Origin of the sequence: Pseudalkalibacillus decolorationis, from assembly GCF_024609785.1 — a bacterium.
Taxonomy (GTDB): Bacteria; Bacillota; Bacilli; order Bacillales; family Fictibacillaceae; genus Pseudalkalibacillus; species Pseudalkalibacillus decolorationis.
The window spans coordinates 1-57,671 of the sequence record NZ_JANHJQ010000022.1 but is presented as its reverse complement, the minus strand read 5'-3'; the positions used below and the strand labels follow the sequence as shown (position 1 = coordinate 57,671).

Here is a 57,671-nt window from a genome sequence, read left to right as displayed (position 1 = left end):
AGGATTTAGTAGAGCTTTTGGTGTTTAGATAGGATTCCAATATTTTCAGCATTTTTTGAAAGGAGTCGATTTCATCAAAGTCATCTAAGGACCAATTCGTAAACACCCATCTTGCTAGTTCCTCAGGTGTATTAAAGTACTCTCCACTGGAATCAGCCTTTCGAAGCATGTACCGACCATTATCTTCATCAATCGTCACTTCACACGGAAAGACACTCGCTTTACACTTTAATGAAAATTCCATCGACGCTCCCCTTCTTCCTATTTTCTTTTTGTAAAATACCAGCTAAACCTTGATTCGTTGCTTTATGAACAAGTTTGAAACATACTTACGACCCTCTGCAGTCTTTATGTGTAGCGTTTCGTTTTTATCTTTTGAGCCTTCGAATGTCACAAAAGCTCCGCTTAAGTTTTCATGCATTTCTTTTATAACAAATCCTTTTACACTCAAGTAATCGATATGTTCACGTTCGCTCATATATTCCTTGTAATCTGACATCGTAACTGACCTCCCAAATATTTCTGTACAATTTCTGCTACCCTCCGCTGCACAATTAAGAATCAACGGTGATGTTCGGTGCACCCGAAACTTCCTTTAAAGCTGCTGGAGAGCCTTCAGCATCCAGGTCCCAGTCTCTTCCTACGGTAATGCCAAGATACTTTTCATCACACGGGTCCTCTATTTCTGCCTGTTTATATTTTTGAAAGTACCAGTATTTAGAAAGGAAGTAATAACAGGCTCCTCCCAAAACGAATCCGACTAAGAACGAATAGCTTGGGAGTAAATAAGATGCAACAGCACCGATAATCCACGATATAAATCCTGCAACATTTACCCCACCTGCATATTTGTATTGACCGTCATTTTTATAGAGATCATACACATTAACACGACGTTTTCGTAGCAAGTAATAATCTGCAAAAAGGATGCCGACAATTGCGGATAGAATTCCTCCGATAAACAGCAAGACTGGAATGATCACATCGAACAGGTTCCATGGCTGGACAATGGTTCCAACAATTCCTGCTGCAAATACACCCATCCAGAACGGAAACTTCGGACCGCCGACATTTGAAAAGATGGTTGCAGCGGGGACAACATTTGCTGCAATGTTCGTTGACCATTGGGCAAGTACAATCATGAGCAAAAGGACACCAAGAACCCAACCAGTCGCGGTTTCCTGCAGGGCCACAACAGGATCATAATTTTGTACGGCAATGTACGCAACAGCCCCGATAATGATCATAAAGGTTTGTGTAACCGGTAAGGCAACTAAACTTCCAATCAAGGCACCTTTATTACGCTTAAACCAATTCCGCTCAAATTTCGGGGCTTTAATATACCTTGAGATCGTTGGAATATCCGCAGCAAGGGTTGCCCAGAACCCCATATTACTGAAAATCACAACAAGAAAGGCTGTAAATGCAGCTGCACCTGTGGCTGGATTTTCTGCCCACGTCCACACATCACGACCTTCCGCAGAAGCTGTGTTGGACAGTTCGGCATACATCCAGATTGAAATGAGAATGATCGTCGGGGCAGCAAGATCGGCAAACCGTTCAACCGCTTTAATTCCAAGAGCCGTATTAATCAATTGGAGAGATGCAAATATGAAGAAACAGACGAGCCAGTTATCGAATCCATATAAAATATTCAGAATTCCGTTCATCGCGGTTGCACCAAAATACGTATTGATCCCAAACCACATCGAAGCGGCAACACCACGTACGAGTGAAGGAATGTGTGTACCAATCGTTCCGAACGGTGCACGCATATAGACCGGAAAGGACAGTCCATGCTCAATGCCGATATCAGCAATCAACGAAATCGTCAATCCAATAGCAATCGAACCGATGATCGTTGCGAGAATAACCATGGGCAGCGGTAACGAGATAACACCGGCCCCACCAATTGCGAATGTTGCGAGAACGACACACATGCCGATCCACATGAATGAAAAGCCAAGTGTGGTAATCTTTCTCCCTGCTTGACCGATTGGAAGCAAGTCAGGAGATTTCAAATAGCTTGTTTTCTTCCTCATAAAATCACTCCTTTATTCTTAAAGGTTGAGTATTCGCAATTGGTGTTTTCGTGTACGTGCAGTACTGGTTAGATCGTTAATGTTTCATTCACTTCCTGCAAAAATTCGTTGTACTTGGCACGCTTTAAATAGTTCCCTTTACCTTTTGTACCAACAAATTGTTTATCACGAATGACAAATTCACCCCGGGAAAGAACAGAAATTGCTTCTCCCGTTACTTTCATTCCTTCAAAGGCATTGTAATCGACAGCCATGTGATGCGTTTTCGCCGAAATCGTTCGTTCAACAGTTGGATCAAAAATGACGAGGTCGGCATCTACCCCAACCGTGATTGTTCCTTTTTTCGGGTATAAACCGAATAGCTTCGCAACGCGGGTTGACATGATGTCTACGAATTGATTCAGTGTAATTCTACCTTTCTTAACGCCTTCAGAGAACAAAATGCTCACACGGTCTTCGATCATCGGTCCACCGTTTGGAATCTTTGAGAAGTCATCCTTTCCAAGATCCTTTTGCCCTTTAAAATCAAACGAACACTGGTCTGATCCGAGCGTTTGCAGTTGGCCGGTTTTCAGTGCATTCCATAAGACATCCTGGTGCCACTTATCACGGAGCGGAGGAGACCAAACGTATTTTGCACCTTCAAAGTTCGGTTTTTCGAGATGTGATTTATCGAGCATTAAGTATTGCGGGCACGTTTCACCCCATACTTCAAATCCCTTGTTACGCGCTTCTACGATTCGATTTACTGCGTCCGCACAGGAAACATGGACGACATATAATTGTGAGTTTGCTAGACCGGTTAATTGGGCTGCCCGACCAGTTGCTTCCCCTTCTACCTCAGGTGGCCGGGTCAAGGCGTGGTAGATTGGATCTGTTTTCCCTTCATCCAATGCCTTCTTAACAAGATAATCGATCACGTCCCCATTCTCCGCATGCACCATTACAAGCCCACCAAGCTCTTTTGCGGTCACTAATGTTCGGAACAGCGTTTCATCGTCAGCCTGGAAGACATTTTTATACGCCATAAACACTTTAAAAGATGTTATTCCCTCATCGTCCATAACCCTAGGGAGCTGGTTAAGAACCGCTTCATTCAGCTCTGAAATCATTAAGTGAAAGCTGTAGTCGATAACCGCTTTATCCTTTGATTTCTTATGCCACACATCAATGGCATTTTGTAACGGCTCCCCTTTATTCGTTAAACAAAAATCAATAACTGTTGTCGTTCCCCCATATGCAGCAGCGATTGTACCTGTTTCAAAATCATCTTTCGAAACGGTGCCTCCAAACGGCATTTCCAGGTGGGTATGCGGGTCGATTCCACCAGGGAAGACGTAGCAGCCCTTTGCATCAATAACCTCAGCTCCTTGAGGATCGAGGTTTTCTCCCATCGCAATAATGCGTTCGCCATCGATGAGGAGATCTGCTGAAAACGTCTCAGCAGCAGTGACAATGATTCCGTTTATGATTAGCTTTTTCATAAATACTGTGCTCCTTTCCTTTAATAAAGTTGCAAGCTATTTTACCGGATCAGGATTATAGGATTGGTTGGAAGTAAAAGCCGCTTGCCGTTCGTTCCAACTCATTGGTGGGTGTTCGCTTTCAATCTCGATCATGTCAATCGCCCCATCTACTGGACAGACAATTGAACAAAGGTTGCAACCAACGCAATCCTCCTCACGAACCTCCAAATACGAGTTGCCAGATCCGTCTTTCAACATGTCAATACATTGATGCGATGTATCTTCACATGCAATATGGCATTTGTTGCAGTTAATACAGACATCATTGTTAATCTTTGCGACAATTTTGTAATTAAGATCGAGGTTGCCCCACTCTGAATATTTTGGAACAGCCGCTCCAATAATTTCACTTAGGGAGGCAATTCCTTTTCCATCGAGATAATTGTTCAATCCCTCGATCATATCTTCGACTATACGGAAGCCATGGTGCATTGCTGCCGTACAAACTTGAACACCAGATGCTCCCATTAGCATGAATTCAACCGCGTTCTTCCAATCAGATATGCCTCCTATCCCGGAGATTGGCACATTGATATTCGGGTGACGGGCACAATCGGCAACCATATTAAGCGCAATCGGTTTAACTGCTGGTCCGCAATACCCACCATGAGCACCTTTCCCACCGACATGCGGGATTGTGTTCCACGAGTCAAGATCGACTCCCGCTAAACTGTTAATGGTGTTGATCATACTGACCGCATCTGCTCCACCACGAACGGCCGCTTCTGCTGTTGATGTAATATCGGTGATGTTCGGGGTCAATTTTACAATAACTGGAGTTTGTGCGGCTTCTTTTACCCAATACGTTTGTTTTTCAACAAGCTCGGGAACCTGACCTGACGCAGAACCCATGCCACGTTCTGCCATCCCGTGTGGACAACCAAAGTTCAGTTCAAGCCCATCTACCCCGACTTCCTCCACTCTTTTGACAATCTCATGCCACTTTTCTTGTTTCGGCTCGACCATTAATGAAGCGACAACTGCATGATTTGGAAACTTCTTTTTCGTTTCATAAATTTCTTTAAGATTAACCTCGAGTGGACGGTCAGTGATCAACTCTATATTATTGAATCCAGCTACTCGTTGACCGTTAAAGCTTACCGCCGCAAAGCGTGAGGTTACATTCAAAATCGGATCACCAAGCGTTTTCCAGACTGCCCCGCCCCAACCTGCTTCAAAGGCTCGTTGAACCTGGTACCCGGAGTTAGTCGGTGGTGCTGATGCTAACCAAAATGGATTTGGTGACTTAATTCCAGCAACGTTCGTACTTAAATCGGCCATGTCGACTTCTCCTTTCAAGACGTGTACTTAATCTGCTTTTAGTTTGTGTTCAAAAAGGAGGACAAAAAGAGCGAGTAACGAAGAATTTCGACAGCTATTTTTACAAGACTTTTTGAACAACCTCTATCAGGCAGTTACTGAGTTCTTCTCATATTGGTGGTGGATAGCATAGGCAACGTTTTTCCCTTGTTGAGCCGCGGTTACGACCATCGCTTCTCCTTTTCCTTTTCCGAATACAACATCGCCACAGGCGTACACGTTCGGATCAGATGTTTGATACGTTTCAGATATTTGAACAACCCCGTTGATCTGTTCAAGGTTAAACTGATCGATAAGGCTTTGGTGTCGAGTCTGGCCGATCGCTTTAATTACCGCATCGACAGGTATCATAAACTCAGTGCCATTTACAGGGGCAGGTCGTCTTCTTCCATCTTCATTAGGTTCACCAAGTTCCATCTTGAGGCATTCGATTGCTTTCACACGCCCATTCTCATCACCAATGATTTTCGTAGGTTGGGTAAGCCAGCGGAATTCAACCCCATCTTGTTTGGCAAATTCATATTCGAAATCATAGGCAGACATTTCAACTTGAGTCCGACGGTATAAGATTTTCACATTTTCAGCACCTAAACGAACGGAACACGTTGCGCCATCGATCGCGGTATTCCCAGCCCCAATTACCACAACATTTTTCCCAACAAATTCGTTAGTCAATTGCTTTGTCTTCGTTTCTTTTACAAATTCGATTGCATCATATACACCATCAAGCTCTTCGCCTTCTATGCCGAGGTTTGGTACATGTGCCATCCCAGCAGCAAGAACGATAAAGTCATAAGAATTCTGCAACTCTTCAGCTGAAATATCCTTGCCGACCGTTGTATTTGTAAGAATCTCGACATCAAGGCTCTTTACCTGTTCGACTTCCCAGAACGAGATTTGTTGCGGCAAACGAAAAGAGACGATTCCATACGTATTCAGCCCTCCAGCTTTGTCCGATGCCTCAAAGATTGTCACCTTGTACCCGAGAAGCGCTAACTCACGCGCTGCTGATAACCCAGCAGGGCCACTTCCAATGATTGCAACCGTTCGTCCATTCGATGCCCCTTTATGAAAGAGAACCTGTTCATTTTGAATCGCCCAATTCGTCGCATGGCGTTGTAAATCTCCAATCATGATCGGTTTCGTCGAATGATTGAGTACACATGCTCCTTCACACAATTCTTCAGTCGGGCATACCCGTGCACAACTTGCTCCTACAGGATTAGCAGACATAATCGTCGTAGCTGAACCCTTCAAGTTTCCAGAAGCAATTTTTTTAATAAATGTGGGGATATCGATCCCTGTCGGACATGCCTGTATACAGGGCGCATCATAGCAATAAAGACAACGATTCGCCTCCTCAACCGCTTCACGGCCTGTAAGTCCTGGTTCAACCTCCTGAAAATTCCTCTTCAAATCCGTTAATGAAATACGTGCCATTTCCGATTTAGCCAAGTCTCTAAGCCTCCTTTATATCAAGTAATAGCAGACCTGCTTTATACGGTAATCGCTCCACCTTTAGCAGTGATGAACCGGTGTTATGCGTTCAAGCTGCGTTATTCAGCGCTCAAACCGCGTTATTTGGCGCTTGGAAAGCATTATTCAGCGCTTGAGTACCAATTTTCAGCGAAGCTTCGAATGAAAACAGGTCTTACATACTATCGCTGTACAAAACCCGTTGTTTTCTAAGGAAGTAATGCAGTCATATCACCATATGTCTCAGGACGACGATCCCGGTAAAACTGCCAGACATCACGGACTTCACGTATCATTTTCTTATTCATTTCACCGATAATAACCTCGTCTTGGTCACGGCTAGCTGTTGCGACAAAACTTCCCCTCGGATCAACCAAGTACGATTGCCCATAAAACTCACCCATGTTCCACGGTGCCTCAGTCCCTACCCGATTGATTGCACCTAAATAGTAACCATTCGCAACCGCATGGGCTGGCTGTTCCAGTTTCCATAAATACTCAGAAAGGCCAGCAACCGTTGCCGAAGGATTAAAGACAACCTCTGCTCCGCTCAAACCTAACAATCTTGCGCCTTCTGGGAAGTGTCGGTCATAACAGATGTAAACTCCGACTTTGGCAAAAGCAGTGTCAAAAACGGGATAGCCCATGTTCCCTGGCTTAAAGTAATATTTCTCCCAGAACCCACAGCCTTGATCACCAACTTTCACATGCGGGATGTGTTGTTTTCGGTATTTTCCTAAATAAGAGCCATCTGCATCAATAACTGCCGCCGTATTATAATAGGTAGCGATCCCCTCTCGTTCATAGATTGGCAGGACGATAACAACCCCGAGTTCTCTTGCTAGGGCCTGGAACTGAGAAGTCGTGGGGCCATTCGGAATCTCTTCCGCTGAGTCATACCATTTTGAATTTTGTTCCGCGCAAAAATAAGGCCCATAGAAGATCTCTTGCAAACAAATAATCTGCGCACCCTTTTGAGCAGCCTCTTTTACAAGTTCTAAATGCTTTTCAATCGCGTTTTCTTTATGGACGTCAACCGGTTCATTACCATCCACATCATGAGTCGCTTGAATAAGTCCGATTTTAACTAGGTCAGACATAGATTTACCTCCTTCAACTAGTATGTAGCTATAGACTACGGAAGCGCTTTCATAGAATGGTTTGCGTATTAACAATGTGAGGTTAATGTAAGGAAGAAGTGATCATTTCTACTGAACATATTGTTCTGGGGTAAAATGCTTCATAAGCAATGTCGGAAAATTTCAGTAAACTTATTCAGCCCTCCTTCCTTTTATTAGTGGAAAACAGTTGTGAATTTTTGCAAGTTTGTCCAAAACATAACACATTGCACATAAAAAGATTGTAGAAACATAACGGAAAGATTTTGTTCTTTTGTCGGTTTTTTAATACTTTTGAAGAATTGATTGCAATCGTTCCGTTTATGATAAAGTAGATTGATACATAGATTGTTAGAAGGAGTCAAATCAATGAATGTGGTAATGGTATTTCTAGTTTTTCTAGGGGGCGTTGCAATAGCTGTCCAGGCTGGGATAAATGGCGGACTTGGCAGGCGGATCGGTGTCGTTGAAGGTGCGTTTCTCTCATTTCTGATTGGTACGGTCGTGCTATTTCTAATGATGCTGTTTTTTGGTAAAGGAAACTTGTTAACTGCATTATCTGTTCCAAAGTGGCAATTGATCGGGGGGATCCTCGGAGCGTTCTATGTATTTGCCATGGTATTAGCCGTCCCGAAGATTGGAGTTGCAGCCTCATTAATCACAGTTATTGCGGGTCAAATTATTATGAGTTCAATTATTGACCATTTTGGCTGGATAGGCATGAAACAAATACCGATCGACGGGAAGCGAATCGTTGCGTTTTGCTTGTTAATGGCCGCACTCTATTTGTTTGCGAAGAAATAGAAAAGCAAATAGTAACCTATGATAGATGTTTGTGAATCCAACCATTTTCTTCATGGTAGTGGATAGCATCACTTATACAAAGTAATGCCACCCATTAATTGAAGTATGAACCTAAACTTAGAAGGTATATTTGTTAAGGATAAAAATAACCTTTTTAGATAGCGCTTACATTCCAAAAGATAACCCGGGTTTTGTTTAATCTCACAACGTGTAAGTGATAAAGGGTTGAACTTTTATTGCGCCTTCTTTTGCACCTTCTGAAGATTGGTACGCTCAATTTTCCGATCATTAGATAATGATCTATAAAGTGATATACTTATCAAAATCAGGATTATTGTAAATGGAAGTGCGGAGACTAATGATGCGGCCTGCAATCCTGTTAGTCCGCTGCTGATAATCAGAACAATTGTAATTCCTGCCAGTAGTACACCCCATATGATTTTAACCATATTTGATGGATTTAAATTTCCATCCGATGTCATCATACCAAGTACAAATACGGCAGAGTCAGCTGATGTGACTAGAAATATAGCGATTAGAACCATTATGATGACCGAGAACAAAGTGTAAAGCGGGAATTCATTCAGAAGAACAAATATTGCTGTCGTGACATCTTTGGAAACCGCGTCGGCAATTGCTGTGTTTTGAAACAAATCCAAATACAATCCTGTACCACCGAAAATCGCCATCCACATAAACGCAATTACTGGAGGCACTATCATTACCCCGATCACAAACTCTCGGATCGTTCTTCCTCTTGATATACGAGCAACAAAAGAACCTACAAACGGTGACCAAGCAATAACCCATGCCCAATAAAAGACTGTCCAATCATGAACCCAGGAGTCACCGCTGTAGGGTGTTAAATAAAGACTCATTTCCGTAAAGTGTTGAAGGTAATCACCGATTCCAACTACAAAGCTTTCTAAAATGAATACCGTAGGCCCTTGAAAAAGGAAATAGATCATTAAAAGGATGACCAGTGTCATATTGGTATTACTCAAAATTTTAATCCCTTTATTCAGACCCGTAGTAGCCGATGTAAGGTAAAGGGCAAGCAGCACAAGCACAATCACCGTTTGCATCCAAGCGTTATTCGGTAATGAATATACATAGTTCAGCCCACCATTGATTTGTAATACTCCCATGCCTAATGATGTGGACACCCCTATGACAGTGGCGATCACAGCAAGAATATTGACTGTCTTTTTTATAGATTTCCTTCCTCTTTTTATATGAATACCCGTAAGAGTTTCACTTACAAGTGATTTGCTCTTTTTTCGGAACTGAAAATAGGCAAGGGCCAACCCTACAATTGTGAAGACAGACCATTGATGAATTCCCCAGTTAAAAAAGGAATAACGCATTGCAAGGCGTGCTGCTTCCACAGATTGAGGTTCAATATCATCGAAAGGAGGATTGGCAAAATGGGTCAACGGCTCGGCAACACCCCAAAATACAATTCCAACGCCGAAGCCTGCACTGAACAACATGCTTATCCATGTAAAAAGAGAAAAGTCCGGTTTCTCATTATCTGGTCCTAGTTTGATTTTTCCATATTTACTAAAAGCGAGGTATAGACAAAATGCAACAAAACATGCAACGGAAAACAAATAAAACCAACCGAAGGAGTAACTTGTAAAATCAAAGACCGCAGAAGCATTTTTGGCGAGGCTCTTTGGAGAAAGGGCTCCCCATATTGTGAAAAGTGCAATGATGACGGCAGAAATTTTAAATACGGAATTGTTGTAAGACGCTTTTTCCTTTGTTTTCTTCAAATAAATCCACCCTTTATTTGAAAAAGGGAATAGAATTCTTTGTGAATTATTCCCTTTCTCAGTTATTATTTTCAAATCAATGAAAGCAATTGATAGAGTCGGAGAATATTTTAACCGTCAGACAATTTATAACAAACCACTTTTGGCTCCGTCATCTCCTGAATGGTAAATTTCACACCTTCACGTCCCAATCCTGATTTTTTCATACCTCCGAATGGCATAGCATCAATCCTATAGTCACTGCTATCATTGATCATAATGCCACCAACATCCATCCTCTCAATCGCTTTATGAGCTTTCCTTACATCATTTGTAAAAATACCTGCCTGTAATCCATACCTTACATCATTCGATTTTTGGATGGCTTCCTCTAGATCAACAACTGGATAAAGGAGAACGACCGGACCAAATATTTCTTCGTTTGCAATGGTACAATCCTCTGGTACGTTCGTTAAGACCGTTGGTGTATAGAATGCGCCATCACGCTTTCCACCTTCCAATAAAACAGCCCCTTTTTCGATGGCTTCTTGAACCAGGTTTTCAACACGGATTGCTTCTTTTTCATTGATTAGCGGTCCCATATCAGTCTGCTCTGATTGCTTGTCACCAACGCAATATTGTTTTGTGCGTTCTACAAAACCTTCTTTGAAAGAATCCATAATATGTTCTTGAATATACACTCGCTGAACACCTAGACAGTTTTGGCCAGCCGCCGAAAACGCTCCAGAAACCGTTGATCCAATCGCCTCATGTAAATCAGCATCCTCTAATACGATCACTGGTGAATTGGAACCAAGCTCCATACTGATTTTTTTCAAACCTGCTTTCCTGGTAATCTCTTCTCCTGCTTCAAGCCCTCCGGTAAAAGAAATCATTCGAATGGCAGGATGTGTGACAAGGGGATCGCCAATCTCACTTCCGTAACCTGTGATAACCGACAGCACTTTCGAAGGTAGTCCGGCTTCCACAAAGGCTTCCGCAAGTAAAAGGGCGCTTAAAGGTGTCACAGTTGCAGGTTTTACGATAATTGCATTTCCAGAGGCAATTGCGGGTCCTACCTTGTGTGCAACTAGGTTTAACGGATCATTGAACGGTGTAATGGCACCGATAATACCGATTGGAACCTGGTAATAATACCCGACTCGGTTCTCAGTTCCAGGCACTTGATCAAAAGCAATCGTCTCTCCATGGATTCTTCTTGCTTCTTCTGCACTAATTCGAAGGGTTTGAATGCATCTTGTTACTTCACTTGTCGCTTCACGAATTGTTTTGCTACCTTCTCGTGAAATCGTACGTGCGTATATTTCTTTATTCGCTTCAATATAATCCGCAGCTTTACTAATCACTGCCATTCGTTCATGCACAGGCATAGAAGCCGCAATTTTTGCTCCTTCTTTTGCTTCACCAATACAATTGAGCATGTCTTCTACCGAAGCAGCAGGTACTGTATCAATTATGTGGTTATCCTGTGGATCACGAACTTCAATGACTCGATCACGATTTATCCATTGACCCGCAAAAAACATCTTTCGACCAGCTAATTGAGTTTTCATCAACATTACCGCCTCTCTATAATTAAATATTAACGACCTTTTTTGTACGATTAATAGTGAGCAAATCTATTAAAAGTGAAAATCCTGTCTCAACCTTCCCAGCACCGGCACCGCTTAACATAACAGTACCTAGAAGATCACAATTGTACGTTATCGCGTTAATTGCACCATTGATTGAAGCAAGCGGATCCGTAACCGCAATTTTTTCCGGAGCAATTGAGGCAATCACTTTGCCTTCTTCATTGCGGAGTTTTGCCAACAGCTTCCATCGCTTCCCCTCTTGTTTTGCTTCTTCAATATCATTTAAAGTAATGTCTGTAATTCCTTTGCATGCTACTTCTTCTACGGTCAGAGGAACGCCCATGATGTAATTCGCCAAAATGACAATCTTATATCTAACATCAAAGCCTTCTACATCACTTGTCGGATCGGCTTCTGCATAACCAAGCTCTTGGGCCTCTTTAAGGGCTTTATCATAAGAAACACCTTCTTCTTCCATCTTCGTTAGAATGAAATTGGTGGTCCCATTTAAAATTCCACGTATTTCTGTTATCTCATTTCCTGCCAGCGTCGTGATCGGCATTCTTAATGCAGGGGTTCCACTCATCACCGTTCCTTCAAATCCCCAGTGGACATTCCGTTCTTCAGCCATTTTAGAAAGTTCGCCGTAAGCCAGTGCAACAGGACCTTTATTCGTCATAACGACATTTTTTCCATTTGCAAATGCAGTCTTACAATGATCAATTGCAGGCTGCCCTGTTTTAACATCTGTGTAAGAAACCTCGATAATCGTATCCGCGTTTGATTCACGAATGGTTTTGAGACTATCCCAACCCGTCACAAGCCCTGGTGTTTGTGGATAATTTTCAAGACTGCCCGTTTCTTTTAACACTTGTAAAACTGTATCAATATCAAGGCCATTTGGATGATAGATCGAACCTTTCATCAAATCAGAAATTCCGACAATCACAGGCTCAAAACCTTCATCTTGTCTTAATGCTTCTTTTTTATCACGAAGAATTTCTGCTAATCCTTGCCCAACTACACCAAATCCGATAAATGCCAGTTTATGCACCATTTGTTTGTACCTCCAAATTACGTGGAATTTGTAAGTTCCCCTTGTCTTTCAAAAACTTTACAGTAAATTGTGTAAGTATCGCAGCTCCTATCGGCAAGCACGTTTCATCAATATCAAAACACGGTGTGTGTAAATCTCTTTGAACTCCGTCTTTTTGTGCACATCCTAGAAAAAACATGGAACCCGGAATGGTTTGTGTTACATAGCCGAAGTCCTCTCCTCCTAGTCCGAATGGGTTTTCTGTAATATTGAATTCAGGATAAATCTCTGCAATAACCTCACTAATCATTTCATTGACAAGCGCGTTATTATTTAAGGCCGGTTCCCCTTGTTCGATATTAAGTGAGTATTTTCCACCAAGAGGTTCAACGATCGAAAACGCCTTCTTAAGTTCCGTGCCCAAGAGATCACGGATTTCAGGTGTATAACTGCGTAATGTTCCGGTGATCGATACCTCCGTCGGGATAATATTACTTGCTGTTCCAGCATGTAATTCTCCTATACTAACAACTGCACCATCTAATGCAGAGACTTTACGTGGGACAATCCCGTGTAGTGCTTGCATAACAGGTCCAAGCATCCAAATCGGATCTGTACCGAGTTCAGGATAAGCCCCATGGCCGCCTGTTCCAAAAATTTTCGCTTTAAATACATCAACGTTTGCCATACTATAACCATTATTCATTTGTATGCTACCAACAGGAAGCCATGGACACATATGAAGTGCCACCGCTACATCTACCTTGTCATAAGCTCCGGCATTCACCATATAAGGAGATCCTGAAAGCCCGTATTCATTCGTACTTTCCTCTGCAGGCTGGAATATGAATTTCACTGTTCCTTTCAGCTCTCCTTCTTTAAGGAGATCTGAAAGCATAGTCGCTACACTTAGTAAAATGGCCGTGTGAGCATCATGACCACACGCATGCATCACACCTTCATTCCTTGAGGTATAACTCGTTTTGTTTGCTTCGTTAATTGGCAATGCGTCTATATCTGCCCTTAATGCGATGGTTGGACCTTCTTCAGAAGTTAATGTTCCAACAACGCTCGTTTCTACTCCAATCCCTCTTTCTACTTTCATTCCGTCAATTGTTCGTAACGTTTCCGCAACAAATTCGGAGGTCCAGAACTCATGAAAGCTGAGTTCTGGATGTTGATGAAACATGCGACGCCATTCAATCAGTTTATCAAACAGGCTGTTTACTCGTTTAACCATTGGATGAAAATTAGACAATCAGGATTCACCTCCAACAAATTGCTCGTCATCTATTAAACTTGTAAAGGACTCCCTACCTGGTCAAAAGCTTGCTCGAAATCTGCGATGATATCTTCAATATCCTCTATACCGCAAGAAATACGAATAAGTCCTTCAGGGATACCCATTGCAGCCCGCTCTTCCGGTGTACATTCAACGTGGCTCGTCGTTCGGGCTGGACCGACCGTTGTTTCAACCGCACCGAGATTAGCAGCGCGGTGAGCGAATTGTAATTTCGGAAGAAGATCCCTTACCGTATCAACGCCCCCTTTAACTGCAAAACTCAGCATGCCACCAAAATCTTTCATTTGCTTTTTTGCTATTTCATGAAGCGGGTGCGTTTCGAGACCTGGGTAATAAACGCCTTCAACGATTTCTTTTGTTTGTAAGAAGTTTGCAAGAGCAAGCGCATTTTTACATTGCTGACGAACACGGAGATGAAGTGTTTTCATACCTCGTAACATCAAGTAAGCTGCCATCGGGTCCATTGTCGCCCCATTGATTTCACGGTAGTGATAGATTTTTTCGATATGCTCTTTTGCACCACATACGACACCACCTAAAGCGTCTGCATGACCCCCTAAGAACTTCGTCGCGCTATGAATGACAAGATCTACCCCTAATGAAATCGGATTCTGGTTGATTGGAGTTGCAAATGTATTGTCAACAATTACTAGTGCCCCTGCACTGTGGCCAGCTTTAGCCATACGCTCAATGTCTGTTATTTTCACCGTTGGATTTGTCGGTGTTTCCAAATATAAAATCTTGCAACCTTTTGCTACTTCTGACTCAATTTGCTCATGGTTTCCCGTTTCGCAAAGTACTACTTCAATCTGTTGCCTCGGAAGGAACTCTGTAAAGATTTTATTCGTTCCGCCATATGTGTCTTTAATCGATACAATGCGATCCCCTGGAACTAAAAACGTAGCTAATGTGTTGCTTATCGCTGCCATGCCTGTTGAAAAACTTGTTGCTGATTCTGCACCTTCGAGAATTTTCACCTTGTCTTCGAAAGCTTGAACGGTCGGATTTGTATTCCGCCCATAAATATGACCTTTTTTCTTACCAATCGCGACATCATACCACTCATCCATATCATCATAACCATAGGCTACACTAAGTACGACGGGTACCTGTGTGGCTCCATGTACCAAATACTCTTTTTCACCAGCCCAAACGGCTTTTGTACCTAACTGAACATCTTTGTTTGTCATAAGATCACTCTCCATTAGTTTTGTATCGCAAAGGTTTTATTTTCAATAGCCAACCCTAAATTCCGTTTCACCAATTCGTTGTACGCATACAGGGCAATCACCGTATCTTGAACCCCTGTTCCAGTTAAATCACAAACAGTAATTTGATTGTCATCTTCACGTCCTTTAATTTGTTTAGACGTTATTTGTCCAAGTTCAAACACGGACGCGTTATTTGTAAGTACCCCGCCGTCCAGTGCGTGATGCAATTCTCCTAATCTAGCGCATTGTGCTTTTGTATCACATACTAGCTTATCAGCCCGTGCCAGTACTTCAGACTCTAATTCCTGCTTATGCTCGGCATCAGATCCCATTGCCGTAATATGAAGGCCAGGGTGTAGCCATTCTGCTTTAATAACTGGCTCTTTTGCCGGTGTTGTCGTAATGACGGCGTCACTATTACGCACAACCGTTTCAGCGTTATCAACCGGCTGGACTTCTATATCAAACTCCGCAGTCATTTCTTCTGCATACTTTTTTGCATGTTCACCTGAACGGGAATACACAAGGACTTTATTAAAATCACGTACTAGTTTTAACGCTCTAATCTGAAATCTTGCTTGTGCTCCTGACCCAATGACACCGACTGTTTCAATGTTTTCCTTTGTGAGGTACTTAGCCGCAATTGCTCCAGCTGCTGCGGTTCGGATGTCTGTCAAATAACCGTTATCTAAAAGAATGGCTTGAGGAATACCTGTTTGTGCACTGATTAACATCATTAAACCATTCCCACTTGGCAGGCCAAGCTTATAGTTATTAAAGAATCCAGAAGAAACTTTAATTGCAAACATTTCTTTACCTTTGACATAGGCAGTCTTGACATCCACTTCTCCATTTTGGTCATGAACGTCTACTCGCATAATTGGGGGCATTGTGACTTCATTGTTTACCAATTTTGTAAACCCTTCTTCGACAATAGAAATTGCCTCCAGGTTCAATTGAACATATTGTTTAAGCTCCTGTTCTGTAAAGAAAAGCATGAATTTCTTCATCTCCTTGTACCGAATATTAGTTTGTCAGTACTCCGTCTTTGATGAATAACTGACGTGGGAGCGATGCAAATGTCTCACATCCCTTTTCTGTAACCCGGAATGACTCACTTGCTTCAAATCCATAATTGTCCAACCAAATACCTGGTATTAAGTGGAATGTCATGTTTGGCTGCAGGATCGTCTTGTCTCCTTTACGAATGCTTGCTGTATGCTCACCCCAATCAGGAGGATAGTTCAGTCCCATTGAATAACCGAGACGTGACTCTTTTATGATGCCGCTTTTCACAATTGTTTTTCTCCAGGTTTCTTCAATTTCTTCACAAGCAATACCTGGTTTAATCATTTCGAGGCATGCATTCAAACCTTCAACTACAACATCCGAAAGCGTCTTAACCTTTACTTGTGGCTGCCCAATATTTAATGTTCTTGCTAGCGGTGAATGGTATCGTTTATAGCACCCAGCCAACTCTAAAATGACGGCATCGCCTTTTTTGTAACACTCATCTGTCCAAGTTAAATGGGGGGTTGAGGTTTTTTCACCAGAAGGTAATAACGGCACAATCGCCGGATAATCACCCCCAAATTCCTCGGTACCAGTAATTTGTGTATGGAATATTTTAGCCGCAACATCACATTCCCGAACACCTTCATCAACCAGTTCAATTCCCGCCATCATCGCCTTTTCTACGATCTTAGCTGCACGTTTCATATATTCAATCTCTGTATCCGATTTCACAATTCGTACCCAGTTGACAAGTAATGTGGCATCTTTAAATGAGGCATTCGGTAAATTCATTTTCAATTGCTCGTAACACTTTGCAGTGAAATAGTAGTTTTCCATTTCCACACCAATTGCACGTCGATCCTGTCCGATTTGTTTTAAAATGTCGGCTACAAAATCCATTGGGTGTTTTGATTCGGATTGGACATAATCATCTGGGTACGGAATAATGTTTTCATGGTAAAGCCATGTCGTTACTTTGGCTCCATTTGCGTCTTGTCCGCGCCCAATCCAAATTGGTTGATCCTCATCCTCAATAATCACTAACATTTGGTGTACATAAAAAGACCACCCGTCATAACCGGATAAATAGCTCATATTGGCCGGGTCAGTAATAAGTAGTACTTCGATTCCTTTGACTGCCATTCTTTCCTTTGTTTTACGGATTCTTTCTCGATATTCTGCTGTTCCAAATGACATAGGGACGTCCCCTCCTATTACAGTGCTATTTTGCCTTTGAAATATTTTGAATTTTTAAACTATGTTCTAATTATAGTGAAAGGAGAGCTAATCTTTCATCTGCAAAAATGTATGAATTTTTAGTTATCTTTTAGTCAAAATGACAACAAATTCTAAAGACAGCAATGGTTGAATGATTGAATCCTTACTTACGTGAAAAAGCCTGAACGGGTAATATCCATTCAGGTGCTTATTNCAAAATGACAACAAATTCTAAAGACAGCAATGGTTGAATGATTGAATCCTTACTTACGTGAAAAAGCCTGAACGGGTAATATCCATTCAGGTGCTTATTGTGAGTAAAGAAAGTATAAAAGTTTGCGGCATGGATGTAATGTCCAGCTTCAGCGCCCAACCACTTGGATCACTTCAGGCCTCCTGCGGCGGCAACAGCCTCCTCGTCGGTCTTCCAGTGACCTTCGTGGCTAGGCAGGGCGCTTGCGCTTTTCTTAGGTGAGGTACATTTTGATTTCATAAATATAAGGCAAAATCTTTATCGTTGTTCTGCTTTTTCTTTTGACAAGCCCATTTTCCAGGTCTTAATACTCAAATCCAGTAAAAATAAATCATCCGGATCTATGAGTGATAGCCCTGTTAACGATTCGATTTTTCGTAAACGGTACAATAGAGACTGTCTGTGTAGGTTCAATGACCGTGATGTTTTACTTACATTTCCATGAAATCGATTATAGGCACTGAATGTACCGATTAAATCCATGTTACGTTGCTCGTCATATTGAACTAATGGATCAATTGTTGACATAATGACCTTTTTCATATCCTTACTCTGAGCAAGGCTTAAAAGTACTCGGTCAACACGAGTATTCTCATATCTCATACGGTCCCCGATTCCCTTTTTGCCCCTGCAAATATTTAAGGCTACTTGTGCATTTTGATAGCTTTCTTTAAACCCCCTAAGACCTTCATGATAGTCTCCACTCCCCCATGAGATAACAACACCTGGTAGAAGGTTACGTAAACGTCGCTCTACAAGGTCCAAGAAGTCACAAGAGTTTTCACTTCGCTTATCCAATGGATTCTCAAGGAAAATAAGCAGTTGTTCTGCCTGATAGGTCATCATCACTTCTCTACCAAGCGATTGTCCGGCATAAACAATTTCTTCCTCAATGTAGCGAAGCATACTTTCAAGCCAATGATCATATGATTGATAGTCTTGTTCACTTTTTTTAAACAGTGTTTTTAAGTTTTCTGGGAACCCAACCATACATATATATGGAAGATTCAGGTTGTATCCAAGTAACTTTGCTCTTGAATTTGTTTGATCGAAAGAATGAAATTCACCTTTTGCAAGTTCTTGTACAAAATCAATTCGAAGGCGCATTTTTGTGTCTTCAATAGCATTCTTGCGAGCGTGCCATACTGCTATTGTTGTAGCCGAATGATCCAACACGTTGGCTCTATAGTTTGTTAAAAAGGTATCTACTGGTTTATGAGGCGGTAAAATAACAGATAAATAACCCTGTGTGTTACCAGAAACCTTAAGAATTGGTAGTTGCAATACAGACTGACCCTCTATTTTAAGTACTTGAAATTTCTGAAATATAGGGTCATGCGTTAATAATGATGTTGCCTTTTCTTCAGGTATACCTTCTGGCAAAAAATCAACTCTCCATTTTTCGGATAAACCTTGGAACCTACTGCTTTTCCCTTGGACGCCTCCTGATTCATCCGTAATTATGATCGGGCAACCAATATGTTTTTGTACCGAGTTCAAAATAGAGTTAAGGTCCGTCTCTTGTAAAATCAATTTTAAAAGCTCTTGTTGGACTTTCTCTGATTTTTCACGTTCGTTATAATCAATTCCATTCAATTTCCCCATGACATCTTCTATTATATTTGCAAAACGAACTTCCCATGGAATTTCGATCACAACGAAATTTCTCTTCTCTGCCAATTCAATTACTTCTTTTGGAATATCAAATATATGCCGGCCTAATGCGACTACTAACGCTGACGCCTCTGATTCAATTATATCGTGTACAAATTTTTTAAATAAATCCAGATCATGACCGCATCCAATTGCTGTGCTCAACACGACTTCATTTTTGCGTACAAAATTCTCCACAGGCATTTCAATTACAGAAATCCATTGAACATAACTTTCGTTAAGTATATTTCTCCCTGTTCTTACCCTTGCACTTTTCATGATATCGAGTTGTAGAAAGTCCCTTGTTGTCAACCCCATTACCTTGTCCTCCTCTGCCTGCTAAAGAATTCAAACTTGACAAACACTACTTTCCTGAGCGAGCATCAAGCCGTTTTCACTAGTGTTTAGTAATGAGTTGCTCCCTTTTATAATTTTGAAGTAATTGTAGCAGTACAGAGAGGTCAACATTGTGACCACTTATAATAACGGCAATGGACCCTTCTTGATGCGCAATTTTATTTCCTAGCAGTGCTGCGATTCCCGTAGCAGCAGCTCCTTCCATAATCATACGATGTTTATCCATCATAAAGGCCATACTATAGGCGATTTCCTCCTCTGGAATAAGTACAACATGATCCATATATTGCTGGACCATTCCGAATGTGTATTGGTTATCGAGTCCAATCCCTCCTAGTAAACTATCGGCAAGGGTATCCCGTTCCTCTAACTTTACAGGTTCTCCAGCTTTTAAACTTTCATACATAACTGCTGAATGCTCCATTGAAACACCTGTCACCCTTATCTCTGGATCGTTTGATTTCAAAGATAGACCAATTCCGGAAAGTAATCCACCACCTGAAAGCGGTACAACCACATCTGTTAAATCAGGAACTTCTTCCAACAGCTCCAGCCCTATAGTTCCTTGCCCAGCAATGACATACGGATCATCAAACGGCTGAATTACAGTCATTCCTTTTTCCTTCTCCATTTCATAACAACGTTCTCCTGCAGCATCTTGACTATCACCGCAAATTTCAATTTGAGCTCCTAATCGTTTTAATGAATCTACTTTCCCACTCGGTACTCGGTTGGAAATACAAATAACAACTTCGATACCAAGCTTTTTTGCCACGTAAGCCACAGCCATCCCATGGTTGCCCGTTGAAAACGTTACAACCCCTCTTTTTTTCTCATCTTCACTTAAGGTTAATAATTTATTAGCCGCTCCTCTTACTTTAAATGCCCCAATATCATGAACATTTTCAAGCTTTAGATAAACAGGTCTGCCCATTCTTTCTGATAGAATAAACGATTCGATTAACGGTGTTTTATTTATTAAAGAAGCAATTCGTTTTTTCGCGTCCCAAACATTTCGGATTGTCAAATCATTTCTTTTTCTATCAATATTCAGGTATTTCAAGTTCAATCCCTCCTTGGATCGTGAACTACTCATGTGAAACGAATTTATGTATGCCTTGATTTGGATTATAGAGTATGAATATTCAGTAATCTAGTATTTTTCCAAAAACAATAATATTCATAATTTACTGAAAATAATTCGTTCAAAAATATGCATGAAAAAACTACAAATATGCCTTCTACTGATATCTAGAATTTTTTCATGGTTCTAAATTCGGATGAATTAGCCTCTGTTCGGATGGATTCTAGATTTTTCGGATAAATTATTTTGAAAAAGAATGTTAAACCTGAATGCTTTTCATCAAATATGTTATTTTTTTACCCATATAGAAAAGGTATTGCTACTTTCACGGTAAATTGGCCTCATACAGGTCTCTAATATGTACAATCATTCAATCTGAAGACTTTTTTCCATTAACAGTTATCCACATCTTAAAACATTAAAAAGCAGTATGATTTCACAACATGAAACCATAATGCTTTTATAGTCCCTTTTGTAGTTAACACAACTTTAAGCATGTTCTGGTGTTATCTAATACCACTAACCGTACTCCCTTTTATTTTACCGGGATCCAGATCTCAGAATAATAATCAGGGGCAGACACATCTCCGTCTGTATATACTTCTAATTCAGGTGTCCCTGCAAACTCATAACCACTAGATGGAAACCATTCCGAAAAAATTTGTTTCCATACTTTCGGCATCGCATCTGGCATCGGGCCGTGAACTTCAAATATAGCCCATTTCGATGCGGGGATATCAAGTTTCAGCAATCCGACAGGTGTGTCACCATCATGTGCTGTGGCTATCCAGTAGTCCATATGTTCGGACTTTGAATCACTTTTATCGACACATACACCTAGTAAGCCTTTAAGCTGATCATTGTTCGACTTAATTAATATGTCACTCGTTCCATCCGTAGTAACTTCACTCCACATTTTTGGAATACCAACAAGATTCTCCTCATTGCATAACGAAAACTCTCGCTTGATTCCTACGATTTGAAAACCATCCTTTTCAACAACTTTGTACTGCATCGGATCTGCCCCTTTCAGACTCACCTGTATGACCAGGCGGTTATAAGATTTAAGCTTTCCGTTGTACTTTCGTGCTCCACTCGGCGATACACCATGTTGCCTACGAAAAGCTTTTGAGAAAGCTTCAGGAGTGTCATAGCCATATTTGAAGGCGAGATCAATAATCTTGCAGTTTGTCCTGGATAGCTCATGTGCGGCTAAGGTTAAACGTCTTCGTCTAATGTAATCACCAACAGATATATCAGTCAATATTGCAAATGTACGTTGAAAGTGGAATACCGATGAATTCGCCTGTTTAGAAATATTCTCGATCGTTAAATCATCTAGTAAATGTTCTTCCATATAGTCAATCGCCTTTTGTAGTGATTCGATCCACGCCATATCGCTCACTCCCTTAATTAGATACTATCAAGGCTTCTTTATTTAATCCTGTCATTCTATGCTTTGTTTTGACAGTATGGATAATCTAGATATGATTTTGACTGTTTCACGCGGAAAATACTTTTATGCCGCGGGAATTTCATTTTTCACGCGATAAATTCAATTTTTACGCGATACGCTCAATTTTCCCGCTAAGTGTTCTGAATTTTTCTCTCAACCCCTGGGAGTGTCCCCCTTCGAACAAGAAAGAACTAAAAAGTGTTAGATACTATAACTTTAAATCATACTCAACATTTACACCTAATTGCTCCAATAATTGAAAATAAGATGGGCATGTTTTAGATACGCACCCGGGATCAGTGATGATAATACCTGGTACTTTAGCACCGATTAATGCTAATGACATGGCTACTCTATGGTCATCGTACGAATCCAAAATTGCAGCTTTTGGATTTCCAGGATAAACGGTTAACCCATCTTCATATTCTTCTACATCTATCCCCAGCTTTTTGAGTTCTGTACAAATAGCATGAATACGATCCGATTCATGATGACGTATATGCTCAACACCCCTCATCGTTATAGCCCCTGATGAAAATGGTGCGATTGACGCTAGCGTTAGAGTCTGATCAGACATTTCTTTCATACTAATTTCGAATCCCCCTTGTAAGGCAGGGGTTCCTGTTAATTCAATGTAACCTTTACCTCTTACCACCTTACAGCCCATTCTTTCATAAACATCAACCATCTTTATGTCGGGTTGGTTTGTTTCTACTGAAAGATTGTTTATTCTAATTCGACCATTTGTAATAGCTGCTAAAGCTAAAAAATAACTCGCTGTTGAGGCATCTGCCTCTAATTCGAGATTACGACCAACATACTCTGATTTAGGAACAACTATTTCCGTAAGATTATCTGAAGAGCGTGCTTTAACACCGAACTGCTCCATTAAACTCAAAGTAATTTTCACATAATCGTGTTGGACAATATGGTCTGGAATTGTAATGGTCACTTCTTCGTTTGCATAGGGACTCGCCATAAGTAACCCACTTATAAATTGACTGGATGTTTTCCCTGATATACTCACTAAGCCACCGTCAAGTCCTCCTCCTTTTATACGTATAGGCAAAAATCCTTCATTATTCAGATATTCAATATTAGCCCCCAGATCGGAAAGAGCTTTTATTAAAGGCTTGATAGGACGTTCACTCATTCTATTACTTGCCTCTAATACCCAATTTCCTTCTTTACCTGCAGCTAATGCACCTGGAAGAAAACGAGCAATGGTACCCGCAGCACCTATGTATAAATCTGCTTGTTCTGACCATTTTGAATTGCGGCCGTGAACCGTAACGACATCTCCTTCTAACTCGGTGTTAATGCCAAGTTTTTTTAAGGCGTCAATACACCAATAGGAATCATCACTTTTTAAAATTCCAGATAAAGTAGAGGTCCCTTTTGCCAGGGCAGCCAAAATTAACGCTCTATTTGTAAAACTCTTACTACCAGGAATCCTTATGTCACTATTAATCTGCTGGTTTTGTATTGGTGAAATTCTTACAGTTTGAACATCATTTAATTTTGACCAAGGTGATCGAGCCTTTAAGTCTGGATTATTCATATGAGACACCCTTTCCGTTATAAATCTATTAAATGAATTTTAACATTAAAGTCCAGTTAAAAAAGAAAATTAAGTAAATATTCTATTTTTAATTACAGCTTAATTTTTTTATGTTAAATTGTAATGAACAATGTCGATTATTAGTCATGATCGGTCTTAACTATGCTAAAATATTCTAAAACGGATGGCTTTGAACATCCAGGAGGTGGCAGGCAACGTGATTTTATTTGATGTTGACGGGGTATTGTTGAGCGAGGAACGCTATTTCGACGCTTCGGCACTAACCGTTTGGGAACTGCTTCACAGTAATAATTACATAGGGCTAGACCCTGATAACTTTACACCGGGTCCTGATGAAGATGTAATCCGCCGGGTACGCGGTGATGTATTCGATCAAGACCAGGTTCTGAAGTTGATTAAAGCACGCGGTATCAATGCGAACTGGGATATGGTCTATCTCGCATTTTCCTATCAAATTATATGCATTTTGGATCAACTTAAAAGTGAACATCCCGAAAAAGTGAAAACCATCATTCAAGCTGAGATTAACCGCGATACACTTCATGAGATAAAGACCCTTGCTTCTAAAAATAGTGTGCGTTTGGATTATGCGGGGTTTGTCGCTGATTTTGAAAAAGGCGATGCAAGGAAACAACAACTGTTTCTTTATTTAAATACGATTGCGGAAGAAAAAATCGGTGTGGCTACAAAGAGCTTTACGCGTAATAGTCAATTATGGGACGTATGCCGGGAAGTTTTCCAAGAGTGGTATGTTGGAGATGATAAAGCGGAATTGTCGAATGGCAAACCTCCTTTCCAAACTGGTAAGAAAGGATTCCTGGCTAATGAAATTCCTATCGTGCCGCCTGAAGAGATTAAAACGTTGTTCAAAAAATTAAGCGATAAAGGCATTACGATCGGAATCGGTACAGGAAGACCTGAAATCGAAACACTTGAGCCGCTCCGAGCTATGGACGTACTTGAACATGTTGATCATAATCGCATAGTATCAGCAAGTGATGTCTTAAAAGCAGAGCAAAAATATCCGGACAAAGCTCCGCTTGCTAAACCCCAACCATTCACGTATGTGTACGGTTGGCTCGGCAAACAGGCAGATCCAGAGGAAGCTATTAACCACCGCCTCCCATTGGCAGATGCAGATGACATTCTCGTCGTCGGAGACTCAATAGCTGACTTTATGGCGGCGAGAAGTATTGGTTGCCGTTTTGCAGCTGTTCTGACTGGACTATCTGGACAGGATGCTCGAGGAGAGTTTGAAAAATTAGAAGCTGATTACATTTTAAATGACGTACGAGAAGTAATTGATATTTTTTAGAATTCGGATGAGAAAATTGTATATTTAATTGTAAAGCCATCCTGACAACATACCGGGATGGCTTTTTTACACGGTAAGAAAGTATAAAAATACTTTCTATAGTATAAAGCAAGTGCCTTTAGGTCATCCCTTTAGGGACTAAAGCTCAGCCGGCGCCAAAGGCTTGGCTTTGCCAAGTTTTCTTTACACGTTAAGAAAGTATAAAAATACTTTCTATAGTATAAGCGCAACTAAAGCTCAGCCAGCGCCAAAGGCTTGGCTTTGCCAAGTTTTCTTTAAATTTATTAGCTTTCCCTCTAGGAAGCACTTCCATTGTGGTCTCGTTTTCGTTCAGCGGCTCACAATTTCAATCTCTTTGACACTAATAATATCCTGGATCTGTTCCAGTTTTTCAACTACGCTTTCTTCTGCTTTCTTGTCAATCGAGAGCATCATGATTGCACGACCGCCGATGTTTTGGCGGGCAACTTGCATTGAGCCAATGTTGATAGCAGTTTCACCAAGAACCGAGCCAACATGCCCGATCAATCCGGGACGGTCTATATGATGAATAAGCAAGAGGTGATCTTCTGGTGAAATATCAATGGTATAATCGTCAATTTTAATAATCCGCGGACCGTACCCGTTTAACAATGTGCCAGAGACGCTTCGTTCTTGATTTTCAGTTTTTATCGATACATTGATTAAGCTAGTAAAGCCGCGATCATGAGCTGAATTTTTCACAGTATAAGACAGGCCATGTGCCTTCGCTAGGTGTGTCGCGTTGACAAGGTTAACTTGGGAACCAAGATGATAGGATAACATTCCTTTTAAAATCATGCGGGTCAAATGAGCGGTATCAAGTTCAGTCAGCTCTCCGGAATAAGTAATCTGAATATCTTCCGGTGTGCCCTCAGTAATTTGTATGATCATCTCGCCAAGTTTCGTGCCGAGCAATGAGTATGGCTCCAATTTAGCCATCGTTTCAGAAGACATCGCCGGTAGATTAACGGCATTTTTAAATGCTTTATTGTTCAAAATGTGAAGTACCTCTTCACTCACATCACGAGCAACAAGTTCCTGTGCTTCTTCCGTTGATGCGCCAAGGTGTGGCGTGACAATGACTTGAGGTAAGGTGACAAGCGGATTGTTAATCGGTGGCTCTGTTTCAAAGACATCGAGCGCCGCACCAGCAACCTTGCCTTCATGAATCGCTTTATAAAGTGCCTGTTCATCAATGATACCGCCGCGTGCACAGTTAATAAGGCGTACACCGGGTCTCATAAGATTAAATTCATCCGTACTAAGAAGATGGTGTGTTTCTTTGGTCAGAGGTGTGTGCACAGTAATAAAGTCAGCAACTTTAACAACATCCTCAACCGACCCTTTTTCAACCCCGAGTTTTTTCGCGCGTTCTTCTGATAAAAACGGGTCAAAAGCGATAACGTGCATTTGAAATCCTTTTGCCCGATACGAAACCTCAGTCCCGATCCTACCCATGCCAATAATGCCTAATGTTTTTTTGTTTAATTCAACACCCCGGAAAGCAGTCCGGTTCCATTCGCCAGCCACCATAGACTGATAAGCACGGGGAATATTTCGGGCAAGTGACATCATCATTGCCATGGCGTGCTCCGCTGCGGAAATCGTGTTGCCATCAGGTGCATTCACAACAAGTATACCCTTTTCAGTAGCGGCAGCGATATCAATATTATCAACACCGACGCCTGCACGACCGATCACTTTCAAATTAGTCGCTGCTCTCAACACATCACTGTTAACCTTTGTCTGACTTCTGACCAACAGCGCGTCATAATTAGGAATAACCTTTATCAATTCAGCTTCGTCCATATCGGTTTTTTGGTCAACATGAACATCATCCGCATTAAGCAATGCCTGTATTCCTGAATTGCTTAACGGATCACTAACTAATATGTTAAACATATTTACTGAGCACCTCCTGTTCAAATATCTTGTGATAAGCGTATCATGTCAGTCACCTGTATACCATTTTCGAAAATTTCTTCAGTATAATGCCTGAGGAAGAAGTCTTTATCAACCCCAATTATTCTAAAACCGCATTTTTGATAGAGTGCCAGTTGACCTACTCCAGAATTGCCAGTCCCTATCTCGATTGTCTTATAGCCTTGTAACCTTGCATTTCGAATAGCGTCTATAACTAATTGTTTTCCGATTCCTTTACGCTGCTGCTTTTCCTCTACCGCGATATTTACTAACTCCACTGTTTCAGGTCTGGTTGATAGCAACACATATACCCCTATTACCTGCTTATCTATTACTGCTACAAAACATTCTCCTCTTTTTAGATACCCTTCAACCAACTTCCTTGACGGATCAGCTGATACTAGCAAGTCCATGGGATAGTTCTCACACGGGCTCAACTTTCGAATCTCCATATTGCTCTCCTTTTTAAAGAGATTAATTTTTAACTCTGTTACTAGTCGTAAATAATTCCAGAACTTTAGCAAGTTAAAACTTTAATTATTCATATGAGTTAATTTATTACCGCGTTTCCATTAATCCGCGTTCTAACGATTTTATTTTCTTGTATTAACACCTCGGATTTGATAATACTTGGCCGACCCATAGCAACTCCCTGAATAACCTGATAACTAGCCCAACCATTTATTACGGGGTTCAATAGCTTATGTTCGGCTAAATATACCCCTAGAGCAGATGCAGCTACACCAGTTGCTGGATCTTCGTTATATCCTGCTCTCTTTGGAAATTGTCGTGCTTGGACAAATGGCTTGTTTTTCTTTTCAATAGCAAAAGGATAAAGCCCGGTTATGTTAAATTCATCACACAATTGCCAAAGGTAGTTGAAATTAGGGTTAAGATTGTTAAGCGATTCAATACTTCTTAAGGGAATAATTAGCTTGTAACGTGACGTAGAAACAGATTGAATTGGAGAGTCATCTATTTCCTCAATACCAATATTTAATGCTCTACACACATTTCCTTTTGTCGGGTTTACATTCATGAAACTAGGTTGAAATTGTTCCACATTAACATTTACATTTGATCCGCTTACTTCCCATTCAACTTTAATTAGACCTAATATTGTCTCCACAATAGTTGGTGATTGTTTTATCATACCTCGGTTAACAAGAGTTGTTATGCTACCTATCGTTGCATGAATACACATTTCCATCTCATTTAATGGAACAAAGAAACGAAGCCTCACATCACAATCAGAACGGGTTGGTTTTAAAACAAATGCTGATTCATGACCAATATCCTTTGTTATCCTCTGCATTTTATCTGTTGTCAGACTGTCTGCGTTCAATACAACAGGGCATGGGTTACCTCCACCATCTTCTAAAGCGAACACCGTTGTATTTACCACTTCATAACTCGACAATTTTTTCACCTCAACTACCAAGTACAGATGACTCAAAAGATCCTAACAATCTGCCTTCTGAGTCATCCCTTAAAGAATTACTCGTAACCTAGTTATATTTATTCCTGACAAATTCAATCCTCAACATTACTCTAAATTATAAGTATATTTTTATTTTAGGAAACACTTTCAAAGCCGTATTGTAAAACACATCTTCATGATATCTCTTTGGGATGATCTCTTTCACAAAGTCGATATACGGTTGGACAGGAACAAGTGGCCAATCCGTTCCAAATAGAAACTTTGGATAATTGTCTGTAAAGGTTAACGCATGTTTCAAGTGATTAAAGAAGCGTGGTGAATCCTGATATCGTTTAATATCAGTAGCCGTACCCACTATTAATCCTGATAAGTCAGCAAACATATTGCGATTTTTATAAACCACTTCTGCTCCATCCAATGTCCAAGGATCACCAAAGTGTGCCATCATAAAGTTAATATCACGGTGTTGGACAGCTACTTCGTCTAGCGTTAAAGGATGTGCGTATTTCAATAATCCTCTTTCAGAATACGTATCTCCTGTGTGGAATACGACTGGAAGTTTATACTTTTTAGCAAGCTTGTATACAGGCTGGTACACCTCATCATACGCGTAAAAAGGATAATAGCCTAAATAGATTTTAATTCCAACTACCTTTGGATCATGCAATGACTTATCCAGTTCTTCTAGATCCTGTTTTTGAAGTTGATACGGATTGACACCAACGCAATAGACAACTGAAGATGGAATTCGTTGATCCAGATCCAATCCCATTGGTGTAGGAGAAGAAGGATCCGGAAACCCTTCTTTTTCTTTTTCAACTAATCCCATTCCAATTCCTAATACGACGTTGGACTCCTCGTACTCTTTTACAATACCATCATAAGAATAGTCTAACTTAGACTTTTCAATAGCCGTTTCTTTAAAGCTCTCAATATTTGAAAAATGCATATGTGCGTCAATAATCTTCATGTATTTCCTTCTTTCTGTTCAGATGTTCAGCCTATATTGAAGTCCGACTAAATGTATCACGTCCTGTGATGACGTCGGACTGACCAACATCGTGTTGGCCTCCCAGACTCTTCGAACTACCATTAATAGATGTTCGAAGAGGAGGACAAACAGGGCCAAGAAGTTCGAGGCGCGGCAGTCTTGAAGAACGGAACGTACTTAATTAGTACGTGAGTATCTGAAATGACAACGCAACGAAGAAATTTGCCAGCAATGTTTCCCAGACTCTTCGAACTACCCCTCAAAAACGGATTGATTTTAAGCTGGACAATGCACTATCAGGTACCCACTCTTTATTCAACATAAAGAAGACTGGTGTTGTGAAGAAGCGTTTTCCGTGGTCAATATTTAGTGTTGAATGAATTCCAAACATCATTATTTCTTTATTAATGTAGGAGTTAAGTTCGGTATCATTTAGATCGGTTATGACCTGGAGCTGATCATCATGATCCTCTGAACCAAAGACAACATTACGGCCAACTATTATCTGTTGCTCCCCTTTACCCCCATGGATCTTATGCCAATCACCGTTTGTATTTTGAAAACTCCCCCAGCCATTTGCTATATCTTGACTTGGTCTAAAGAAACAATTCGTATCCCATTTTTTCATGTGGATGTAACGATTTGCATTTTGAATAATTTCCGTTGTTTGGCAAAGAACAGATGAACCAGCCAGGAGTAAGAAATACTGATGGTATTCAAACCCTTTATATTTTTCATGTTCATCGAGTTTAACGACTACCTTCAATCCTTCCCATTTATTCCCTTTCGTATCGTTTAGTGTCACGAACTCAGCATGTCGTTTTTCTTTTAAAATTGAATTCGGACTAACCTCGCGTACTGTGCTTTGGACACCACCTGGCCAAGGGTTCCACCAGGATTTTGGTTGTACTTTCGGGAAGGAAGAGTCTAACCATTCCCTACCATTCGCTTTCAGTGAGTAGAGACTCGGATAGAAGTCGGGTGCGACAGAAATCTCTAACAGTCCATTGCTGCACGATAACGTTTCTAACCCTTTGTCTAGTAGAGATTTATATCGAATCGGGTTGCTCCCTTTTCTTACAAAAAGAGATTCCTTTTTCGTTTCAATTGAATCCAGTTTTAGTTTAGAAGATAATACTCCTATGTTTTCAGCATTATCGACATTGACATCAAAATCCCCTGTTTTAACAGCATCTTCCGTTTTAAATTGTTTACTGTTTAGTACTTTATCTCCTAAAAGAATATAGATTGTTCCATTAAAATAGGCCGCCTTGTAATCTATAACACTAACAGGAATGGTATACCCAGAAATAAATGGATTGTGATTATTTACAACAAACTCAAGATGTTCGGTCAACGCTTTTTGTTCGACGGTTTGTTGCATTGAAAACTCTCGAAACGAATCCCAGTCTTGAAAAGCACCAATTGTCATGTAAACTGGTTTTGTTTTAACAATTTCTTTCCCTTGTAATCGTCCAATATGGTTTTCAAAATAAACAAACCAACCGCCGAAATTAATCTTTTCATCCTTAGACCAACAGATTCCCCTTGGGGTTAAATTATCCCTTGAAAAAATCCAGTTCTCAGTTACTGAATCGCCCTTCCAATACTCATGGAATGAACCAATGGAATCCTTCATTTCTACAATCTTATTTTCATAAGGTATAACCGCTCTCTCAAGCGTATGGTAGATTGGATTGTTTAACCAAATATCTTCCTGTAAAGTGTTGATTTGTGTATTTTCCACCTCATAATGATGCTCAATTAAACCTTCACTATATAATTTCGCAACCGCGTGTAATTTAACATCCGGAAACGCTTTTGATTGATAGGTAGCCCGGTAACCTATTGAACTAGCATCTTCAATAAACTCTACCTTTTCTGCACGGACCTTTGAGAACTCCTCGGAAAAAGGTTTCCCTAATTTCGGATACATGAAAGCAGAATCTTGATCTTCAGTCTTTGTTTTTCCGGGTACTAGCCAGTTATCGAATTTCTGTAGCCACAAATGATACTGACCATTATATACGTGATAGGTTTCCTCACATTCTCCTGAAAATTTTGCGCCAATCCCTTTAAAAGCGACACCGATTTTTTTCGAATACGTTACAGCAGATCCATCTTGCTTCGTTGCTGTAATTGTCACTTCAGGTGAATAAAAACCATGCTGTTTTAAGGTGAATGGGACCGGGATTGAACACCTGGATTTCGGTTCTAAAGTAACTTCTATGTTGTTGCTCTCTAACTCCAATAAATCACTTTCTGGTAAAGAGAATGAGAACGTAATAGTCTCTTTATAGTTATTTTCGATATCAACAAACAAAGTAGTTGAACTTCCGATGTAAGACAAATTCCCCGGAGTATGGCAAGTAACATTAGCTGGAAATTTCGGCAATAGACCAACCTTAAATAAAGCGTCTTTTCCATTAATTGTTAACATCGTATTAACCGTCGGATGCGTTCTCCATATGCTCTGTTCTTCTTCTATTCGGTCTACATAAAATGGAGCTTCAATGGTCACTTCATCCTTTACCTCGACTGAATCTTTGTCGAGCGAGAACTGGATGTTTTTATTGTCTTCACCTTTAAGCGAAACCCTTAATGGCTTTCCTGTTTTATTTTTTAGGCTATAAAGAATTTTGTATTCGGACCCAAATACGAGTTTGAAGTCTTCAATCGTTGCAGAGATATAATAATCGTCTGTCTCAATTAAGCGAAGGCCTCTGCCAAATCGCTCAAATTGCATTTTCAACATTCGTTCTTCATTGGACCAAGAATATTCGTAATCACGGTAATCATTGTCCTTACTTCCATCTGGTTTTACCTCAATTACCCTTGTACTTGCTTCATACCAATTTAGATCCTTAAAAAAGTCTTGAACTGCTTCCGTATGTAATACTGTTGGCATAAAGTTCATTAAATGGGTTGCATCATCACGTTCTTCCCAAAAGAATCCGCATTTTTTGTAAAGGGGCACTGCTTTTGTATTGCCCGGCCATGTATACAGATCTAAACGGGGCCATTTCATATCAATCGCACGTTCTAAGGCTGTTAATACAAGCTTTTTACCAACTTTCTTACCGTGATAATCGCCTCGGACATTCAATAAAGGGATATATAAGGCTCCTTCGTCCTCACGATATTCACCTAGACTGCAATACCCCACCACTTTTTCCCCATCCAGTGCAAGAAATAAGTGTAGGTTTGTTGAATTTGCCTCTTGCTTTATTACTTGCTCTGCGGTTTGGACTGTATTTCCCCCACCCCAGCCATCTTGGCTATTGTTCCACATTTCTGCAACTGCTGCAGCATAGCTCGGATCGTATTCTACAATTTTTATTTGTTCGGTTGCTTGATTCATAATCAAATCCTCCATGTATTAGGCTAATTCACTAGCATTTATAAGGGCCCGAATCCACCATTCAGACTAATATATACAAAAAAAATTAAACCAGCGGAATGAGCGCCAGATCTTTAAAATTCATACGCCTCACAAGCCTATTTTAACATATTTTACAATAATCCCCTGCCTTTTTTGCTGATTTACCATGCTATATTTACAATTAATAAAGAATCTTCATAAAATTAATAAAGAGCATTACTATTTGAGTAACACCCTGATCAGTTTTCTTTAGCACCTCACTTCCAATCTTCAGCGCTCAATCCCAAATCTTCGTTACTCTCACTTCTATAACGCTCCCATCTCAATCTTCAGCATTTAGCTGGCTAGGGTCTTGAACTTGATATTGATTTGTAATAGGAATATTCTTATTCTAATAACCTAACCAGGAGTGTTTCATATGGGAACTGCTTATGATTTTTCAGTTTGTAAGATGGATAATGAAGAAGTATCACTTAAAGACTATCAAAATGACGTGCTGCTCATAGTAAATACAGCTAGCAAATGTGGTTTTACACCCCAATTTAAAGAACTGCAATCATTATATGAAAAATATCAAGATAAAGGATTGACGGTATTAGGTTTTCCAAGCGACCAATTTATGAACCAAGAATTCGATAATGATAAAGAAATTTTGGAATATTGTCAGCTAAACTATGGCGTAATGTTTCCGATGTTTTCGAAAATCGATGTAAAAGGAAAACATGCAGATCCATTATTTAAGTTTTTAACAACAGAGAAGAAAGGTCTTTTAGGTGCAGAAATAAAGTGGAATTTCACAAAGTTCCTAGTGAACCGTTCAGGTACTGTCTACAAGCGTTTCTCACCCCAAACAAGTCCTGTCAAAATCGAAAAAGAAATCGTCTCACTATTAGATGAAAAGAAATAAAGAAAACATGTCTACAGGAAATAAGGAAACACCTTATATCCTCTACAGAAAGCATTTTTTCCTTTCTTAACATGTAAGAAGAGGATGACTCAAAAGACCTTAGAAAAGACCAATCTGAATCATCCCCTTGCACTATTTGATCACTAATTGCTTGTACTATATTTCATCATCTTTATAATTATTTTATCAAGTTTTTCACTTAGGTGGATGGTCCGAGTATGAGTCCGGCCAAGATTCTCAGCCGATTCTTGAAGTTGTTTTTGAATCATTATTCTAGCTACATCTAACCTGTAAAAATAATTCGTTCCCAAGCCCATATCACCTCTTTATTTCACGTTAAGAAAGTATAAAAATACTTTCTATAGTATAAGTGCAACTAAGGCTCAGCCGGCGCAAAAGGCTTGGCTTTGCCAAGTTTTCTTTATATACGGTATTTTCATTTTAAAAATCGACAGAATTATTCGATAATTCAAATGGGGTTTAAACCTTATTCTGTCTCTTAATACTACTATTCGTCTTCAAACGCCACAATTAGACCGTTGTTGGTACAATTATACATAAAGTACTGAAACTAAGTTTGTTAAACATATTGACATACAACGCCATCACATTCCCTCTAGAATCATTTTTTATATGTATATTCTTAGGGTCATGAAAATGAATTTGTCGTTTTGTTTAGAGGTCCCTTTATTACGCTATCTCCTGCTTGATAAGGGGGGAATAGTTTTAACATCAAAAAACAAGCCTTCTTCATGTTCTAATGAGGAAGGCTTGTCTTTTTACATGGAAGTTTTACTTTAAAGGATACGAAATCACTTAATCATCTAATCGGATATCGTCAACCGCCCAGTACCAGTTGTTTCCTGCATTATACATTCTCCAGTTTAGCTGCATTGTTTTTGCATTATCTGGCACTCGGATTTTTTTCATTTCGCACTTGTTAAGAACGTGTCCACCAGCATTGTCAGAAGCAGAATTGCCATTATAGATAAGAACTTGCTGCTTTTCGCCATTATCAAAAGTTGCGGTTACTTCAGCGGTTTGTGCTCCTTCTTGCTTGTAATGAGAGGCAAATCCTAAATTAAGATCTTGTCCGCCTTTAACCTCTATTTTAGGAGATGTCAACGTACTATCAAAAAGTCCTGTTGAAGCAGGGCTGCCCGTATCATCCCATTCGTCAGGATCAGCAACAGCGATAACACCTTGTCCAAGATTGAAATCTCCTCGGTTTTGCCCATCGGCTTTTGACCAGAAATCTTTTGTTGTAAAACTCCAGCCTTGCCATTCTGTTGTTCCCTGGGGCATATTTGAGCTGTTTGTAATGTTCCAGCCGCTTGGGGGTGTTTGAGTCCAGCCAAGTATAGAAGAAGGAATGTTTTCATCAACAGCTGGTTTTAAAGAAGATTGAAGTTGATCAAAGCTCTGTCCTAGTAGCATATCTACAAACACTTGAACCTTTTTAGAACCAATCGGTTGATCTTGTTCATATGCTGTTACGGTTAGTTCAAATTGGCCTGACAATTCTTTATTTGGAGTAGCCTTCACGCTAAGCGTTTTTTCTTGATTGCCATTAAGCTCATAAGTGATCTCATTTTTTTCTAACTCCCATCCATTCGGAGTGTCTAGGTTTATTTTGCCTTCTGTTTTGTTAGTTCCATAGTTTTTCATCTTTACGTTAACAGAAGTCGTTTCACCATGTTGAACCAATGAAGGATTTACGGCAGCTGAAACCAACTCTACTGCTTTTGTTCTTCCTACAGCTTTTAATGTTTTCTTGCTTGTATTGTTAAAAGAATCAATTGCTTGTACTTCAATTTCATAGGCAGTTCCAGGTTTTAGTCCTTCCACTGGGAACTTCAGTGTTTTTGGAATTGGATCTAAATAAAAATCAGAGAAAGCCTTAAAGTCTGCATCAATCTCACCTGTTTTTAGATTTTTAGCTTTAATCCGGTAAGAGTGCACATTCAAGTTATCTTTTGCTTGTGGAAATTGAACAGTTAAACTTCTTAGTTGAGATTCTTTTTCTATTATTGAAAGTTTATCATGTTGTTTAAACTTCGGTTGTTTATCGTCACGATTTTCTATATATTTAAATTTTCGGGTATTAGCAGGATATTTTACTTTCCATGGTTTTGAAGTCAGTTTGTTCTGGTGAAAGTCATGCTTATTAATGATAACCTCGTTATTGTAAACTTCAACAACTAATCCTTGACTAAGTTCACGAGTTCCAGGAGGGTGAATGCCTTGAAGCTTTCCTTTTTCTAATTCAATATAACTTACCGAAGAAGTACCTACAGATGTGAAATCTTTTTGATGAATTGATCTTGGGTCTTCCAGTGGGTAATGGGAGTGCCCGGAAAATGTGATGACTTGAGGATACTTTTTTAATGTATCATAAAGCAACTTTACATTCTCCTGTGTACCCCAATCATCACTTCCATAGACTGTGTCCTTAATATGCTGGTGCAGGAAGACAAAAATTGGATGACCGGGTTTATCAGTCTGTGCTTGTTTAAGCTTCTCGCCAAGCCAATTAATTTGCTCTACTGTATATAGTCCATGAGTGGTGCCGTTTTCCGGACTTAGCGCAATAAAATGATAGCCTTTTACCCTTTTATGATAATAAATTGAGTCCATACCCGTTTTCTCTAAAAAACGTTTTTGGGCATCTTGAACAGATAGACCATTCCAATAATCGTGGTTCCCCATTGTAAACATGGAAACAGCATGGTCCTGCTTCTTTTCGTTATAAATTGAAAAGAAATTATCATATTCCGATTCGTATCCGTAATCGGTTAAATCTCCTACTACAACGAAAGCATCTTGTTTAGGAGCAGCCTCATTTAATTGATCCATTGCTGTCTTGAACTTATCCATATCAGTAGCGGACGAGTTGTCAATATGTACATCGCTAATTACTGGAAACACAAGCTCAGGTTGCCGTTTTTTGTTAGAATCTGATTTTTCAGAAGCAGCAATCGCGTTTGGTAGGAAGCATGTCAAGCTTAAAGTGACTGCCGTAATCATTAATGTAAGTTTCTTAGATTGTTTCATACTTGTCCTCCTTATTTTTTCCATAAAAATGATGAGAAATAAAACAATGAGTGTTTTTTATTGGTATACCATCTCCTTTTTGCTTGTTTTGTTATGTTTTTCGTTGCCTTCATAACTAATAATAAAAAAAAGATGTTAATTAACGATGAATAGTTTGTAAATTTTAAAAAAAACGTAAAAATGATTAATCGTAAAACTAATTTTTTTTCGCTGTTCCGGGATTGAATCTGACTCGTGACAGGGGACGATTTCCATAATAAAGGGCATTACCTTTAAATGATAATGCCCGTCGAATTAAAAGTACTATTTTATTTCTTATAAGTAATGGCTTGACTTCCCATTTGCTCCCAACCGCGTTTGAATTTTTCCTTTGAAATTTTTCGATTTTTCATGTTTGCTAACGGGTCGTTGAAATAAATGTACTCATCATCATATCCGGTCACAAGTACACTATGCTCCTTCATCGTTACCTCAATAGGACCAGCTGGTGTTTGCCACGTTTGCCAATATTCTGATGGTACGATGTCGAACCATGTGTTATTAATTACCCAAACTGGTTTGCCTTCGTCTAAGTATTGATAAATCGTTTCAAATGAAGAACCTGTAAAATCAACTACTCGGTTCGGTAAGTACTGTTCTGCCAGTTGTGCAATCGGTCCATGATAAACCCCATAGCCTTCTTCACTGAACGTGTACATGTTTCCTACAAAACCAGTGTTCGGATTACCGAAGTACACATTTCCGTCTTTCTCTGAATACGGAGTTGGATCTTTTTTTACTTGTTCAGCAAGGGTCATCTTATCTACATTGACCCCAGCGTATTGAAGCATCATCGCTAATGAAGTGACCTCACATCCTCTTGCAAGTTCTGGTTGTTGAGAGATGAGTGGGACATCCAACAGTACTCCATCATTTTCTTTTAAGATCGTTGAACTTGCCCAACCTATTTGGCCACTAGAAAACTTAATCTGATACCACTTTTCACCCTTCGAGTTAGTCGTATATCCGATTACGTGAAACTGGGTACCTCGACGATATTTAAGAATGACCTCGTGATCCGTGCTTGGACCGTTGCGAATGTTCCCGATCGACGCAGACATGGTCATCGTTTCGTCTGTTTTTGTGATTGAATGGGCCGATGCAGAAATGGATGGTACAAATAAAACCAAAATTAAACTGAAAATCACTGAAAATCGTATCCAGTTTTTCATAGATTCACCTTCCTTTAGTAGTTTCTCTTAAACACAGTTCGACAAAATTGTTCGATTTTTGTGGTAATTATCTAAAAATCCGACCAAAGTCACTTATGTATAGAAGTTTATAGTGATTGTTATATATGTTTAAGCATAGATTTTTAAGTACTTGCTCATTTATTGTTTGGTAGGGTCCTTTTACCTTTAGTTGAATATTGGTAGTTCCCAATCTTCTAAAGGTCGCCAGGTTTCTATTTATTCAAACTAAACCTTTACTTCAATAATAAAAAGCACTACTTCTTTTTTGAAGTAATGCAAAGTGGTTCCTTTTAAATTAATCCCATATATCCGGACATTCAACTCCCGCTGTTCTCATATAATCTAATAATTGTCCACTATGTATTGCTTCATGATAGGCATACCGCAGTAACATATCGCCCAATGGACGAATATAACCAGAATAGCCTTCGTCACTTAGATCCGATCGATCTATTTTTATTGCTTGTAAATCTTCTTTTGAAAATGATTTTACCAGGTTAATAAACGCTTCTCTGTACGGCTGGGCAAATTCAAGTTCCTTTTCTACAGTTGTAAGGTCTTTGGAGTCGTATGGAGCATCAGGGTTTGTGACACTGCCCCGATTTTCTATTACCTGCAGATAAAAATATTCAGCCTCCAAGACATGCCTTATCATTTCTAGACATGTCATAGCATTTGGGTCTGGACGCCAATTCAATTTTTCTTTAGGAATGGACTTCCATATTTTTATACTTCGTCGTCGAACCTCTTCAAAGTTCAAAATAAGCAGTTCAACTGAATTCATTCCCTTTCTCCTTCCTACATTATATTTCGGACCAACACTTTTTTGAAAAATAATTCCTAGCTTGCTTTGTGAGCCTTTGCATTTCCTATTCAATAATCGGGTCTTAAAACAACAAAATACTTGTTAAATTGTTCTGCATCTCCGCTATCGGAAAGAAATAAATAGCCCATAAAAACCTCCTACGATAACCTAATTAATAGTTTCTATTAACATAATTACAGTTCCTGCAAAAAGACCTCTTTTAATTACTAAAGAAGAGCGCCCGAAGTGTTTTTTTTAAACCGTTTATTCCACCAATTGTTGTATGTGGAACAAAAGGAAGGGGTCAGATACCTTATAATACTATGTTCGTTTACAAGTTTGATGATTATAGTAGCGTCAAAGGATAAAGAAAACTTGGCTAGCGCCAAGCCTTAGCGCAGGTGATCGCCGTAGTTGCGCTTATACTATAGAAAGTATTTTTATACTTTCTTAACGTGTAAAGAAAACTCGGCGATTGCCGAGCCTTAGGCGAAGTCAGAGCCGTAGTTGAACTTATACTATAGAAAGTATTTATACTTTCTTAACGTGCAAATAAAATCCACCCTGAGACGCGACTCATTCGGGTGGATTACATTTAACTTGTTTTGTTATTTTTTATTTTTGTAAAAATACATCGTAAGTGGAGCAAATCCGAGGTTACTGAAGAAAAGGATCCTGAGTCTAACTATATCCCTTTTCTCAAATACCTGTTACTTTTCGAAAATCTGATTGAATTCAAAAAGAACGCCTTTTGGATAAAAGGACCCGATTCAAGTATTAATAATCTACTTTAATTCTTTAACCGTAATGAACAGCACAGGTTTTAATAATTGAGTAAAAGTCTAAGGCAGCCTGACCTTGTTCACGGGTATGTGAACTTGATTGTTTCATACCTCCGAAAGGGGCTTGATATTCTACACCAGCAGTTTCTTGATTAACCCGGACCATGCCGATTTCAGCATCATCTAAGAAGCGATGTGCTCTGTGTAAATCATTGGTAAAGATGGATGCGCTTAAACCGTAATCGGTATCATTAAGAATGTCGATCGCCTCATCATAGTCTTTTACTTTAATAATTACAGCCAACGGTCCAAATGTTTCCTCCTGAAATAAAGCATGGTTACTGGATACGCCAGTAGCAACCAGCGGTTTAATATAATAGCCGTCGTAGGTCGTTTGATCCTTGCTTTCATAAACGATTTCGGCTTCTTTTTGAGCGAGTGCAATATAACGATTCATTTTTTTAAATTGTTCTAACGATGCAACGGGTCCTAAATACGATCCTGCCTCAAGTGCATGTCCAAGCTTTACGTTCTCCATTTCCTCTTTTAAAGCATCGATGAATTGGTCATAGATGCCTTCCTCTACAATAATACGGCTGGTTGCCGTACATTTTTGTCCTGCTGAGCGAAAAGCCCCACTTATGATTGGCGGTAAACTTTTCTGCAAATCCGCGTCATTTAATACCACAGCAGCGTTTTTGCCGCCCATCTCGGTTTGATATTTAATATTTCGCTTTGCACATACTTCTGCTAGTGAAAGTCCAGTTGAGGTCGAACCAGTAAATGATAAGCCTTTAATATCTGCCTTTTCCGTTAAAAAGGTACCAATTTCACGGCCTTTACCGATGATAAGATTTAAAACGCCTTTTGGAAGTCCCGCTTCCTCGAAAATCGTACAAAGCTTGTAAGCTGTTAATGATCCATTCTCAGCCGGCTTCCATAATACAGTATTGCCGCAGATCAATGCAGGCGCAAGTTTCCAGATTGGAATTGCAACAGGAAAATTCCATGGCGTTATCAATGCGATAACACCTAAAGGTGCACGTTTTGTGTACTGTAAAACGTTTTTAGCAGCTGAAGGAATGACATCACCATCCGAACGAACTCCTTCAGATGCGTAATACCTTAATAACTGGATACCCCTAGTTACTTCACCTTTCATTTCTCCGAAAGGTTTCCCCATTTCTTTGCTAGCTAATGTTGCGAGTTCTTCATGATGTTTCTCAAGCGCGTTGGCCATAGCATATAGGTATTGACCACGTTCATTTCCAGTGATATCTTTCCATGTTGTAAGAGCTGCATGGGCAGCATCTGCCGCTATACTAGCCTGATCAACCGTAGACAAGGTGATTTCACCAACAGTTTCAGACAAATCAGAAGGATTCTTTACTGTAATCGTGTTACCTTTACCTTTAGTCCATTCACCATCTATCCAGTTTTTAGTTTCAATTTGGGCAACGATTGGAGAGTTTGCCATTTTTCCAGCTCCTTTCATAATCCTATTTATCCTTTTGTAACCGGACTGTTGATCGCTTTCTGAAATTGTTCCTTAATGGCAACATACACTTCGTCCGTTAAAGCTAAACGAGGCGGTCGTGTTGGTCCGACTGGCTGTCCGGCTAATTCCATCATATATTTAATAGCTTGAACGAGCTGTGGTTCGGCATCATAATGAAAGAGCGGAATCAGTTTCCGGTAAAGTTGAATTGCCTCATCCACTTTTCCTGCTCTAGCTAATTGAAAGAGTTTCACACCCTCAGCTGGAAGTGCGTTCGGAACACCGGAAATCCACCCTGTCGCCCCGCATAAAGGACCTTCCATCGCTAAATCGTCCACTCCGATAAGGACTTCTAAATCCGTTTTCTCCAAAATATCATGTACTCGGCGTATATCTCCGCTAAATTCCTTTACTCCCACTATATTGTCGAGCTTAGAAATCTTAGCTAGTAAATCAGGAGTTAAATCAACCGCGTAATCTCTCGGGTTGTTATAGGCAATGATCGGTATTCCGACCTTCGACAAAGCTTCATAATGAGCAATCACTTCATTTTCAAGTGGATTATAATTAATAGGAGGCAATGCCATAACCCCTGATGCCCCACTGTTCTTCGCATGTTCTGCCCAATACACTACATCTTTGGTTGCCGGTGCTCCCGTTCCTACTGTGACAGGAACATGCCCTTTACTCGCTTCAATGACGGTTTCAACAACTTTTCTACGTTCCTCATTGGATAATGTGGCGTATTCTCCAAGTGATCCTGCAGGAATGAGTCCATTAACACCTTCGCTAATGAGCCACTCGCAAATTTCGTACAATCGCTGGTAATTGACTTCGTAATCGTTCGTCATTGGCGTAACTAATGCTACATGAACACCTTCAAACTTTGACATATTAAACACTCCTTTTTTAGATTCATAGATATACATGCAATAATGATGCCAGAATTAAATATGCTTGATTTTCAAGTTGAATGTTAGGACAGCGCCTTTGAACTACTTCATGCGGGGGGCTGAGTTCGAGCGTTATAAATATAATAAGTTTTACATGTGTTAAAATTATTAGACAGTTTTATTTGCAGTTTATTGTCCACTAACCTCCTTTTTTTGAAAGTCTGCTGCGATTGTTTCCATGTGCTTTCGTCCCTTTTTAATATCGGGATGAAATTGAATAAGTGCCTTTTCTCGCGTTTTCTCTATATGTTCAATTGCTCGTTTTATTTCTGCATTCTCTGTTAATTTTCCAAGTGCTTCAGAAATTGATAATCCCGCGAGATGACCCTGTGCTTTAGCAACCTTCGCACTTTCGATACCCGTGATGTTCCCTGCAACAAACAGACCATCTACTGGTGTTTTCATTCTTTCATCATGAATTGGAACATGTCCCCCGAGAGACGGAATGTATTTAAAAGGACAACCGGCAACACCTACAAGCTCAACAAGTGGATATAGCCCCCCCGCTATACAGACAAAATCTACTGGAATGGTTCGCTCACTTCCTGGAACAATGTCCCCTGATGCTGTTAAATCTGCGGTTTTAACTCCTTGTACCTGCTCGTGCCCTACGATCTCAGTCACGACACGTTTCATCTGTACTGAAATGTTCCATAATTTAAATCCATTTTTCGGATACATTTGAAGGGATAATCTTTGAATAAATGCTGATTTTCCAGCTAAAAGGCCACCCCACTTCAAAAGCGGTGATGGGGCTAAGTGGGTCAAATGCAGCAATGACTGAAAAACATCCATAGGATGACTAACCCCTTTGGTTAAAAGGTGCTCAGGGGGTAAAACAATTCCCTGTAAATGAACACCTGCCAGTTGCAACTCACGAGCGATGGCCAATGACAACACGTTAATACCAATCACAATACCGTTATGTCCGGGTTTCACCTGATGAACATTAGTCATCACTTGGGCAGCCCCGATTGACATCACCCCAGGCAATGTCCAACCCGGAATCGGAATGCTGCGCTCGGCAGCACCAGCAGCAACCAACAATGTTTTTCCTCGATAAATTCCTTCATTTGTATGAACCAACCAATTATCATTCGCTTTTTCAATATGGTACACGCTTGTTCCTAGTTTTAAATCTATAGATTGATTCAATACTTCATCAAAAAGCTTTTGTGCTTCTTCAATTCCATTCCACCATACATGGTCCGGTTCTTCATGGAGTTGACCGAGCAAACGGCCACCAGGCTTCATAAATTCATCGATAACTGTCACATCGACACCGTTTTGTGCAGCGGAAATAGCAGCTGAAAGCCCTGCAGGACCTGCCCCGATGATCAAACAATCTTTCATCATTGATCACCTTCTTTAAAAGGGGTCGGCAACTGCTTACCTGAGGACACGACCATACCGTCCTCTACTGGTGTCAAACAAGCACGGACCCCTTCCTCTCCCCTGGCCGTTACACGACATTCAAAACAGTGGCCGATATTGCAGTAAACACCTCTTGGCGATCCGCTTTCTTCATGCCGCCGTAACATTCGAATACCGTTTGCCAACAAGGCGCTAGCTATCGTATCTTCTTCATAAGCTTTATAAGGTTGATCCTCAAAGACAAACGCTATTTCCTTACGATTCTGTTTAAGCTTAAGAACTGGGTGTTTTGTTACACGGAAAGCGTCCAATTTATTTTCCTCCCATTGTTTTAAATGGAATCGGCCTCACTGGCGGTCGGTATTTTAAAGGAATAGCATCACCAGAAGGTTCACCGTATACCTCTGCAACGATTTGATCTACAAAGGTGCGGCATGTTCTTCCTCCACAGTAGCCCATACCTGCTCGAGTACGAAGTTTGGTTTCACGTGATGAACATTGATGATGTTCGACAGTTTGATAAATATCTTTATACGTGACTTCTTCACAACGACAAATGATCATGTCTTCCCTCATCATCTCCCTCCTTATAAGAACATTATCCTCATAAGAAACTAGTGCAAGAAATATGCCAATTTTAGAATCGTAGAAACAAAGTCTCTCTATTAAAACCTCTCAAATAGGAACCTCTATTTAGTTGTAAAATTCTTTTAACATGTAAAAGATTATGTGTCTAAAAAATAAGAATTCTTCACATTTAAAATTATAATCTTTTGAATTTAGTGAAAATATTTTTGGCATGTGTCTTGCAAGTATATAAAACCAACAGGAGGTGTGTAAAAGGATGTTCAAAAAGTATCCATATGATAAACGGCGAATTTCTGCGTTCTCGGCTTTTTCCGGACTTGCACAGGGACGTCAACACAAAAATAGAATTATTTTCGTGTCTGCGATGATTATTCAGCGTAGCTATCCTTATGCTGACTTCGACGTATTCACAGGACGTGAAGTACTTAGTCGAAGTTCCATATGTACCTGCGTCTACTAGTTCACCTTTGAAGTAAGCTTCCTCGGTACAACTCGTAGCTTTTATGCAAGTACCGCTCGTCGCTCCAGTCCTCAAAACTGTCGTGCCTTGAACTTCTTGTTTCTGATTCGTCTACTTTTTGAACACACACTATAGGTGTATTGTTTTGAAAGCGTTGTCTATTGGTATAGGATTAACAAAATAATAAAGGGGGAATTTTATTAATGACACAGGTGCAAAAACCAAAAATGGTTGAGGTTTATCTTGTTTTGATCATTTTTCTGGCTATTATGTCGTTATCCGTAGCCGTTTTCCATCTACCGATTCAATTGGCTTTGCTTGCATCATGGTTTTTGATTATCGGTTTGGGATTAAAATTAAAACATACCTATAAGGAACTTCAAGATTCTATATTAACGGGAATATATAATGGTCTGGAAGCGACCCTAGTTTTATTTACCGTTGGTGCTCTGATTGGTACCTGGATTGCGGGTGGTGTTGTCCCTTCGCTTATTTATTACGGTTTGCAAATTTTGCACCCCTCTATTTTCCTTTTGGCGGCTATGATCATTTGTTCAATAACCTCTTTAGCGACTGGAACATCGTTTGGAACAGTTGGTACAGCCGGCATTGCCATGATGGGTATAGGTGCAAGCTTTGGAATTCCATTACCATTAGTAGCCGGTGCCGTCATTTCTGGAGCCTATTTTGGGGACAAACTATCGCCATTATCGGACACTACGGTTATGACCGCTTCTCTTTCAAAAGTAGATGTCATTGAACACGTCAAAGGTATGCTGGTTGTCAGTATACCAACATATATCATTACAGCATTCCTTTTTACAATCGCAGGTTTTTTCTATGTTAATGGTCAAGCAGATTTATCCCAAGCTGAAAATGTGGCTACTGCCTTGGATGATACTTTTAACATTCATTGGTATACCTTGATCCCTGCTGTGATTGTTATTGCCTTATTAACGATGAAAAAACCGGCGATTCCCACCATTGCTTTTGGTGCTTTTTTGGGTATTGTATGGGCTGCTTTATTCCAGGATATGGTTGTGGTTGAAGCGATCCGAACAGCTTACACAGGCTTTAAAATTGACTCCGGCATTGAATTTTTGGACACTTTACTGAACGCCGGTGGTATCGAAGCGATGCTTGGTGTGATTGCTCTTATTATATTAGCCCTTGGTTTAGGGGGACTGCTTGATCGTGTAGGTGTACTAAGAGCCTTTAGTAATCTATTTAATAAATGGGCAAAAAATAGTAACGGCAGGCTTACAGTATCTACTGTCCTGGCATCATTTTTCGGCAACTTATTTGGCAGTGCTGCTTACGTGTCCCTGATCACAGGTACCAAAATAACTGAAGATATGTACGATGATAGAAACATTGACCGGCGCGTATTATCACGAAACACAGAAGGCGGTGGAACGGTCACTGCTCCAATGGTTCCTTGGTCTGATGCTGGAGTCTATATGTCAACTGTTCTAGGGGTATCCACTCTATCCTACTTGCCATTTATGTGGCTGAACTTTGTAGGCATTATCATCACCATTATTTATGGTTATATGGGTTGGTTCTTCTGGAAAACAGATGAAAAGAAAAGCAGTATCGAAAAACAATCTACATCGTTTTAAGAAGCAACATAACACGCTTTTTGTGTTTGTGGAAGAATCAAAGCGACCTCGAGCACCTGGGCGCTGAAGCTGGACATTACATCCATGCCGCAAACTTTTATACTTTCTTTACTCTTAAAAAAGACCGTCCACCGACCGGGATCTAACCCAGTATGGACGGTCTTTATGATTAACAAAGTCTTTGCAAACTAACCTTCTTGAATCCCTAACTTGTTCATTCTGTTATACAATGTAGCTCTAGAAACGCCAAGGCTTTTAGCCGCTTCCGCCTTATTTCCCCTTGCCTCTTCTATCGTCTGCAGGATGATTTCTTTTTCATGTACCTGTAATGACTCTTTCAATGTCATGTTAGAATGATTCGATCTTCCAGCAGGTGGGACAGAATAATTGATGGATGGTTGATCATCCACCTGTGGTTCAAAAGGAAGGTCCGATAAATCTAAATTTCCATCCATTGAAAAAACAACAAGGCGCTCAATCGTACTCCGAAGCTCACGGATATTTCCTGGCCAGCTGTAGTTCAGCAGTGCACTCATCATACTTTTCGGAATTTCATTAACTGGACGATTGTATTTTGAAGCATACTCATATAAGAACATATGACTTAGCTCAACAACGTCCTCGATGCGTTCTCGTAAAGGGGGAATATAAATGCTGATTATGTTCAAACGGTAATAAAGATCATCCCTGAACTTGCCTCCTCGTACCAATTGTTTTAAATCCTTATTCGTTGCAGCAATAATTCGACAATCAGTTTGTTGCAGTTTTGTACCGCCAACACGATAATACTTGTTTTCTTGCAACACTCTCAATAGTTTCACTTGCATATCAAATGGAAGTTCACCGATTTCATCGAGAAAAAGTGTCCCGCCTCTGGCCAAATCAATTTTTCCTTTCTTTCCTTGTGAATCCGCACCGGAAAAAGCGCCTTTCTCATAGCCGAATAACTCGCTTTCAAATAAGGATTGAGGAATGGCACCACAGTTCACCGCAATAAAGGGAGCCTCTGACTTTTCCCTGATATCATGCAGCGCTTTGGCGAAAAGCTCCTTTCCCACTCCAGACTCGCCAAGAATGAGCACCCTTGCTTGAGTTGAACCAACCTGTTTGATCTTATCAATCGTTTTTCGAATACGTTTACTTGAACCTTTGATTGTATAAAAAGGATCGTGATAAGGCGTCATCCTTGAGACTTCATCTCGGAGATGGCTAATCGTCTTATTGGCGTTACTTAACTCTTTGTTTAATTGAAGTTGTTTCGTGACATCCAATTCAGCGACAGCAACCCCTACAATCCTTTCCCCTATCTTAACTGGGCTTGTATTAATCAAAACAAAGAGGTCTTCACGTGGTTGGTGCTGTTTTCGATAAACCGGCTCTCCAGTAGTTAAAGCACTAAAACATTCAAGCATCTTCTCAGGGAAAAAGTCTGCCATTGGCTTACCGATAATGTCCTCCTTTTTAACTGAGAAAATCTTTTCAGCCCCGCTTGTCCAAACAACCGTGTTTTTATCTTCATCAATGGCCGAAATACTCCCTTCAGTTGTATTAAGGATGGCATCATAATAGGCTTCAAGGTAAATGTAAGACTCTAAAACATGTTCTAATAGGTGTTTTTCTTGTAAATAACCGACCGGCCTCCCTTCCTTAACTACAAGAGTTTGGCCTCCCCCACCGGCTTTTGATCGAATGTCCTGCCAATCATCTATAACATTAATAATCCATGCTTGTTCCCACGGCATGTCTTTTGCAGGAACATTATATTTATCCAGTGTCACATAAGTCTCAGATTGGATGCACCGCGCATTCTTATCGTCTTGTTTAACAAACAACCAATTTTCGTGCTCAGAATTCAATTGTGACTTTTTGAGATCGCTTTCATTTTCGCTGTATAAAAAGTCTTTCTTTATTAGTTCAGTAATCTTAGGCAGTTTATGTTTCAATAAATATCCTCCTCTAACCATACTAGGGATAATTAGCCCATGAAATTTACATAAACGCGAAGGAATCATTGCGCCTACCCTTATAAATTCTTATACACTTCAACCACATTAGTGTCAAATTTGTTAGAAACTCAATATCGGTTCCCTTGAGAGATTAATTCAATAACTGGCACGTTTCTTGCAACATAATAAAGAAAACTTGGCGATGCCAAGCCTTGGTGCAGGCTGAGCCTTAGCTGCACTTATACTATAGAAAGTATTTTTATACTTTCTTAACGTGTAAGAAAAGCGTAAGCGCCCTGTTCAGGTGCGATAAAGAAAACTTGGTAAACGCCAAGCTTTTTAGGTGATTACCTTAGTTGCACTTATGCTTTAGTGCAAGCGCTGGAGGTCTCTGGACGAGAACGCGTTTTCCAGCGTGATCCCAGAAATCGAAGCGACCTCGAGCACCTGGGCGCTGGAGCTAGACATTACATCTATGCAAAAAAGCTAGATGTTTTTCTTAACTTTTTAAGTAATCATAAGGAGGAAGAACGATGGCCTTAAAACATACAGAAATTGCTGTCATCGGCGGTGGAATTATCGGTTGTGCGGTTGCGTATTATACCGCAAAACTCGGTTATGATGTGACAATCATTGAAAAAAACGAACTTGCAAGCGGAACAAGCTCCCATTGCGATGGAAATATTTTAGCTATTGATAAAGACCCCGGGTTTGACAGCCAAATGTCACTTAAAAGCCAGGAACTTGTTTTAGCATTAACGGGAGAATTGCCAATGGCATTCGAATATCGAAAGCCTGGAAGTATCCTAGTTTGTGAAACAGAAGATGAAATGCAAGCAGCAGAACGATGGGTTAACTTGCAAAAAGAGGCCGGACTGCCTTTTCGAATGCTTGACCGTTCGGACTTAAGAGAAGAGTCCAAGTATCTTGCAGATGATTTACACGGCGGATTAGAGTGTGCCTCAGATTCAACCGTCAATCCATACCTACTCACTTATGCTTTGTATGAGGGGGCGAGACGATACGGGGCCGAACTTTTGAATCACACAACTGTAACAGGAATGCACTACGATAATGAGCAATACACGATTGAAACAGATCAGCATACGTTCACCGCTAAGTACGTTGTAAACTGCGGCGGCGTCTGGGCACCAAGGATTGGCAGAATGCTAGATCTGGATATCCCGATTCACCCAAGAAAAGGACACATTTTGGTTGCCTCCAGACAAGTGCCTGTTTCTCCTCGCAAAGTCATGGAGTTTGGCTACTTAATTTCAAAGTTCGGCGGTAAAAGACACGTTGATGAAGCAACTGAAAAATATGGGGTTGCACTCGTCTTCGAACCAACCCAAAGCCAGAATTTCTTACTCGGTTCAAGCCGTGAGTTCACAGGCTTTGATACAAGTGTAGACTGGGATGTCGTTAAATCCATTGCAAGACGATGCATGCGATTTTACCCAAAATTAAGCGACATGAGCCTGATTCGCATGTATGCGGGAATGAGACCATGGACGGAAGATCACCTCCCAATTGTTTCCAAGGTTGACGAATACCCAGGTTACTATATTGCCGCCGGACATGAAGGAGATGGGATCAGTCTTGCAGCAATTACGGGTAAAATCATTTCAGAAATGATTAATGAAGATCCAACATCTATTGAAACAGAGCCATTGCGTTATGAACGCTTCAATCAGAAAGGAGTCCGTGTATGAAATTTGATCAACTTGTAACTACCATTGATACACACACCGGTGGTAATCCGACCCGGACAATCCTAAGTGGAGCTCCGAACTTAAAGGGAAAAACAATGAGTGAACGCATGCTGTACATGAAAAAACACTGTGACTGGTTTCGACAAGCTTTAATGAACGAACCACGCGGTCATGATGTGATGTCCGGCGCCATCCTTCTAGAGCCGTGCCACCCTGATGCCGATGTCGGTGTCATTTATATTGAGACAGGCGGTTATTTACCAATGTGCGGTCACGATACGATCGGATTTTGCACAGCTCTAATTGAAGGCGGTATTATAGCGTACAATGAACCATTCACTGAACTAACCCTAGATACACCAGCAGGTCTTGTTACAGTAGACATTGAGATTGAAGATGGGAAAGTGAAATCCGTCTCGTTTAAAAATGTTCCATCTTTTTTTTACAAAAGTATCATCGTTGATGTCGATGGAATCGGTGCCGTCCCCTGCGATATTGCCTACGGCGGAAACTTTTATGGCATCATCTGTGCCGATGAACTTGCGCTACCCTTAAAGAGAAACAATTCGATACAAATCATTGAGACAGCGATAAAAATCCGGAAAACCATTAACCAACAATTCGAAATCATCCATCCAGAAAATCACTTCATCAAAGGACTGACACATATCGAGTTTTATACAAAACCAGAACATCCAGAAGCAGATATAAAAAATACCGTTGTTGTTCCTCCTGGGGGTATTGATCGTTCCCCCTGTGGTACCGGAACATCCGCTAAAATGGCAACACTTTTTTCCAAAGGAGAGCTAAAAAAGGACGAGTGGTTTGTTCATGAAAGCATTGTTGGCTCGATTTTCAAAGGGAAAGTCGTTGAAATCACTAAGGTGGGTGGACTTATCGCTACCATTAACTATATAGGCGGTTCAGCATCGGTCACCGGATTTCATCAATTTGTTTTAAATAAAAATGACCCACTATTAACCGGATTTCTTCTGATTCCAGAAATGGAAGAACATTAAAGGAAGGTGAACAGGATTGCTAACAAAAAATGTAGTCACAACAATTGATGCCCATGTTGCAGGGGAACCAATCAGACTCTTGAATGATAGTGGAGTCGCCCGAAGAAAAGAAACTATGGAAGAGTACCAAAAGGCGTTTAATGAACAACAGCAGAAACAGATTTTGAAACGAATTATGGAAGAACCTCGCGGCCACCTGGACATGCGAACTTGTATCGTTACACCACCGGTTAGTTTAAAGGGTGATGCAGGCGTTCTATTTAAAGATACAACCGGTTACGTCCCTTTATTGGAACATGGATTGATCGGCGTTGCTACTATACTTTATGAAACTGGCAACTTTCAAAAGGAACAAATACATTTTGATTGCTTGGACGGGCAGTACGTACTGAAGGTTTGCTTTGACGAAGCAAATGAAGAGGTAAATCAATTCGAATTGGAACAACAAGTACGTATTCTCCATAAACACTTGCAGATCGAGACTTTGAAAATAGATGTGATTGGTACCAGGCAACGTATTTCTGCACTATGTAATGTAGAGGATATTGATTTGGATATAACAATAGCCGATCTAAATGCATTAAAGGAAAAAGCCCATCAATTGTTCCTAGACGTATCACAACGTGACAACATAGAGGAACAAATCAGTCATTTACTATTTTACAATAAAGACGAGAATGGGCACTATAAGTATCTAACAATCGATCGAAACAATCATATCGATCGTTCTCCATATACTGGAGCTTGGGCCTTTGCCGCATTCTTGTATGAGAATACACATGCTGAAACGGTCCAGTTAACGAACTTCTTGGACCACTCAATCACTGCAAAAATAAGGGAGCTAACAACAGAAAATAATCATTCGGTTTTTAACGTTTCAGTTGAAGGAAAAGGGTATATCACAGGATTTCATCGATTTGTGGTGGACCGTGACGATCCGTTAAAAGATGGATTTTTATTGAAATAGTAATTGAAAAAACAACCAATTAACACGGTATATTAAAGAATTTAATAGTAGTAAAATAGGCTATCGAGGGTTACTCGATAGCCTATTGCTTAATTTATTGAGTCTACAATTTTTCATTTAATAAATTTGTTCACACGTTGCCAATAATTCTTCTGTTTCTTTTACTAAAGAAATAATTTCATCCCAAGAATGTCGTGTATTAAGCACTTGAGCATGTGCGAGGTTATTTCTTAACCCTTCTAATTTCTTAAAATAATCTTTCCCCTTGGTCTTTGAAGTAAAATTAAAGTAATGTCTTAATTCAATGTCATTTAGGATAATATCTCTTTTATCACATAGTTGTAAACAGTCACTTAGCTCAATGGCTTCATTTCTCGCTTTTCTTTCATTATATAATTCCTTTGCTTTTTCGATTCTTTGATAACCTAAATTCTCTTTCCAAGCATCTTTCGACAAATAGTAATTAATAACTCTTAGAAGGTGCATCTCTAAAAGAGTAATTAATCCAAATAACAACATTCTAATCGGTGGTTTTTGTAGATCTGCAAGAGTAACTAATTTGGTTACTCTATTTCCTTCTAAGACAAATATCCTTTCCGTCTTTTTAAACAAAAATAGTATTTGAATTAGCGGGGTTGACTCCGAAACAATCTCTCTGGGGCTTAAATTCTTAAAGTACTCCTTACACATTCCCTCTCTTAAGTCCTCTTTCTTTACATAACCTATTACAATACCGTTCTCTTCAATCCCCATTACATCAAAATCTTTCAATTCCATTTGTTTCTTAATTATTTTCGCATCGTCATCAGGATGACATATGTCTAATTTCTCCGATATATGGTTTACATTAATAGTTTGCTCATATAATGATCGAAGTTCTTGATAAGGGCTCAATTTTCTTTTTTCGGTTAATGATAGACTCACTAAATAACAACCTCCCTCACTTTATCAAGAAACATCATTATTAATATTAATTACCGGTTTTTTGAAAACGTGGTTCGACATGAGTGGTTGCATCATCTTCTTCAAGTCCTACTGGCTTTTTAGACCAGAATGTTGCTAGAATCGGTCCAGAGATATTATGCCAGACTGCCGCAATTACATTAGGCAATGCAGCGAGCGGACCAAAATGAGCTGTTGCTAATGCGACGCCAAGTCCAGAGTTTTGCATCCCGACTTCAATCGAGATCGCACGGCGTTTACTTTCATCTAACCTCATCAATAAAGCTGCCATATATCCAAGAAATAGCCCAAATAGATTATGAAGCATTACCGCTGAAAAGACCAGTAAACCAGAGGTAGCAATGCTCTCAACATTAGCTGACACTACCGCAGATACAATGATAATAATCGCTACAACAGAAATCAAAGGAATAGCCGTGGCACTTTTCTCGACAGTCGAGGGAAAAAACCTCTTAATAATGATACCAAGTGTAATCGGTACAATGATGACTTGAACAATCGAAAGAAACATTGCAACCGGATTTACTGGTAACCATTGACCAGCTAACCCTAATAAGATTAGTGGTGTCAATATTGGCGAAAGCATTGTAGACAGTGATGTCATTGCAACTGAGAGAGCGAGATTCCCTTTGGCTAAGTAAACCATCACATTAGATGCGGTCCCCCCAGGCACTGAGCCAAGCAACACTAATCCAGCTGCCAATTCGTTCGGTAAATTAAATACATATGCAAGTAATAGTGCTCCGAGTGGCATGATTAGAAATTGAGCTGCTACGCCAATAATGACTGGAATCGGTTTACGGACGACCAATTTAAAATCAATTGGTTTCAATGTTAGACCCATTCCAAACATGACGACACCCAACAGAATCGTGATATAGCTGCCCAATCATACAAAAGGATCCGGTATGAGATAAGCTACTACCGCAACACCAATTACCCAAATTGCAAAATATTTCCCTGCTATACTGCTGATTGCTTCTAATATTTTCATAGGATCCTCCTTTTCTTATGCACTAGTTTATGGGGATTCAAAATCTCTTTTGGATCAAGGGCTAACTTGATTTTTTCCATTACCTGTAACGCATGGCCGTGTTCTCGTTGTTGATATTTCATTTTCCCAACCCCTACTCCATGTTCGCCTGTACAGGTTCCACCTCGTTGTAGAGCGTATTCTACAATATACTCATTGAATTGGTCAGCTCTCTCCATCTCTTCTGGATCACTCGTATCGATCATTAATAATACGTGGTAGTTTCCATCTCCGACATGTCCGAGTATTCCTCCATCCAGACCTAATTCATCTACCTTTTTTCTCGCATGTTCAATGGCACCTGCCAGTTCTGAAATAGGTACACAAACATCTGTGACCATTTGTTTCTTACCAGGACTTCCATGAATGAAGGCATACGCAAGATTATGTCTTGCATCCCATAACTTATTTCGTGCTGCATTATCCTCTTCAAAATGAATTTCTTTGCAGCCGTGATCCGATACGATTTCTTTTGTGAACTCGACATCATGATTAAGACCCGCTTCATTTCCATGGAACTCTAAGAATAACGTAGGCTTTACTTTATAATTGGTTTCATTGTATTGGTTTACTTGTTCAATCGAAGCTTCATCTACTAGCTCAACCCTTGCAATCGGTACCCCTGCTTGTAAAATCGATACAACCGCTTCTACCGCATCATCAATAGTTTGAAAAGAAGCTCTCGCAGCAACAACATGCTCAGGAACCCCATATACTCTCAACGTCAATTCAGTGATGCAACCTAACGTTCCCTCCGAACCAACATAAAGACTATTTAAGTTGTAACCCGACGACGATTTTTGTGCTAAGTTCCCTGTATGAATGATCTCTCCATCCGCAAGTACCACTTCTAAATCACGAACTTGATCTCGCATAACCCCGTATTTCACCGAAGTAGTACCACTTGCATTTGTTGCAGCCATTCCACCGAGTGTCGCATCTGCTCCTGGATCGACAGAGAAAAAGAGTCCATATTTTTTGAGTTCTTTATTCAATTGTGAACGCGTAACACCAGGTTGAACTTTGACAAGGAAATCCTTCTCCCTCACCTCAAGCACCTTATTCATAAGAGAGAAATCAATTGTAATGCCACGGTCATAAGGAATCACATGCCCTTCCAAGCTAGTCCCTAATCCAAACGGAATGATCGGAGTATTATGCGCATCTGCTAGTTTGACAATGGCACTTACTTCCTCAGCACTATCTGGAAAAACAACGATATCAGGTGAACTTGCCTTATGGTACGATTCATCTTTGCTGTGCTGCTTGAGTTGCGTTTCATTCATGGTTACTTGATCATCTTTTAAAAATTTCTTAAGTTCATTGAATAGATTGTTGACCGGCGTGTTCATATGTATCTCTCCCTTAGTTGACTAGTGAATGGATTATTTCTGAGAAAATGGATTGTTTCGAATTATACACAACAATCAGAAAATTTCAAGTGAATTATTCGAATACGAGCCTTATGCCAGTTTAGTATTTGATTTGAAACTATCTATGCAACCAAATTTCATATGCCCTATCTTAACAGAAAAACACCGATAGTCGGTGTTTTTTGTTGGTTATGAAATGAGAAAGGAGCTATCTACCTACGATAACAAAGTGAAAATTAATCTTCGCCCTCTTCCTCATTCCTTTTTGTAATTGCTTTCGGTTTTTTTGAAACTGCTACTAATGAACAAATAAACATTATTCCTAATATCCCAGTCATAGTCCATCCGAAAACCTCAATGAAGGTCATATATCAATAACCTCCTGTAATTTTCTGTTCTATTCTGTAGATCGGACCATTTCTTGTAACATATGAAAAAGAGTCGGATTTGATAACCGACTCTTTTCGTTAAAAGAAAGTATTTAGTATAAAGTAAAATATTGCAGCTAAAGTAGCAGAGATAGGTAATGTAATGACCCAAGTAATCAACATTCTTTGTGCAGTACCCCACTTAACACCTTTTAACCGGTGTGATGCTCCTACCCCAAGAATTGATGAAGAAATAACATGTGTTGTACTGACCGGTAAGTGAATATAAGTGGCTCCGAATATAATTGCGGCTCCTGTAAGGTCAGCAGCTACTCCATTTACTGGTCGGATTTTCATGATCTTTCCACCGACTGTTTTTATTATTTTCCATCCTCCGACTGAAGTACCTAACCCCATCGCAATAGCACAGGAAACTTGAACCCATAATTGAATGTCAGCAGATGTTTGATAATTATTAACAATCAATGCCATAGTAATGATCCCCATCGCTTTTTGAGCATCATTTGTACCATGTGAGAAAGACTGTAAAGCAGCTGTTGCAATCTGTATCGTTCGGAAATTCTTGTTCGTTTTTGAAAGATTATTGTTTTTAAATACTACTTTAAAAACACCGTAAACTAGAAATCCAACGACAAAAGCTAAAATTGGTGAAATAATAAGTGCCTTGAGTATGTTTAAGAACCCATTGTAATCTAATGATTCAAAACCTGCACCAGCAATGGCAGCACCGGCAATTGAACCGATGAGCGCGTGCGAGGAACTACTTGGAATCCCGAAATACCAAGTTAGCAAGTTCCAGGTGATGGCTGCTAGTAAGGCAGCAAGAATTACGACTGAGCCATTTTCAAGTTTAAAGGGATCAACAATGTCTTTAGTGATTGTCTTGGCTACTCCTGTAAAGGCCAAAGCCCCCACGAAGTTCATAGTGGCAGCTAGAATGATGGCATGTCTTGGTTTCAATGCCTTAGTGGAAACAGAAGTCGCAATTGAATTAGCTGTGTCATGAAACCCATTAATAAAGTCGAACGCCAGGGCACCAACTACAATTAAAATTGTTAAAATTAGTACTATATCCATTTAGTTTATTGCTCCTTAAGCGTTCTTCATAATAATTGTTTCAAATGTGTTTGCTACATTCTGACAAGAGTCAGCGATATCCTCAAGCTCTTCATAAATTTCTTTATATTGAATAATACGGATCGGATCTTTTTCAACCTGAAATAAATGCTTAATAGATTGACGGTGAACATCGTCACATTTCGACTCGTAATCTTTAATCAAAATTGCATGGTCTCTCAATTTAAGTAATTTCTTTGTTGATAGCAACTCTACTGCCTTTTCGATTTCACTAGTACAATTGCGTATAGCATCAACAAACTTAAGCATGTATTCGTCAGCATCAGTGATCGAATACATTTCAAATAGTGCTGCTGTATGTTCTAAACCATCTAGCACATCGTCCATACTCATCGCTAGAGATAAAATATCCTCACGTTCAATTGGAGTAATGAAAGCGTTATTCAGATCCTTAATGACATCGTGGACCAGTGTATCCCCCTTTGTTTCATAATCCTTCATTTTCTCAGAAAAAATTTTTAGATCGCTGGTATTAGTTAGCTTATAATCAGCGAAAAAGGTAGCACTTTCTTTTAAATTTGAAGAAATATTACTCAACTGAATTGCGAACTGATCCTTTTTTTTGAACATATCCATACCTCCACTATTCCTACATGAAATAAATCCAAGTTAAATACTTAATAATAATAGCGTAAATTGTCGAAACCGCATAGAGTTTAAAATGAAAATTTACGTGAATTGCAATATTAAATGCAACACCCTATAAGGCCATAGGGAGAACCTCCGTTGTGTAGCTTTGGTGGCCTAGGCCACCAAAGCTACACAACTTTCGAAAAATTCATCCGGTGTCTGGTAGTCTAAAATTTTCCGCGGTAATTCATTCATCCATGTTTCTACTTCTTGTAGTGTCTCATCTGAGTAGGAGTGAATCGGTTGTCCTTTCTTTATAAACCTGCGAATGATTCCATTGTGGCGCTCATTCGTGCCACGTTCATACGAAGCATAAGGGTGTGAAAAGTAAATAGAAATCCCCTTTTTC

General features: G+C 40.0%; 46 protein-coding genes and 1 pseudogene (1 of these 47 running past the window's edge). 7 read left to right on the top strand and 40 right to left on the bottom strand.

The genetic code is table 11. The features are described 5' to 3' along the window. The 7 genes from NON16_RS18580 to NON16_RS18550 form a co-directional block, all read right to left on the bottom strand. A protein-coding gene (locus tag NON16_RS18580) for a hypothetical protein (RefSeq protein WP_308216633.1) crosses the window boundary here: on the bottom strand, positions 1-244 show its 5' portion. The gene continues 59 nt to the left of window position 1, outside the view; only the first 244 of its 303 coding nucleotides appear in the window; it begins with the start codon at positions 242-244; its stop codon lies off the left edge, out of view. A gap of 42 nt (positions 245-286) precedes the next feature. Beyond that, positions 287-499, bottom strand: a complete 213-nt coding sequence (locus tag NON16_RS18575) for a hypothetical protein (protein ID WP_257350922.1) — start codon at positions 497-499, stop codon at positions 287-289. A gap of 55 nt (positions 500-554) precedes the next feature. Beyond that, positions 555-2,042, bottom strand: a complete 1,488-nt coding sequence (locus tag NON16_RS18570) for an NCS1 family transporter (RefSeq protein WP_257350921.1) — start codon at positions 2,040-2,042, stop codon at positions 555-557. Positions 2,043-2,110: 68 nt separating this feature from the next. After that, positions 2,111-3,526 (bottom strand): dihydropyrimidinase, encoded by a 1,416-nt coding sequence (hydA, locus tag NON16_RS18565; protein ID WP_257350920.1) that lies wholly within the window; start codon positions 3,524-3,526, stop codon positions 2,111-2,113. Between the two features lie 36 nt (positions 3,527-3,562). Next, a complete protein-coding gene (gene preA / locus NON16_RS18560) occupies positions 3,563-4,849 on the bottom strand; it encodes an NAD-dependent dihydropyrimidine dehydrogenase subunit PreA (protein WP_257350919.1) in 1,287 nt (428 codons plus the stop codon). Positions 4,850-4,975: 126 nt separating this feature from the next. After that, a complete protein-coding gene (locus tag NON16_RS18555) occupies positions 4,976-6,328 on the bottom strand; it encodes an NAD(P)-dependent oxidoreductase (RefSeq protein ID WP_257350944.1) in 1,353 nt (450 codons plus the stop codon). A gap of 245 nt (positions 6,329-6,573) precedes the next feature. Then, positions 6,574-7,464, bottom strand: a complete 891-nt coding sequence (locus NON16_RS18550) for a nitrilase-related carbon-nitrogen hydrolase (protein ID WP_257350918.1) — start codon at positions 7,462-7,464, stop codon at positions 6,574-6,576. Positions 7,465-7,851: 387 nt separating this feature from the next. Between NON16_RS18550 and NON16_RS18545 the strand changes: the two genes are divergently transcribed. Beyond that, complete coding sequence (locus NON16_RS18545; RefSeq protein WP_257350917.1) at positions 7,852-8,286, top strand: DMT family transporter; 435 nt, start codon at positions 7,852-7,854, stop codon at positions 8,284-8,286. Positions 8,287-8,519: 233 nt separating this feature from the next. Here the strand turns inward: NON16_RS18545 and NON16_RS18540 are convergent, their stop codons facing one another. The 11 genes from NON16_RS18540 to aroA form a co-directional block, all read right to left on the bottom strand. Next, positions 8,520-10,064: a BCCT family transporter gene (locus NON16_RS18540; protein ID WP_257350916.1), complete on the bottom strand. Its 1,545-nt coding sequence runs from the start codon at positions 10,062-10,064 to the stop codon at positions 8,520-8,522. Positions 10,065-10,174: 110 nt separating this feature from the next. Beyond that, complete coding sequence (locus tag NON16_RS18535; RefSeq protein WP_257350915.1) at positions 10,175-11,617, bottom strand: aldehyde dehydrogenase family protein; 1,443 nt, start codon at positions 11,615-11,617, stop codon at positions 10,175-10,177. 22 nt (positions 11,618-11,639) lie between these two features. Continuing rightward, positions 11,640-12,695 carry a homoserine dehydrogenase gene (locus NON16_RS18530; RefSeq protein ID WP_257350914.1) on the bottom strand — a complete coding sequence of 352 codons (1,056 nt, stop codon included), beginning with the start codon at positions 12,693-12,695 and terminating at the stop codon, positions 11,640-11,642. Next, positions 12,685-13,932 (bottom strand): M20 metallopeptidase family protein, encoded by a 1,248-nt coding sequence (locus NON16_RS18525; RefSeq protein ID WP_257350913.1) that lies wholly within the window; start codon positions 13,930-13,932, stop codon positions 12,685-12,687. Before NON16_RS18525 ends, NON16_RS18530 begins: the two co-directional genes overlap by 11 nt. 35 nt (positions 13,933-13,967) lie before the next feature. Then, positions 13,968-15,167 (bottom strand): cystathionine gamma-synthase family protein, encoded by a 1,200-nt coding sequence (locus NON16_RS18520; protein WP_257350912.1) that lies wholly within the window; start codon positions 15,165-15,167, stop codon positions 13,968-13,970. 14 nt (positions 15,168-15,181) lie between these two features. Beyond that, a complete protein-coding gene (locus tag NON16_RS18515; protein WP_257350911.1) occupies positions 15,182-16,186 on the bottom strand; it encodes a cyclodeaminase in 1,005 nt (334 codons plus the stop codon). A gap of 28 nt (positions 16,187-16,214) precedes the next feature. Next, positions 16,215-17,399, bottom strand: coding sequence for a M24 family metallopeptidase (locus NON16_RS18510; RefSeq protein ID WP_257350910.1), 1,185 nt, complete (start codon positions 17,397-17,399; stop codon positions 16,215-16,217). Between the two features lie 532 nt (positions 17,400-17,931). Next, complete coding sequence (locus tag NON16_RS18505; RefSeq protein WP_257350909.1) at positions 17,932-19,644, bottom strand: PucR family transcriptional regulator; 1,713 nt, start codon at positions 19,642-19,644, stop codon at positions 17,932-17,934. 79 nt (positions 19,645-19,723) lie between these two features. Then, positions 19,724-20,746 (bottom strand): hydroxyectoine utilization dehydratase EutB, encoded by a 1,023-nt coding sequence (gene eutB, locus NON16_RS18500; protein WP_257350908.1) that lies wholly within the window; start codon positions 20,744-20,746, stop codon positions 19,724-19,726. 556 nt (positions 20,747-21,302) lie between these two features. Next, complete coding sequence (locus NON16_RS18495; RefSeq protein WP_257350907.1) at positions 21,303-22,163, bottom strand: AraC family transcriptional regulator; 861 nt, start codon at positions 22,161-22,163, stop codon at positions 21,303-21,305. A gap of 268 nt (positions 22,164-22,431) precedes the next feature. After that, complete coding sequence (gene aroA / locus NON16_RS18490) at positions 22,432-23,784, bottom strand: 3-phosphoshikimate 1-carboxyvinyltransferase (RefSeq protein WP_257350906.1); 1,353 nt, start codon at positions 23,782-23,784, stop codon at positions 22,432-22,434. Positions 23,785-24,001: 217 nt separating this feature from the next. Between aroA and NON16_RS18485 the strand changes: the two genes are divergently transcribed. Further along, on the top strand, positions 24,002-25,120 hold the full coding sequence (locus NON16_RS18485; protein WP_257350905.1) for an HAD family hydrolase: 1,119 nt from the start codon (positions 24,002-24,004) through the stop codon (positions 25,118-25,120). Positions 25,121-25,450: 330 nt separating this feature from the next. On the opposite strand, the gene serA is transcribed toward NON16_RS18485, so the two are convergent. The 5 genes from serA to NON16_RS18460 all read right to left on the bottom strand — a co-directional run bounded on the left by serA (position 25,451) and on the right by NON16_RS18460 (position 32,857). Continuing rightward, the gene (serA, locus tag NON16_RS18480; RefSeq protein WP_257350904.1) at positions 25,451-27,043 is read right to left on the bottom strand and encodes a phosphoglycerate dehydrogenase; all 1,593 of its coding nucleotides are present in this window, start codon (positions 27,041-27,043) and stop codon (positions 25,451-25,453) included. 20 nt (positions 27,044-27,063) lie between these two features. Beyond that, positions 27,064-27,516, bottom strand: coding sequence for a GNAT family N-acetyltransferase (locus tag NON16_RS18475; RefSeq protein ID WP_257350903.1), 453 nt, complete (start codon positions 27,514-27,516; stop codon positions 27,064-27,066). A gap of 98 nt (positions 27,517-27,614) precedes the next feature. Further along, positions 27,615-28,484: a PhzF family phenazine biosynthesis protein gene (locus NON16_RS18470; protein ID WP_257350902.1), complete on the bottom strand. Its 870-nt coding sequence runs from the start codon at positions 28,482-28,484 to the stop codon at positions 27,615-27,617. Between the two features lie 136 nt (positions 28,485-28,620). Next, the gene (locus tag NON16_RS18465; protein ID WP_257350901.1) at positions 28,621-29,475 is read right to left on the bottom strand and encodes an amidohydrolase family protein; all 855 of its coding nucleotides are present in this window, start codon (positions 29,473-29,475) and stop codon (positions 28,621-28,623) included. A gap of 280 nt (positions 29,476-29,755) precedes the next feature. Beyond that, positions 29,756-32,857 carry a GNAT family N-acetyltransferase gene (locus NON16_RS18460; protein WP_257350900.1) on the bottom strand — a complete coding sequence of 1,034 codons (3,102 nt, stop codon included), beginning with the start codon at positions 32,855-32,857 and terminating at the stop codon, positions 29,756-29,758. A gap of 439 nt (positions 32,858-33,296) precedes the next feature. Between NON16_RS18460 and NON16_RS18455 the strand changes: the two genes are divergently transcribed. After that, entirely contained in the window at positions 33,297-33,785 is a 489-nt protein-coding gene (locus NON16_RS18455) for a glutathione peroxidase (protein WP_257350899.1), read from the top strand. 143 nt (positions 33,786-33,928) lie between these two features. On the opposite strand, the gene NON16_RS25725 is transcribed toward NON16_RS18455, so the two are convergent. The 9 genes from NON16_RS25725 to NON16_RS18415 form a co-directional block, all read right to left on the bottom strand. Then, on the bottom strand, positions 33,929-34,054 hold the full coding sequence (locus NON16_RS25725) for a Spo0E family sporulation regulatory protein-aspartic acid phosphatase (protein ID WP_372508845.1): 126 nt from the start codon (positions 34,052-34,054) through the stop codon (positions 33,929-33,931). Between the two features lie 547 nt (positions 34,055-34,601). Beyond that, positions 34,602-36,839: a metallophosphoesterase gene (locus tag NON16_RS18450; RefSeq protein WP_257350898.1), complete on the bottom strand. Its 2,238-nt coding sequence runs from the start codon at positions 36,837-36,839 to the stop codon at positions 34,602-34,604. Between the two features lie 308 nt (positions 36,840-37,147). After that, entirely contained in the window at positions 37,148-38,050 is a 903-nt protein-coding gene (locus NON16_RS18445) for a C39 family peptidase (RefSeq protein ID WP_257350897.1), read from the bottom strand. Between the two features lie 316 nt (positions 38,051-38,366). Next, positions 38,367-38,855: a DinB family protein gene (locus NON16_RS18440; RefSeq protein ID WP_257350896.1), complete on the bottom strand. Its 489-nt coding sequence runs from the start codon at positions 38,853-38,855 to the stop codon at positions 38,367-38,369. Positions 38,856-39,674: 819 nt separating this feature from the next. Next, positions 39,675-41,108: an aldehyde dehydrogenase family protein gene (locus NON16_RS18435; RefSeq protein ID WP_257350943.1), complete on the bottom strand. Its 1,434-nt coding sequence runs from the start codon at positions 41,106-41,108 to the stop codon at positions 39,675-39,677. Positions 41,109-41,161: 53 nt separating this feature from the next. After that, a complete protein-coding gene (locus tag NON16_RS18430; protein WP_257350895.1) occupies positions 41,162-42,049 on the bottom strand; it encodes a dihydrodipicolinate synthase family protein in 888 nt (295 codons plus the stop codon). A 189-nt stretch (positions 42,050-42,238) separates the two neighbouring features. Next, positions 42,239-43,462 carry an NAD(P)/FAD-dependent oxidoreductase gene (locus NON16_RS18425; RefSeq protein WP_257350942.1) on the bottom strand — a complete coding sequence of 408 codons (1,224 nt, stop codon included), beginning with the start codon at positions 43,460-43,462 and terminating at the stop codon, positions 42,239-42,241. Beyond that, positions 43,462-43,794: a (2Fe-2S)-binding protein gene (locus NON16_RS18420; protein WP_372508843.1), complete on the bottom strand. Its 333-nt coding sequence runs from the start codon at positions 43,792-43,794 to the stop codon at positions 43,462-43,464. Before NON16_RS18420 ends, NON16_RS18425 begins: the two co-directional genes overlap by 1 nt. A 1-nt stretch (position 43,795) precedes the next feature. Continuing rightward, positions 43,796-44,059, bottom strand: coding sequence for a (2Fe-2S)-binding protein (locus NON16_RS18415; RefSeq protein WP_308216631.1), 264 nt, complete (start codon positions 44,057-44,059; stop codon positions 43,796-43,798). A gap of 675 nt (positions 44,060-44,734) precedes the next feature. On the opposite strand from NON16_RS18415, the gene nhaC reads away from it, so the two are divergent. Next, positions 44,735-46,153: a Na+/H+ antiporter NhaC gene (gene nhaC, locus NON16_RS18410; RefSeq protein WP_257350893.1), complete on the top strand. Its 1,419-nt coding sequence runs from the start codon at positions 44,735-44,737 to the stop codon at positions 46,151-46,153. Between the two features lie 188 nt (positions 46,154-46,341). On the opposite strand, the gene NON16_RS18405 is transcribed toward nhaC, so the two are convergent. Further along, positions 46,342-48,096 carry a sigma-54 interaction domain-containing protein gene (locus NON16_RS18405; protein WP_257350892.1) on the bottom strand — a complete coding sequence of 585 codons (1,755 nt, stop codon included), beginning with the start codon at positions 48,094-48,096 and terminating at the stop codon, positions 46,342-46,344. Positions 48,097-48,632: 536 nt separating this feature from the next. Between NON16_RS18405 and NON16_RS18400 the strand changes: the two genes are divergently transcribed. From NON16_RS18400 to NON16_RS18390, 3 genes are read left to right on the top strand one after another with little or no spacing between them, the layout of a single operon-like run. Further along, positions 48,633-49,811: an NAD(P)/FAD-dependent oxidoreductase gene (locus tag NON16_RS18400; RefSeq protein ID WP_257350891.1), complete on the top strand. Its 1,179-nt coding sequence runs from the start codon at positions 48,633-48,635 to the stop codon at positions 49,809-49,811. Continuing rightward, entirely contained in the window at positions 49,808-50,830 is a 1,023-nt protein-coding gene (locus NON16_RS18395) for a proline racemase family protein (RefSeq protein WP_257350890.1), read from the top strand. Before NON16_RS18400 ends, NON16_RS18395 begins: the two co-directional genes overlap by 4 nt. Positions 50,831-50,846: 16 nt before the next feature. Further along, the gene (locus NON16_RS18390; RefSeq protein ID WP_257350889.1) at positions 50,847-51,797 is read left to right on the top strand and encodes a proline racemase family protein; all 951 of its coding nucleotides are present in this window, start codon (positions 50,847-50,849) and stop codon (positions 51,795-51,797) included. Positions 51,798-51,914: 117 nt separating this feature from the next. Here NON16_RS18390 and NON16_RS18385 read toward each other — a convergent pair whose 3' ends face one another. The 7 genes and pseudogenes from NON16_RS18385 to NON16_RS18355 all read right to left on the bottom strand — a co-directional run. Beyond that, entirely contained in the window at positions 51,915-52,721 is an 807-nt protein-coding gene (locus NON16_RS18385; RefSeq protein ID WP_257350888.1) for a CBS domain-containing protein, read from the bottom strand. Positions 52,722-52,767: 46 nt separating this feature from the next. After that, positions 52,768-53,754 (bottom strand): annotated as a pseudogene (locus NON16_RS18380) (bile acid:sodium symporter family protein). Then, the gene (locus NON16_RS18375; protein WP_257350887.1) at positions 53,751-55,145 is read right to left on the bottom strand and encodes an FAD-binding oxidoreductase; all 1,395 of its coding nucleotides are present in this window, start codon (positions 55,143-55,145) and stop codon (positions 53,751-53,753) included. The pseudogene NON16_RS18380 and the gene NON16_RS18375 overlap by 4 nt, the downstream one beginning before the upstream one ends. 257 nt (positions 55,146-55,402) lie before the next feature. After that, on the bottom strand, positions 55,403-55,534 hold the full coding sequence (locus NON16_RS18370) for a hypothetical protein (protein WP_257350886.1): 132 nt from the start codon (positions 55,532-55,534) through the stop codon (positions 55,403-55,405). Positions 55,535-55,633: 99 nt separating this feature from the next. Beyond that, positions 55,634-56,632 carry an inorganic phosphate transporter gene (locus tag NON16_RS18365; protein ID WP_257350885.1) on the bottom strand — a complete coding sequence of 333 codons (999 nt, stop codon included), beginning with the start codon at positions 56,630-56,632 and terminating at the stop codon, positions 55,634-55,636. Positions 56,633-56,647: 15 nt separating this feature from the next. Next, entirely contained in the window at positions 56,648-57,262 is a 615-nt protein-coding gene (locus NON16_RS18360; protein ID WP_257350884.1) for a DUF47 domain-containing protein, read from the bottom strand. A gap of 174 nt (positions 57,263-57,436) precedes the next feature. Continuing rightward, on the bottom strand, positions 57,437-57,671 hold a 235-nt coding region (locus NON16_RS18355), incomplete at its 5' end, for a transposase (RefSeq protein ID WP_372508842.1).

Excerpts from the sequence above, each read along its gene's own strand:
- NON16_RS18450 (WP_257350898.1), bottom strand. The coding sequence starts at position 36,839 with ATGAAACAATCTAAGAAACTTACATTAATGATTACGGCAGTCACTTTA.
- NON16_RS18545 (WP_257350917.1), top strand. The coding sequence starts at position 7,852 with ATGAATGTGGTAATGGTATTTCTAGTTTTTCTAGGGGGCGTTGCAATA.
- preA (WP_257350919.1), bottom strand. The coding sequence starts at position 4,849 with ATGGCCGATTTAAGTACGAACGTTGCTGGAATTAAGTCACCAAATCCA.
- NON16_RS18395 (WP_257350890.1), top strand. The coding sequence starts at position 49,808 with ATGAAATTTGATCAACTTGTAACTACCATTGATACACACACCGGTGGT.
- NON16_RS18555 (WP_257350944.1), bottom strand. The coding sequence starts at position 6,328 with ATGGCACGTATTTCATTAACGGATTTGAAGAGGAATTTTCAGGAGGTT.
- NON16_RS18475 (WP_257350903.1), bottom strand. The coding sequence starts at position 27,516 with ATGGAGATTCGAAAGTTGAGCCCGTGTGAGAACTATCCCATGGACTTG.
- NON16_RS18575 (WP_257350922.1), bottom strand. The coding sequence starts at position 499 with ATGTCAGATTACAAGGAATATATGAGCGAACGTGAACATATCGATTAC.
- nhaC (WP_257350893.1), top strand. The coding sequence starts at position 44,735 with ATGACACAGGTGCAAAAACCAAAAATGGTTGAGGTTTATCTTGTTTTG.
- NON16_RS18425 (WP_257350942.1), bottom strand. The coding sequence starts at position 43,462 with ATGAAAGATTGTTTGATCATCGGGGCAGGTCCTGCAGGGCTTTCAGCT.
- NON16_RS18365 (WP_257350885.1), bottom strand. The coding sequence starts at position 56,632 with ATGGATATAGTACTAATTTTAACAATTTTAATTGTAGTTGGTGCCCTG.
- hydA (WP_257350920.1), bottom strand. The coding sequence starts at position 3,526 with ATGAAAAAGCTAATCATAAACGGAATCATTGTCACTGCTGCTGAGACG.
- NON16_RS18415 (WP_308216631.1), bottom strand. The coding sequence starts at position 44,059 with ATGAGGGAAGACATGATCATTTGTCGTTGTGAAGAAGTCACGTATAAA.
- NON16_RS18550 (WP_257350918.1), bottom strand. The coding sequence starts at position 7,464 with ATGTCTGACCTAGTTAAAATCGGACTTATTCAAGCGACTCATGATGTG.
- NON16_RS18400 (WP_257350891.1), top strand. The coding sequence starts at position 48,633 with ATGGCCTTAAAACATACAGAAATTGCTGTCATCGGCGGTGGAATTATC.
- NON16_RS18445 (WP_257350897.1), bottom strand. The coding sequence starts at position 38,050 with ATGAAAAACTGGATACGATTTTCAGTGATTTTCAGTTTAATTTTGGTT.
- serA (WP_257350904.1), bottom strand. The coding sequence starts at position 27,043 with ATGTTTAACATATTAGTTAGTGATCCGTTAAGCAATTCAGGAATACAG.
- aroA (WP_257350906.1), bottom strand. The coding sequence starts at position 23,784 with ATGAATAATCCAGACTTAAAGGCTCGATCACCTTGGTCAAAATTAAAT.
- NON16_RS18510 (WP_257350910.1), bottom strand. The coding sequence starts at position 17,399 with ATGTCATTTGGAACAGCAGAATATCGAGAAAGAATCCGTAAAACAAAG.
- NON16_RS18370 (WP_257350886.1), bottom strand. The coding sequence starts at position 55,534 with ATGACCTTCATTGAGGTTTTCGGATGGACTATGACTGGGATATTAGGA.
- NON16_RS18360 (WP_257350884.1), bottom strand. The coding sequence starts at position 57,262 with ATGTTCAAAAAAAAGGATCAGTTCGCAATTCAGTTGAGTAATATTTCT.
- NON16_RS18375 (WP_257350887.1), bottom strand. The coding sequence starts at position 55,145 with ATGAACACGCCGGTCAACAATCTATTCAATGAACTTAAGAAATTTTTA.
- NON16_RS18465 (WP_257350901.1), bottom strand. The coding sequence starts at position 29,475 with ATGAAGATTATTGACGCACATATGCATTTTTCAAATATTGAGAGCTTT.
- NON16_RS18515 (WP_257350911.1), bottom strand. The coding sequence starts at position 16,186 with ATGCTTTTCTTTACAGAACAGGAGCTTAAACAATATGTTCAATTGAAC.
- NON16_RS18535 (WP_257350915.1), bottom strand. The coding sequence starts at position 11,617 with ATGAAAACTCAATTAGCTGGTCGAAAGATGTTTTTTGCGGGTCAATGG.
- NON16_RS18570 (WP_257350921.1), bottom strand. The coding sequence starts at position 2,042 with ATGAGGAAGAAAACAAGCTATTTGAAATCTCCTGACTTGCTTCCAATC.
- NON16_RS18530 (WP_257350914.1), bottom strand. The coding sequence starts at position 12,695 with ATGGTGCATAAACTGGCATTTATCGGATTTGGTGTAGTTGGGCAAGGA.
- NON16_RS18460 (WP_257350900.1), bottom strand. The coding sequence starts at position 32,857 with ATGAATCAAGCAACCGAACAAATAAAAATTGTAGAATACGATCCGAGC.
- NON16_RS18430 (WP_257350895.1), bottom strand. The coding sequence starts at position 42,049 with ATGTCAAAGTTTGAAGGTGTTCATGTAGCATTAGTTACGCCAATGACG.
- NON16_RS25725 (WP_372508845.1), bottom strand. The coding sequence starts at position 34,054 with ATGATTCAAAAACAACTTCAAGAATCGGCTGAGAATCTTGGCCGGACT.
- NON16_RS18505 (WP_257350909.1), bottom strand. The coding sequence starts at position 19,644 with ATGGGGTTGACAACAAGGGACTTTCTACAACTCGATATCATGAAAAGT.
- NON16_RS18520 (WP_257350912.1), bottom strand. The coding sequence starts at position 15,167 with ATGACAAACAAAGATGTTCAGTTAGGTACAAAAGCCGTTTGGGCTGGT.
- NON16_RS18440 (WP_257350896.1), bottom strand. The coding sequence starts at position 38,855 with ATGAATTCAGTTGAACTGCTTATTTTGAACTTTGAAGAGGTTCGACGA.
- NON16_RS18455 (WP_257350899.1), top strand. The coding sequence starts at position 33,297 with ATGGGAACTGCTTATGATTTTTCAGTTTGTAAGATGGATAATGAAGAA.
- NON16_RS18495 (WP_257350907.1), bottom strand. The coding sequence starts at position 22,163 with ATGGCGTGGATCGAATCACTACAAAAGGCGATTGACTATATGGAAGAA.